At 74.4% G+C, this 55243-nt stretch carries 60 protein-coding genes, 2 tRNA genes and 1 other RNA gene (2 of these 63 cut by a window edge); 33 read left to right on the forward strand and 30 right to left on the reverse strand.

The features are described from left to right. Positions 1-14: the 5' portion of a prepilin-type N-terminal cleavage/methylation domain-containing protein gene (locus KIN34_RS06360; protein ID WP_237689057.1), read on the reverse strand. It extends 1045 nt beyond the left edge of the window; only the first 14 of its 1059 coding nucleotides appear in the window; its start codon is at positions 12-14; its stop codon lies beyond the left edge, outside the window. A gap of 228 nt (positions 15-242) precedes the next feature. On the opposite strand from KIN34_RS06360, the gene KIN34_RS06365 reads away from it, so the two are divergent. From KIN34_RS06365 to KIN34_RS06375, 3 genes are read left to right on the forward strand one after another with little or no spacing between them, the layout of a single operon-like run. Then, a complete protein-coding gene (locus KIN34_RS06365; protein ID WP_214348240.1) occupies positions 243-596 on the forward strand; it encodes a hypothetical protein in 354 nt (117 codons plus the stop codon). Further along, on the forward strand, positions 593-808 hold the full coding sequence (locus KIN34_RS06370; RefSeq protein ID WP_214348243.1) for a hypothetical protein: 216 nt from the start codon (positions 593-595) through the stop codon (positions 806-808). The genes KIN34_RS06365 and KIN34_RS06370 overlap by 4 nt, the downstream gene beginning before the upstream one ends. Further along, positions 805-1206: a hypothetical protein gene (locus tag KIN34_RS06375; RefSeq protein ID WP_214348246.1), complete on the forward strand. Its 402-nt coding sequence runs from the start codon at positions 805-807 to the stop codon at positions 1204-1206. The genes KIN34_RS06370 and KIN34_RS06375 overlap by 4 nt, the downstream gene beginning before the upstream one ends. Before the next feature lie 65 nt (positions 1207-1271). On the opposite strand, the gene KIN34_RS06380 is transcribed toward KIN34_RS06375, so the two are convergent. The 3 genes from KIN34_RS06380 to KIN34_RS06390 all read right to left on the reverse strand — a co-directional run bounded on the left by KIN34_RS06380 (position 1272) and on the right by KIN34_RS06390 (position 3357). Next, positions 1272-1952, reverse strand: coding sequence for a hypothetical protein (locus KIN34_RS06380; RefSeq protein WP_214348249.1), 681 nt, complete (start codon positions 1950-1952; stop codon positions 1272-1274). Positions 1953-2165: 213 nt separating this feature from the next. Further along, positions 2166-2462 (reverse strand): hypothetical protein, encoded by a 297-nt coding sequence (locus KIN34_RS06385; RefSeq protein WP_214348252.1) that lies wholly within the window; start codon positions 2460-2462, stop codon positions 2166-2168. Positions 2463-2757: 295 nt separating this feature from the next. Next, positions 2758-3357 (reverse strand): hypothetical protein, encoded by a 600-nt coding sequence (locus KIN34_RS06390; RefSeq protein WP_214348254.1) that lies wholly within the window; start codon positions 3355-3357, stop codon positions 2758-2760. Between the two features lie 118 nt (positions 3358-3475). On the opposite strand from KIN34_RS06390, the gene KIN34_RS06395 reads away from it, so the two are divergent. Both KIN34_RS06395 and KIN34_RS06400 read left to right on the forward strand, forming a co-directional pair. Then, positions 3476-4027 (forward strand): HNH endonuclease signature motif containing protein, encoded by a 552-nt coding sequence (locus tag KIN34_RS06395; protein ID WP_214348257.1) that lies wholly within the window; start codon positions 3476-3478, stop codon positions 4025-4027. Positions 4028-4082: 55 nt separating this feature from the next. Then, positions 4083-4418, forward strand: a complete 336-nt coding sequence (locus KIN34_RS06400) for a histone-like nucleoid-structuring protein Lsr2 (protein ID WP_214348260.1) — start codon at positions 4083-4085, stop codon at positions 4416-4418. 594 nt (positions 4419-5012) lie between these two features. Here the strand turns inward: KIN34_RS06400 and KIN34_RS06405 are convergent. After that, positions 5013-5285, reverse strand: a complete 273-nt coding sequence (locus KIN34_RS06405; RefSeq protein WP_214348263.1) for a hypothetical protein — start codon at positions 5283-5285, stop codon at positions 5013-5015. A 104-nt stretch (positions 5286-5389) separates the two neighbouring features. Here KIN34_RS06405 and KIN34_RS06410 point away from each other — a divergent pair, with 104 nt between their 5' ends. The 3 genes from KIN34_RS06410 to KIN34_RS06420 all read left to right on the forward strand — a co-directional run bounded on the left by KIN34_RS06410 (position 5390) and on the right by KIN34_RS06420 (position 6859). Further along, positions 5390-5623 carry a hypothetical protein gene (locus KIN34_RS06410; protein WP_214348266.1) on the forward strand — a complete coding sequence of 78 codons (234 nt, stop codon included), beginning with the start codon at positions 5390-5392 and terminating at the stop codon, positions 5621-5623. 55 nt (positions 5624-5678) lie between these two features. Continuing rightward, positions 5679-6464 carry a helix-turn-helix domain-containing protein gene (locus tag KIN34_RS06415; RefSeq protein WP_214348269.1) on the forward strand — a complete coding sequence of 262 codons (786 nt, stop codon included), beginning with the start codon at positions 5679-5681 and terminating at the stop codon, positions 6462-6464. 131 nt (positions 6465-6595) lie between these two features. After that, entirely contained in the window at positions 6596-6859 is a 264-nt protein-coding gene (locus tag KIN34_RS06420; protein ID WP_214348272.1) for a hypothetical protein, read from the forward strand. A gap of 308 nt (positions 6860-7167) precedes the next feature. Here KIN34_RS06420 and KIN34_RS06425 read toward each other — a convergent pair whose 3' ends face one another. Next, a complete protein-coding gene (locus tag KIN34_RS06425) occupies positions 7168-7530 on the reverse strand; it encodes a hypothetical protein (RefSeq protein WP_214348274.1) in 363 nt (120 codons plus the stop codon). Positions 7531-7686: 156 nt separating this feature from the next. Here KIN34_RS06425 and KIN34_RS06430 point away from each other — a divergent pair, with 156 nt between their 5' ends. After that, the gene (locus KIN34_RS06430; RefSeq protein WP_214348277.1) at positions 7687-8856 is read left to right on the forward strand and encodes an IS481 family transposase; all 1170 of its coding nucleotides are present in this window, start codon (positions 7687-7689) and stop codon (positions 8854-8856) included. 40 nt (positions 8857-8896) lie between these two features. Here the strand turns inward: KIN34_RS06430 and KIN34_RS06435 are convergent. Both KIN34_RS06435 and KIN34_RS06440 read right to left on the reverse strand, forming a co-directional pair. Continuing rightward, positions 8897-8981: transfer RNA gene (locus KIN34_RS06435), tRNA-Ser, on the reverse strand. Between the two features lie 118 nt (positions 8982-9099). After that, on the reverse strand, positions 9100-11235 hold the full coding sequence (locus KIN34_RS06440; RefSeq protein ID WP_214348280.1) for a DEAD/DEAH box helicase: 2136 nt from the start codon (positions 11233-11235) through the stop codon (positions 9100-9102). A 245-nt stretch (positions 11236-11480) separates the two neighbouring features. Here KIN34_RS06440 and ffs point away from each other — a divergent pair. Then, an RNA gene (ffs, locus tag KIN34_RS06445) (signal recognition particle sRNA small type) lies at positions 11481-11577 on the forward strand. 34 nt (positions 11578-11611) lie between these two features. On the opposite strand, the gene KIN34_RS06450 is transcribed toward ffs, so the two are convergent. Both KIN34_RS06450 and KIN34_RS06455 read right to left on the reverse strand, forming a co-directional pair. Beyond that, the gene (locus KIN34_RS06450) at positions 11612-12283 is read right to left on the reverse strand and encodes a GNAT family N-acetyltransferase (RefSeq protein ID WP_214348283.1); all 672 of its coding nucleotides are present in this window, start codon (positions 12281-12283) and stop codon (positions 11612-11614) included. A gap of 3 nt (positions 12284-12286) precedes the next feature. Beyond that, a complete protein-coding gene (locus tag KIN34_RS06455; RefSeq protein WP_214348286.1) occupies positions 12287-12715 on the reverse strand; it encodes an Lrp/AsnC family transcriptional regulator in 429 nt (142 codons plus the stop codon). 99 nt (positions 12716-12814) lie between these two features. Between KIN34_RS06455 and KIN34_RS06460 the strand changes: the two genes are divergently transcribed. From KIN34_RS06460 to KIN34_RS06475, 4 genes are all read left to right on the forward strand, one after another. Further along, a complete protein-coding gene (locus KIN34_RS06460) occupies positions 12815-13492 on the forward strand; it encodes a LysE family transporter (RefSeq protein ID WP_214348289.1) in 678 nt (225 codons plus the stop codon). A 73-nt stretch (positions 13493-13565) separates the two neighbouring features. Beyond that, on the forward strand, positions 13566-16631 hold the full coding sequence (locus KIN34_RS06465) for a DNA polymerase III subunit gamma and tau (protein ID WP_214348292.1): 3066 nt from the start codon (positions 13566-13568) through the stop codon (positions 16629-16631). Positions 16632-16689: 58 nt separating this feature from the next. Continuing rightward, the gene (recR, locus tag KIN34_RS06470) at positions 16690-17289 is read left to right on the forward strand and encodes a recombination mediator RecR (protein ID WP_214348295.1); all 600 of its coding nucleotides are present in this window, start codon (positions 16690-16692) and stop codon (positions 17287-17289) included. Between the two features lie 58 nt (positions 17290-17347). After that, the gene (locus KIN34_RS06475; protein ID WP_214348298.1) at positions 17348-17914 is read left to right on the forward strand and encodes a DUF5063 domain-containing protein; all 567 of its coding nucleotides are present in this window, start codon (positions 17348-17350) and stop codon (positions 17912-17914) included. Positions 17915-17932: 18 nt separating this feature from the next. Here the strand turns inward: KIN34_RS06475 and KIN34_RS06480 are convergent, their stop codons facing one another. Both KIN34_RS06480 and KIN34_RS06485 read right to left on the reverse strand, forming a co-directional pair. Next, complete coding sequence (locus tag KIN34_RS06480; protein WP_214348301.1) at positions 17933-19054, reverse strand: ABC transporter permease; 1122 nt, start codon at positions 19052-19054, stop codon at positions 17933-17935. Next, the gene (locus KIN34_RS06485; protein WP_214348304.1) at positions 19051-20055 is read right to left on the reverse strand and encodes an ABC transporter ATP-binding protein; all 1005 of its coding nucleotides are present in this window, start codon (positions 20053-20055) and stop codon (positions 19051-19053) included. Before KIN34_RS06485 ends, KIN34_RS06480 begins: the two co-directional genes overlap by 4 nt. Before the next feature lie 175 nt (positions 20056-20230). Between KIN34_RS06485 and KIN34_RS06490 the strand changes: the two genes are divergently transcribed. The 5 genes from KIN34_RS06490 (at position 20231) to KIN34_RS06510 (ending at position 25968) form a co-directional block, all read left to right on the forward strand. Next, entirely contained in the window at positions 20231-21502 is a 1272-nt protein-coding gene (locus tag KIN34_RS06490) for an aspartate kinase (protein ID WP_214348307.1), read from the forward strand. Then, positions 21499-22587, forward strand: coding sequence for an aspartate-semialdehyde dehydrogenase (locus KIN34_RS06495; protein ID WP_237689059.1), 1089 nt, complete (start codon positions 21499-21501; stop codon positions 22585-22587). Before KIN34_RS06490 ends, KIN34_RS06495 begins: the two co-directional genes overlap by 4 nt. A 413-nt stretch (positions 22588-23000) precedes the next feature. Beyond that, complete coding sequence (locus tag KIN34_RS06500) at positions 23001-24407, forward strand: sensor histidine kinase (RefSeq protein WP_214348310.1); 1407 nt, start codon at positions 23001-23003, stop codon at positions 24405-24407. Continuing rightward, positions 24395-25057 carry a response regulator transcription factor gene (locus KIN34_RS06505; RefSeq protein WP_214348313.1) on the forward strand — a complete coding sequence of 221 codons (663 nt, stop codon included), beginning with the start codon at positions 24395-24397 and terminating at the stop codon, positions 25055-25057. The genes KIN34_RS06500 and KIN34_RS06505 overlap by 13 nt, the downstream gene beginning before the upstream one ends. Continuing rightward, positions 25054-25968, forward strand: coding sequence for a DUF4097 family beta strand repeat-containing protein (locus KIN34_RS06510; protein WP_214348315.1), 915 nt, complete (start codon positions 25054-25056; stop codon positions 25966-25968). Before KIN34_RS06505 ends, KIN34_RS06510 begins: the two co-directional genes overlap by 4 nt. 82 nt (positions 25969-26050) lie before the next feature. On the opposite strand, the gene KIN34_RS06515 is transcribed toward KIN34_RS06510, so the two are convergent. From KIN34_RS06515 to KIN34_RS06525, 3 genes are all read right to left on the reverse strand, one after another. Further along, positions 26051-26124: transfer RNA gene (locus KIN34_RS06515), tRNA-Pro, on the reverse strand. 48 nt (positions 26125-26172) lie between these two features. Then, a complete protein-coding gene (locus KIN34_RS06520; RefSeq protein ID WP_307858113.1) occupies positions 26173-27117 on the reverse strand; it encodes a metallophosphoesterase in 945 nt (314 codons plus the stop codon). Continuing rightward, on the reverse strand, positions 27114-29630 hold the full coding sequence (locus KIN34_RS06525) for a penicillin-binding protein (RefSeq protein WP_214348318.1): 2517 nt from the start codon (positions 29628-29630) through the stop codon (positions 27114-27116). Before KIN34_RS06525 ends, KIN34_RS06520 begins: the two co-directional genes overlap by 4 nt. Before the next feature lie 263 nt (positions 29631-29893). Between KIN34_RS06525 and KIN34_RS06530 the strand changes: the two genes are divergently transcribed. Genes KIN34_RS06530 through KIN34_RS06540 form a run of 3 tightly spaced genes read left to right on the forward strand, consistent with a single transcriptional unit; the run spans position 29894 to position 30897 of the window. Beyond that, positions 29894-30184 carry a WhiB family transcriptional regulator gene (locus tag KIN34_RS06530; RefSeq protein WP_214348321.1) on the forward strand — a complete coding sequence of 97 codons (291 nt, stop codon included), beginning with the start codon at positions 29894-29896 and terminating at the stop codon, positions 30182-30184. A gap of 57 nt (positions 30185-30241) precedes the next feature. Further along, a complete protein-coding gene (gene sp36 / locus KIN34_RS06535) occupies positions 30242-30400 on the forward strand; it encodes a Sp36 family protein (protein ID WP_214348324.1) in 159 nt (52 codons plus the stop codon). Continuing rightward, on the forward strand, positions 30400-30897 hold the full coding sequence (locus KIN34_RS06540; protein ID WP_214348326.1) for a RidA family protein: 498 nt from the start codon (positions 30400-30402) through the stop codon (positions 30895-30897). The genes sp36 and KIN34_RS06540 overlap by 1 nt, the downstream gene beginning before the upstream one ends. Before the next feature lie 55 nt (positions 30898-30952). Here KIN34_RS06540 and KIN34_RS06545 read toward each other — a convergent pair whose 3' ends face one another. Together KIN34_RS06545 and KIN34_RS06550 are read right to left on the reverse strand one after the other, a co-directional pair. Continuing rightward, positions 30953-31630, reverse strand: a complete 678-nt coding sequence (locus KIN34_RS06545) for a Crp/Fnr family transcriptional regulator (protein ID WP_214348328.1) — start codon at positions 31628-31630, stop codon at positions 30953-30955. Between the two features lie 80 nt (positions 31631-31710). Then, positions 31711-32136: a hypothetical protein gene (locus KIN34_RS06550; protein ID WP_214348330.1), complete on the reverse strand. Its 426-nt coding sequence runs from the start codon at positions 32134-32136 to the stop codon at positions 31711-31713. Between the two features lie 197 nt (positions 32137-32333). Here KIN34_RS06550 and nth point away from each other — a divergent pair, with 197 nt between their 5' ends. Then, positions 32334-33059, forward strand: coding sequence for an endonuclease III (nth, locus tag KIN34_RS06555; protein ID WP_307858114.1), 726 nt, complete (start codon positions 32334-32336; stop codon positions 33057-33059). 9 nt (positions 33060-33068) lie between these two features. On the opposite strand, the gene KIN34_RS06560 is transcribed toward nth, so the two are convergent. Genes KIN34_RS06560 through KIN34_RS06570 form a run of 3 tightly spaced genes read right to left on the reverse strand, consistent with a single transcriptional unit; the run spans position 33069 to position 36014 of the window. Further along, positions 33069-34001, reverse strand: a complete 933-nt coding sequence (locus tag KIN34_RS06560) for an alpha/beta fold hydrolase (RefSeq protein WP_214348332.1) — start codon at positions 33999-34001, stop codon at positions 33069-33071. Then, the gene (gene nhaA / locus KIN34_RS06565) at positions 33998-35290 is read right to left on the reverse strand and encodes a Na+/H+ antiporter NhaA (RefSeq protein ID WP_307858115.1); all 1293 of its coding nucleotides are present in this window, start codon (positions 35288-35290) and stop codon (positions 33998-34000) included. Before nhaA ends, KIN34_RS06560 begins: the two co-directional genes overlap by 4 nt. 1 nt (position 35291) lies before the next feature. Then, positions 35292-36014 (reverse strand): winged helix-turn-helix transcriptional regulator, encoded by a 723-nt coding sequence (locus KIN34_RS06570; RefSeq protein WP_214348334.1) that lies wholly within the window; start codon positions 36012-36014, stop codon positions 35292-35294. A gap of 152 nt (positions 36015-36166) precedes the next feature. Between KIN34_RS06570 and KIN34_RS06575 the strand changes: the two genes are divergently transcribed. From KIN34_RS06575 to KIN34_RS06610, 8 genes are all read left to right on the forward strand, one after another. Continuing rightward, entirely contained in the window at positions 36167-36901 is a 735-nt protein-coding gene (locus KIN34_RS06575) for a hypothetical protein (protein ID WP_214348336.1), read from the forward strand. Between the two features lie 280 nt (positions 36902-37181). Then, a complete protein-coding gene (locus tag KIN34_RS06580) occupies positions 37182-37781 on the forward strand; it encodes a heme-binding beta-barrel domain-containing protein (protein ID WP_214348338.1) in 600 nt (199 codons plus the stop codon). A gap of 100 nt (positions 37782-37881) precedes the next feature. Further along, on the forward strand, positions 37882-39000 hold the full coding sequence (gene ygfZ / locus KIN34_RS06585) for a CAF17-like 4Fe-4S cluster assembly/insertion protein YgfZ (protein WP_237689452.1): 1119 nt from the start codon (positions 37882-37884) through the stop codon (positions 38998-39000). Positions 39001-39016: 16 nt separating this feature from the next. Further along, positions 39017-40150 carry an FUSC family protein gene (locus KIN34_RS06590; RefSeq protein WP_214348341.1) on the forward strand — a complete coding sequence of 378 codons (1134 nt, stop codon included), beginning with the start codon at positions 39017-39019 and terminating at the stop codon, positions 40148-40150. A 47-nt stretch (positions 40151-40197) separates the two neighbouring features. After that, positions 40198-40539 (forward strand): DUF2516 family protein, encoded by a 342-nt coding sequence (locus KIN34_RS17105; protein WP_214348344.1) that lies wholly within the window; start codon positions 40198-40200, stop codon positions 40537-40539. Continuing rightward, positions 40536-41507, forward strand: a complete 972-nt coding sequence (locus KIN34_RS06600; protein ID WP_214348347.1) for an asparaginase — start codon at positions 40536-40538, stop codon at positions 41505-41507. Before KIN34_RS17105 ends, KIN34_RS06600 begins: the two co-directional genes overlap by 4 nt. Before the next feature lie 135 nt (positions 41508-41642). Continuing rightward, on the forward strand, positions 41643-42077 hold the full coding sequence (dtd, locus tag KIN34_RS06605) for a D-aminoacyl-tRNA deacylase (protein ID WP_214348350.1): 435 nt from the start codon (positions 41643-41645) through the stop codon (positions 42075-42077). Between the two features lie 662 nt (positions 42078-42739). Then, the gene (locus KIN34_RS06610) at positions 42740-43267 is read left to right on the forward strand and encodes an O-acetyl-ADP-ribose deacetylase (RefSeq protein ID WP_214348353.1); all 528 of its coding nucleotides are present in this window, start codon (positions 42740-42742) and stop codon (positions 43265-43267) included. A gap of 6 nt (positions 43268-43273) precedes the next feature. On the opposite strand, the gene KIN34_RS06615 is transcribed toward KIN34_RS06610, so the two are convergent. From KIN34_RS06615 to KIN34_RS06635, 5 genes are all read right to left on the reverse strand, one after another. Beyond that, positions 43274-43846: an alpha/beta hydrolase family protein gene (locus tag KIN34_RS06615; RefSeq protein WP_214348356.1), complete on the reverse strand. Its 573-nt coding sequence runs from the start codon at positions 43844-43846 to the stop codon at positions 43274-43276. Then, positions 43843-44847, reverse strand: coding sequence for a DUF389 domain-containing protein (locus tag KIN34_RS06620; protein ID WP_307858116.1), 1005 nt, complete (start codon positions 44845-44847; stop codon positions 43843-43845). Before KIN34_RS06620 ends, KIN34_RS06615 begins: the two co-directional genes overlap by 4 nt. A 45-nt stretch (positions 44848-44892) precedes the next feature. Continuing rightward, on the reverse strand, positions 44893-45780 hold the full coding sequence (locus KIN34_RS06625; protein WP_307858117.1) for a Cof-type HAD-IIB family hydrolase: 888 nt from the start codon (positions 45778-45780) through the stop codon (positions 44893-44895). Between the two features lie 22 nt (positions 45781-45802). After that, positions 45803-46525, reverse strand: a complete 723-nt coding sequence (locus KIN34_RS06630; protein WP_307858118.1) for a SanA/YdcF family protein — start codon at positions 46523-46525, stop codon at positions 45803-45805. Between the two features lie 227 nt (positions 46526-46752). Further along, positions 46753-47349, reverse strand: coding sequence for a hypothetical protein (locus KIN34_RS06635; protein ID WP_214348361.1), 597 nt, complete (start codon positions 47347-47349; stop codon positions 46753-46755). Between the two features lie 116 nt (positions 47350-47465). On the opposite strand from KIN34_RS06635, the gene KIN34_RS06640 reads away from it, so the two are divergent. Continuing rightward, a complete protein-coding gene (locus KIN34_RS06640; protein ID WP_214348363.1) occupies positions 47466-48644 on the forward strand; it encodes a phosphotransferase family protein in 1179 nt (392 codons plus the stop codon). Positions 48645-48662: 18 nt separating this feature from the next. On the opposite strand, the gene KIN34_RS06645 is transcribed toward KIN34_RS06640, so the two are convergent. From KIN34_RS06645 to KIN34_RS06665, 5 genes are all read right to left on the reverse strand, one after another. Further along, entirely contained in the window at positions 48663-49328 is a 666-nt protein-coding gene (locus KIN34_RS06645) for a response regulator transcription factor (RefSeq protein WP_214348365.1), read from the reverse strand. Further along, a complete protein-coding gene (locus tag KIN34_RS06650; protein ID WP_214348367.1) occupies positions 49325-50821 on the reverse strand; it encodes a sensor histidine kinase in 1497 nt (498 codons plus the stop codon). Before KIN34_RS06650 ends, KIN34_RS06645 begins: the two co-directional genes overlap by 4 nt. Continuing rightward, on the reverse strand, positions 50790-51179 hold the full coding sequence (locus tag KIN34_RS06655) for a hypothetical protein (protein ID WP_214348369.1): 390 nt from the start codon (positions 51177-51179) through the stop codon (positions 50790-50792). Before KIN34_RS06655 ends, KIN34_RS06650 begins: the two co-directional genes overlap by 32 nt. A 70-nt stretch (positions 51180-51249) precedes the next feature. Then, the gene (locus KIN34_RS06660; protein WP_214348371.1) at positions 51250-51732 is read right to left on the reverse strand and encodes a PPOX class F420-dependent oxidoreductase; all 483 of its coding nucleotides are present in this window, start codon (positions 51730-51732) and stop codon (positions 51250-51252) included. Between the two features lie 31 nt (positions 51733-51763). Then, on the reverse strand, positions 51764-53617 hold the full coding sequence (locus KIN34_RS06665) for a M48 family metallopeptidase (protein WP_214348374.1): 1854 nt from the start codon (positions 53615-53617) through the stop codon (positions 51764-51766). 268 nt (positions 53618-53885) lie between these two features. Between KIN34_RS06665 and KIN34_RS06670 the strand changes: the two genes are divergently transcribed. Further along, positions 53886-55243 carry the 5' portion of an ATP-dependent Clp protease ATP-binding subunit gene (locus KIN34_RS06670; protein WP_214348377.1) on the forward strand. Its footprint extends 1222 nt past the window's final position, so 1358 of the gene's 2580 nt are visible here — the first part of the coding sequence; it begins with the start codon at positions 53886-53888; its stop codon lies off the right edge, out of view.

The following is a 55243-nucleotide window of genomic DNA, read 5'->3' on the forward strand; positions in this document are numbered from 1 at the left end:
GCATGTGCGTTCATGGCGAACGGTAGCCGCACGTCCGGACAACGGGACGCAATCTGGAACAACGCTGTACAAGCCGTCGCCTAAGGTGCGCGCACGCCTTTCAAGGCCAGGCAGAAATCCCGGTCGGGGCGCGCACAGATAGGCAACGCGAAATGGCAATCCAGAACACGGCACCAGCACCCGCCACCCGCGCAGAACGACGAGCAGCAGAACGACCAAACCGGAAGCGGAAGGTCATCGCTGTGGGAGCCGCAGCGGGAGCAGCCGCGCTCATCGCCGGCGCCGCCGGAATCGGTGCGAACCTCACCCACGAGGAGCGAAGCACAGGCCACCAGATCGGCAACGGCGGCTCGATCGCCTTCTCCCTGTACGACCAGCAGATCGACGTTGAGAGCGTGCTGCCCGGCGACGTCCTCAACCTGGACCAGACGCTCACGAAGGCGGCCAGCGTCGATCTGCACATCGAGATCGCATTTCTTGACGAGTTCACGGCCGAGGACTTCGATGCCAAGCAGAACGCGAGCTTCGCCCTCGTCGTCACGGGTGTCCAGACGGCTCACACCGACTGGGAGCCGGGCATGGTGGCTGCCCCGTGATCAGGGCAGCACGGCGCGTCGCGAGCGGGGTGGTCGGCCTGGCGCTGGCTGCCCCGCTCGGCGGCGGTGCACTCGGGTGGACCGCGAACGTGGTCGAGAGCGAGTCGATGGACGCGGCGTCCGGCTATGCCGTCGGAGACCTCGTCGTGACCGCCCCGCTGCGCGGACACGCCCGCTCGTGGGTGAGGTCGTCCGCGTTCGCGGCCCCGTGAGCAGCGACAACGCCATGGTGCAGAAGGCGCTCGAGCTCACCGGGCGGGCGGACCCCGGCTTCGTGCACCGGGTCGTCGAACTCCGTGCCGGTGGGGTCGTGCTGACCCAGGGCGATGCCAACGCGACTGCCGATGCCCCGCACAGGATGGACGAGCTCGCCGGCCGGGTCGTCGCGCACGGGCCGCAGGCCGCCGGTACCGCCTGGACTGCCTTCCGCAGCATCCCCGCTCAGGCAGCGCTCGCCATGGCCGCGGTCCTCCTGTGGCCGACCCGCTCACGCCGCCGCGCACGTTCCGCACGTCCTGCACATCCCGCCGTGCTTCAAGCTCCGGACAGCCTCGAGCAGCCGCAGGAAGTGGGGCGGGTGCGTGGCCGACACCGCGCCGCCACTGCCTAACGATCGACCTAACGATCGACGAAGACCCCCGAACGGCCGAGAGGTGGGCCGGGGGTCTCGTCGCGTTAGGTCTGCTCGGGACCCGACAGATCGCTTGGCGAGTGCCCGATCGCTATCGCCAGCTTGGCGATCACGTCTCTGATCCACGGATCCCACGGGTCGCCGGGAACCATCGACGAGTACGAGTGCAGAGCAAGGATGAGGCCAGCCGCGAGCATCGCGTCCCACTGCTCCACGGGCACCTCAGCCATGCTGCGCGCTGTCCCGAGGCTCGGGTGCGATTGCTCCGAGTCCGACCAGTAGGCGCCGAACCAGACTTGCGGGAAGATCGCGCCGGCGGTCGCCGAGTCCGCGAGCTCCCCGATCACGGCCTTCATCGTCGGAACTGGCCGACGCTCGATTGCGAGAGCCTTGTCGACCTGCTCAGGGGACCAAGCTGCCCACGCTCGAAGCACGTCCTCGTTGCGAGCAACGTTCGCTCGGTACTTCGCCTTAAGCACCGGGATCGCCTCGTCTCCGTGCCGGGATACCCAGCCCAGCCACACGGCGTGCTCGATCACCGCCCGACGCATTGGCGCAGCCACGTCGCCGAAGTTGTTCGCGTTCAACAGCAGTACTGCCTCGCACGTCTCCAAGATGTGCGCAAGCCACGCCTCTGCGAGCCGCCCTGCATCACCGTCCGCCGACACGAAGTGCTCCCGCGCGAGCGTCACCGCTTCCGTGATCACCTCGCGAGCGGTCGGCATGAACGCATCATGGCACGCACAACACCGCCGTCATGGCACCGCAGATCGCTGGTCTGACCTGCGCACACACCACCCGGGTCAACCTGTGCCTACCAGTGCCCGGGAGACCCGCCAGGACGCCGTACGCGGCCCGTGGACGGCCTGGAACAGCGCGCAGCCACACCGGTGCGTCACGGCGCTGAACGGGCGGGAGAAGACGACGTCGGGGCCCGTCTACGCGAACGCGGCGTCCAGGGCTAGGAGCAAGAAATCGGCGTCGTCCGACAACTTCACAGCCTGGACGAACGCGCACCAGACCATGGGGTCGCGAGCGACGCCGTGCTGCGTGATCTGCTCGGCAATGCCCATTGCCGTCCACGGGTGCGGGCGCCTACCTTCTGCCGCGCACGCGCTACTGATGGCGACTGCGTCAGCAAGCTCGTCCGGGGACAGCGCGAAGCCGAGCGACTCGCGCCTGCTCTGCCATTCCGCCGCGACCGTCGCGTCACTCAGATCCCAGTTCGTTGCCACGGTGCGCAACCATACGGTCGCGCGCCGCTTGGTCCTCGCGGACCTCACCAGCGCCCGTCTGAGCGCCGAGAACACCCCGGCCCCACGGTTGCACGACCTGCGACAGTTCGGCCCGCCACGCCCCGCGCAGCACCTCGACGGGCACACCGGTAGCCGGCGCGGGACCGGTCACGGGGAGGTTCCACCCGCGCAGGTTCGCGGGTGCTCTCTGCCCAACATGGGGTGCAGCGGGGAGCGGTCGGCCGGCGCGCCCAGTTCCGGCCACACGGGCCGCACAGCGAGCGAAGCGAGGCGCTCACCTGGCCACGACGACCTGGTACGCGCTCGGGTCCGCCTGCTTGGCGACCCACTCGTTGACCACGGCGACCGTCTTGTCGAGCGAGTTCGACACGGACGCGTGGCCGAGCTCACGGTTCTGGTCCGAGGTGTAAGCCCCGTACAGCTGCTCCATCGGCCCGTCCGAGCTCCGCGACGCGCGCGCGCTGAAGACGATGATGACCGTCTTGCCGAGCGCGTTCGCCGCAGCGGACGCCCGGTTCAGGGTGGTCTGAGACACCGACTCCGACAGGCGACCGTCAGCGCTCGCGACGGCCTCCGTGACCGGCGCCGTGATGTCCGCCGTGATGGCGGCCGGTAGCGGCTGGGCCGGGTCGTAGACGATGCCGCCCTCGCTGAGCGGGTAGACGTTGAGGCCAGCAGCCTCTGCGGCGGCCTGCTCGTCCATCGTCTTGATGGTGTCGCCGGCGACCGGCGCGGCCACCTCGGCTTTCCCGGTATCGGCCGTTGCCGTGGCCACAGCTTGTGAAGCCGGCCTGACGGAGGCGGCCGACTCGCCGGTCGCCGCGCACGCGGTTAAGGAGACGATGACGAAGAAGACAACGGGAGCGGCGGTCACGGTACGGGTGGTCACGCTGGACTGTCGGCGCCAGGCTCGTTGCGGTTGAGATCGGGATTCCCGGGCCATCCGATCGGGTGGCCTACCAGCGCGAACGATCGCTGCAATGATGCGCGACATGAGCGAGAGACGCCCAGACGTTCCCATGCCAGTCCAGCGCGCTGTACGCGTGGAGGCGGGCCACCGTTGCGCTATCCCCACATGCCGACAGACGAGCGGCCTCGAGATTCACCACATTCGCGACTGGGCGGACTCCCGGGACCACTCCTTCGAAAACCTCATCCTGCTGTGCGCCGTGTGCCATTCGCGGGCGACGAAGGGCGAGATCGACCGATTGGCGATGCAGGCTTACAAGGCCAACCTTGGGCTTGTCACGGGACGGTATGGGGATCTTGAACGGCGCGTGCTGGAGCGGTTCACGAAGGACCCGCTCCTGACCGAGATCGTCATCGACCGAGCGAACGAGCTCAGCCTCCAGTACCTCGTCGACGACGGGATCATTGAAGATCTCGGATCGTCGGATGGTGCTTACATGTTCGCGCTGCCTGATGCCACCCCGGAACTCGGCGACGAGCCTTCGGGCTTCGAATATGGCCCGTGGCGTTGGGGCTTGACGGAAGCGGGTCGCGAGTTCGTCGCGCGATATAGGCGTGCCGAGGCGATCGATTAGCAACCGCCGGTAAACTCGACCGTGTAGAAGTTCCCGACTTTTTGGAGATCGCACGATGGCACAGAAGGTTCAGTCCCTACTGGTCGACGACGTCGATGGAGGGGCAGCCGACGAAACGGTTTCGTTCGGTTTCGATGGTGTGACCTACGAGATCGACCTCACGTCAGCGCACGCGGCCGAGGTGCGCGAGGCGTTCGCGCAGTGGATCGGTCACGCGCGCAAGGTCGGCGGTCGTTCGGCGGGTCGTGGCGCCGGACGCCAGGGTCGTCGGACGTCAGCGAGTGCTGGTGCGTCGGGCGACATCCGCGAGTGGGCCAAGGACCACGGCTATCACGTGTCCGAGCGTGGGCGCATCAGCGCTGAGGTCAAGGCCGCGTACGACGCGCGCTGAGTCATCACGAAGACCTCGGCACCTGATCAACGGGTGCCGGGGTCTTCCGCTGTGTGGGAGACCTTCCATACGCTGAGCGCGTCTTGGCTTGTAGCCACTCCTGGCGCCGCGCATATGACGCAGGCCCAGGCGCGGACCGGGATTTCAGCCCGGCGCGCGCCCTTCCACTCGGAGGGCGCCGTGCCCTGCTCGAAGGTCCCTTACGCGACGCCCCGTGCGGCTGCTCGCGCGCTGCGCGCTATCCGCGCCCAGGCTGCTCCGGGCCGTCGCGTGCCCGCGACGCTTTACCCCTGCGAACGGTGCCGACGGTGGCACCTCACGTCTCAGCCGCCGCGGGGTCGCCGAAGGTCGTGGGAGCGGTACCTGGCAACCACCCGCTGAGGACCGTTCAGGCCCCTGCGGGTCGCCGTGCTGCGACAAGCGCCAGGACAGCCGCAACGAGCGCCGGAGTGGGCCGGACGCCTTCATAGTGCAGGGCGAGCTCGGCGTCGGCACGTGTGGTCGGGGCGCCGTGCCCGACGCGGGGGTCCCACGTGCTCTCCGCGAGGTGGAGCGCGTGAACGACGGCGTCGAGTGCATCGTCGGTGATCGCGCTCATGGGGCGTCCGCCAGGTTGTCGGCGGATTGCGCCTGCTCGAGGTCGGTTCTGCGCCCGGGGCGCATGTCGCCTCTCAGCTCTTCGACCTTGCGAAGGTCCTGTGCCCGCCACACCGCGCCGCCGTTGAGCTCGCCTGCGGGTTCAGGAAGCCACGCCGGTCGAGGGGTTGTGAGCCGGTGCTGGCGGAGTGTTGCGGTGGTGATCCCGAGCCGCTGCGCGAGGCGTGGCGCGTCGTAGAGGCCCTCGACTGGGCCGGGGTCCTGGGGCACGAGACGACTCTTTGGCATGCGCCCATCGCACCTATCAACGCAGACGTAGACCAGTGTCGGAGTTGCCGGCTAGACGCGTCTACGTTGACGTAGATAGGAGATAGATGATGCAGACGTTCCCGGCCAAGCGAGCCAGCCGCACCGGCGCGCTCGTCGTCGTGACCGATCCCGCAACCGCAGCCGCGCTCGTCGGCCAGCTCATCGAGCTCGTCGCCCCGGACGGCAGCACCGCGCACGGCCGCGTGACCGGCGTCGGGCGCACCTGGACCACCCCGGACGGGCGAGACGCGGCCTACGCGTACCTCGATCCCGCATCGATCACTGCTGACGTGGCGTGACGACAAACCGCCGTGTCAGCAGCCCACAGAGCCGCACCGAGCACGAGGAGCACCGATGAGCACCAAGACCGCCCAGAAGGCCGCCGGACGCCCCACGGTGCACCGCGCGCGCATTCCCGCCGATGCCATCGCCGTCCTCGTCGTCCAGACGCTCGTGCTGGCCGGCGTTTGGCTGACCGCCATTGTCGTCAGCTTCACCGGGCTCGTCGCGGCGGCCGGTTGGGCGAATGTCGCCGGCTTGCCAAGCTTCGGAGTGCCTCTTTTCATCGATGGGATCCTCGTTGGCGCCTCGCTGGCCTACCTCGTGGCACGCGAGCGGCACGACCGCGCGAGCCAGTGGATCGCGGTCCTGGCGATGCTGGCGTTCTGCGGCCTGTCGATCACCGGGAACGCGACCCACGCGCTCGGGAGCAGCGCCGCAGGGATGGAGCGCATCACGGGCATCCTCCTGGCCGTCGCCGCGCCGGTCGCGATCCTCGTCACGACGGAGCTTCTGGCGCGGACCGTGATCGCCAGCCCGGACGAGCACGTGCCCGCCCCGGCGTCGCGTGCGGCTCGTCGTGCCGCTCGGCCGGCCACCGTGACCGCTCCTGCCGCCCTGCCGACCACAGCGCCTGCACCCACGACGCAGCCCGCCCAGCGCCCCGCCCAGTGGGATGAGACGGCGCGCCCGAAGCGGTCCTCGTACAGCCAGGAGCAGCGCGCTGAGGCTGTGCGGCTCGCCGCCGAGGGGCTGAGCCAGCGCCAGATCGCCGAAGCCGTCGGCGCCACTAAGAGCGCAGTCCAGAGCTGGCTCGCAGCGGGCGTTCCCGCAGGTCAGCCTGTAGGAGCCAACACGTAACATCCACACAGGCGTTCGAGCGGTCCGCGAGGCACACGCGGATAGCCCGGGCACCCGCTATTGAGCGCGCGCTCGCGGACGCGCAGTCGCTTCGTGGCCGGCTCGCGGCGGCTGTGGAGACCGGGGATCAGGTGGATGCCGCACAGACCCTCACGGACGCGCTCAGCGCCTCGTTCCGCCTCGTGCAGGCCGTCCCGGTCCTCGCCGCCCGCCACAGCACGTGGGCGTTGGCGTTCACCGGGACGAGCGAGTACTCGGCCGAGTGCAGGGCACGGCTGGCGATCACGCACGTGGACCGTCTGGCACGTGCTGCCGCTGCCCCGGCGGTCGTGCAGGAGCCGGGGACGAGGTTCGCCGGCGACCTCGACGACGCCACGATCACCCCCGTCCCGTGACGGTCGACGCTGTGCAGGACGCGCAGGTCGTCGCTGCGATCGACGACGCTCAGGCGCTCGCAGCAGAGCTCAGGGGACGGCTCGCAGATCTGGCCATGGGCGCCTGGGACGGTCCACCGGATGAGGCAGGCGTGTTCGAGGCCGCCGTGGCAGGTGCGAAGGCGCTACGGGACGCCGTACCCGCGCTCGCGGACGGCACTGGACCGACACCGTGGCCTACAACGACGCCGAGCGCATGGACCGGCGGGCACTGTGCGCGGTTCGGTCCCTCACGGTTCTGGCAAGACGCGCGCGGGGACTCCCCGTGCTCAGCGTGCGTCGTTGAGCTGAGCCAGCAGCGCTCGGGCGCGATCGGCGATGTCGGGCTCGCGGTCGTGGGCCAGGGCGTCGAGCGTCGTGGCTGGCAGGCCGGGCACGTCGAGGATGGCCCGACGGACAACGGGGTCAGGGTGCCCGACGAACCGGCTGGCTACTGGGCCGGGGCATGACGCGTGCAGGACCACGGACCGCACGATTTCGTCCATGCTCGGGTCGCGCGCTTCGAGCAGGGAGGGTGCGACGACGACGAGCTGTTCACTGGTGGATCCTGGGTCTCGCGCGACGGCGAGCCGGACCGCGAGCGGAGCGGCGACAAGCGCCCAGGGGGACGGCGGAGGCTGTCGGCGGGGCATGGAACCAGTGTGCGGCGCCTTCGAACGGGTGTGCGCACGATGGTGTGGCGCACGCACAGGGGCAAACCCTCAGAAGTGCTCGCAGATATCCGACGCTGGTCGACCAACGCATGTCTCAGGACATAGGCAACATGGCTCGGGCGTCGATGAGTTGGCATGTCGCGTGCTCGTCTGGTCATCACCGCTGTCGTGCTCGAGGGCCGTTCGCAGGCCGAGGTCGCCCGCGCCTACGGGCTATCACGGTCCTGGGTGAGTCGCCTGGTCGCCCGATACCGCGAAATCGGTGACGCGGCGTTCGAACCCCGATCGAGACGACCGCTGACGTCACCGACAGCGCTCAGCGCGGCGACCGTCGAGCTGATCGTGTCCGTGCGTACGCACCTGATCGCCGACGGTCTGGACGCCGGCGCCCACACCATCGCCTGGCACCTGACCCACCACCACGACCTGAAGGTCGCACCCGCCACGATCTGGCGCCACCTCACCGCGGCCGGGCTGATCGAGCCCGCACCGAAGAAGCGACCCCGCACCTCCGACATCCGCTTCGAGGCCGACCTACCCAACCAGATGTGGCAGACGGACTTCACCCACGTGCCCCTGGCCGACGGCACCGACACCGAAGTCCTCACGTTCATCGACGACCACTCCCGCTTCGTCGTGGCCTGCACCGCCCACGAACGGGTCCACGGCGCCGACGCTGTGACCACCTTCCGAGCCGCGATCAGCACACACGGCGTCCCCGCAACGATGCTGTCCGACAACGGCATGGTCTTCACCACCCGCCTGGCCGGCGGCCGCGGCGGCCGCAACGGCTTCGAGTCCGAGCTCGCCCGCCTGGGCATCGAGCAACGCAACTCCCGACCCAACCACCCCACCACCTGCGGCAAGGTCGAACGCGTCCAGCAGACCCTCAAGAAATGGCTCGCCGGCCACCCCACCGCGACCACCACCACCGAGCTGCAGACCCTGCTCGACACCTGGCGCGAGCACTACAACACCGCCCGCCCCCACGCCTCACTGAACCGACGCACACCCGCAGCCGCCTACGCCGCCAAAGCCAAGGCCCACCCCGTCGGCGGCGCCGGCACCCACGAACGCGTCCGCCACGACCGCGTCGACACCGACGGCAAGCTCACCTTGCGCATCGCCGCCCGACTGCACCACATCGGCATCGGACGAGCCCGCGCCCGAACCCCCGTCATCATGCTCATCGCCGACCTCGACGTCCGCATCGTGCACGCCATCACCGGCGAACTCCTACGCGAGCTCACCATCGACCCCACCAGGGACTACCAACCCCAACAACGCAAACAGGCCGGACCCTGAGGGTCCGGCCTGTTGCCGATGTCCTGCGACATCACACCGGCGGAGGATGGGGGATTCGAACCCCCGAGGGCTTGCACCCAACACGCTTTCCAAGCGTGCGCCATAGGCCACTAGGCGAATCCTCCTGGCGGTCGCGCGCGTCCCGCGGGGCGGGTCGTGCGTGTCCTGGCCGCGAACCAGGGTACCGGACGCCAGGGGGCGCTCCGGCCACGGGACGCCACGGGACGCAGCGCCGGTCCTGGGTCAGACGCGGCGGTGGACGACCAGCGGGAGCACGGCGGTCGCGCCCGCGCGGCGCAGGGCCGCCGCGGCGATCGTCACGGGCCACAACGAGGACGTCGCGTCGACGACGAGCAGGACGGCGCGGCCGGCGACGGCCGACGGGTCGGGCACACGCACGGCGTCCCGCCAGGCGGCGGCCTCGTCGGCGGACGTCAGGTCGCGGGACGTGCGGGCGGTGCGCACCGCGTCGTCGTCCACGGCGAGCGGGGCCCGGGACATGCGCCCGATCTCGGCGATGCGGGCGGCGAGGCCGTCCGTCAGCACCGCAAGGCCCGCCGCGGGCAGCGCGGCGACGACATCGGGGCGCGCAGGCCACTGCCGGCCCCACGCGCGCAGGAGCGTCACGACGCCGTCGACCAGCTCGTCCGGCGGGGGCGCGTCGCGCTCGAAGGCGGTCGCGACGAGCTCGCGCCACTCGGGGGCGTCGGCGTGGATCAGCGCCCGCCCGGGCTCGGCGATCTCGGCGGGGGAGATGCGGCCGCGTGCCCCGAAGGCGCCGCCGGGCCACATCTTGCGCGGCTCGACCGGGTGCCACTGGGTGCGCAGCAGCCCTGCCACGGCGCGCGTCGTCTCGAGCGACGGCTGCTCCGGCAGACCGTCCGGGAGCGAGCCCGTGCACACTCTGCATCGGCCGCACGGCTGGGCGCTCGGGTCGTCGAGCGACTCCTGGAGCAGCTGCATGAGGCAGCGACGACCGCTCGCGTAGTCGCGCATGATGTCCGCCTCGCGATGCCGCACGGCCAGCACGCCCTCGTAGTGCTCGGCGTCGTACGTCCACTCCCGGCCCGTGCGGGCCCAGCCGCCCTCGCTGCGCTCGACCACGCCGTCCACCGCGAGCTGCTTGAGCATGAGCTCGACGCGCGTGCGCCGCAGCCCTGACTCGGCCTCCAGCGCGGGCACCGAGGCCGGCTCGTCGGGAACGGTGGGCATCACGTCCAGGAGGCGGCGCATCGCACCCGGCTCGGGGATCGAGGCGGTCGCGAAGTAGTCCCAGACGCCCGCGTCCGCGCCGGAGGTCAGGAGCACCACGACGGCGTGGTCGATCCCGCGCCCGGCGCGCCCCACCTGCTGGTAGTAGGAGACGGGCGAGGGCGGCGCGCCGACGTGCACGCAGAAGCCGAGGTCCGGCTTGTCGTAGCCCATGCCGAGCGCCGACGTGGCGATGAGCGCCTTGAGCTCGTTGCGCCGCAGCGCCTCCTCGAGCCGCTCCCGCTCGGCCCCGTCGAGCTTGCCCGTGTAGGCGGCGACGGGCAGCGCGTCCCCGTGCTGCGTCCGCACGGCCTCGGTCAGCCGCTCTGCGTCGGCGACCGTGAGGGCGTAGACGATCCCGGACCCGGGCAGGTGCGGCAGCTGCTCGGCGACCCAGGCATACCGCTGTAGGGGCGTGAGCGAGTCGATCACGGCCAGCTGCAGGCTGCTGCGGGCCAGCGGGCCGCGCAGCACGAGCGTGTTCTGGCCCAGCTGTGCCGCGACGTCCTGCGTGACCCGCGCGTTCGCCGTGGCGGTCGTCGCCAGGACCGGGGTGTCCGGGTTGAGCGCGCGCACGGTGTCCGCCACGCGCCGGTAGTCGGGCCGGAAGTCGTGACCCCAGTCGGAGACCGCGTGCGCCTCGTCGATCACCAGCATCCCCAGGTTGCCCGTGAGGGCGGACAGCACGCGCCGGCCGAACCCGGGGTTGGCGAGTCGCTCGGGGGAGACCAGGACCACGTCGACGGACCCGTCCCGCAGCGCGCCCTCGATCGAACCCCACTCGTCGACGTTCGACGAGTTCAGCGTGGCCGCCCGCAGCCCGGCCCGCCCGGCGGCCGCGACCTGGTCCCGCATGAGGCTCAGCAGCGGAGAGACGACGAGCGTCGGGCCGGCGCCCGCCGCTCGTCGGATCGCCGTGGCGGTCCAGTAGACGGCCGACTTCCCCCACCCGGTGGCCTGCACGACGAGCACACGCGCGCCGGGCTCCACGAGCCCGACGACGGCGCGCTCCTGGTCCTCGCGCAGCCGCGCGCCCGGTCCGGCGAGCGCCTCGATCACGCGTGTCGCGACAGCCTGCTGGTCGGGCGACAGCGCGGCCGCGGGGCTCGTCGTCGGGCTCGTCGTCATCCCGTCACCGTAGGCGCCCGCACCGACACCCCGCCGCCACCCTCCACAGGCCCGGGCACCCGACGTCGCCCCGACCGGCGCGCTCCGCGCCCCGAGCGCGTCGGTCCCGCGCGAGAGCGCGGCTCCGTCGCGCGCTCTCGCCGCGCGGTGACGACCTGGGCGGCGGGTCGGGGAGCTCGTCGCCTCAACGCTGCGGCCCGGCGTCGGCGGTTCGGAACGCCGGCGCGGGCGCGTTAAGGTAGGCGCCAGACCCCTCGTGCGGCGTCATCTCGCTGAACTCCCCCAGGGCCGGAAGGCAGCAAGGGCAGGCGAGCTCTGGCGGGTGCACGGGGGGTCCTTGCATGCTCCTTGCATGCCCCTTGCGTGCCCCGGGCGGTCACACGCGCAGGACGGGTGGAGCGAGCGCGGCGACGAGCGCGTCCCAGTCCGGGCCGCTCGGGTCCACGCCCTCCGACGAGGCGAAGTAGGACTCGAGGAACGCGCGCAGCGGCGCCGTGGGGACCAGCCACGTGCCGTCGGCCTCGACCCCCGCGAGCCGGTCGCCGGACGCGCAGAGGGCGAGCAGCAGGAGCCCGCCCACGCGCGGGCCGCCGGGTCGCATCGCCGGCTGCACGTAGGGCACCGGCACCACGCGTGCGCCGCGGCGCCGGTAGAACCGCAGCCGCGCCACGGGGTCGCCGTGCTCGGGCGACCCGGCGTGCACGGCCGGGTCCTCCACCTCCGCGAGCACCAGCCACGGGTCGAGCTCCGCGCGCCACGCCTCGACGGCCGCGTCCAGCAGCGCGCCGCCGACCCCGCCGCCGCGCCCGCCCGGGGCGACGGCCAGGTGCGCCAGCAGCAGGATCCCGGTGGCGGGCGACCACTCGGCGATCGCGGCCCCGAGGAGCGCGCCGTGCTGCTCCGCGACGACGAGCCGCAGCCGCCCGTGCGCGAGCAGGTGCTGCAGGACGGCCAGGTCCGCGAGCTCGTCGGACGGGAAGGACGGCTGCAGCACGTCGGCGTGGACGCGAGCGAGGTCGTCGGGGGACGAGGTGGCGCGGATGTGCATCGGTCAGGCTCCTCGCAGCGCGAGCCGGGTGAAGGTCTGGGCGGCGCCCGCCTCGGTCTTGAGGCGCCGCACCAGCTGGTCGAGCGTCGCCGGGTCCGGCACGTGGGCGTGCAGCAGGTAGTCGTAGGAGCCTGTCACGTGGACGGCGTCGTGCACCTGCGGGAAGCCCGACGAGACCGTGGCGACGAAGGCCTCGTTCGTCGTGCCCGGGTTGAGGCGCACCTCGACGAACACCTCCAGCCCGCCGGTCGACGAGGACGTGGCCGCGCCCCGCACGACCGTGAAGCCACGGATCGTGCCCTCCGCCTGCATCCGGCGGACCCGGGCCGCCGCCGCGTTCGCGGACAGGCCGACGCGCGCACCCAGGTCGCGGAACGACAGCCGCGCGTCGGCCGTGAGCTCACGGAGGATCACGTCGTCCAGCCTGTCCATGACGACGATTATCGCGCTTCGCCCGCGAGAAGCGCACCAGGACGGGCAGACACGCCGTCGACCCTCGACGACGGGAGGCGTGCCCACGACGATGCGTCCGTGCTCCTGACCTCCGACCCCGCGTCCGTGGTCGAGGCCGGGACGGCGGCGCTGCTGGGCGTCGTCGCCGGTCTGGCGGTGGCCGTGCCCGTCGGGCCGGTCGCGGTGCTCGTCGTGCGGGAGGGCATGGCACGCGGCACGCGCACGGGGCTCGCGGCCGGTGCCGGCGTCGCGACGGTCGACGCCGGGTACGCGGTGCTGGCGGTCGTCGCGGGCGTGCAGGTCTCCCGCGCGCTGGCGCAGCACGAGGCCGCGGTCCGGACCGGGGGTGCGCTGGTCCTCGCCGTCGTCGGCCTCGTCGGGCTCGCTCGCTGGTGGACGACGAGGTCGTCGTCGCACCTCGCGCCCGGCCGGCCCGGCGCGCCTGGCGCGGACGGGCGCGGGGCGACCGCGGGCGCGACGTGGGCGAGGTTCACGGCACTCACCCTGCTCAACCCGCTCACCGCCCTGGTCTTCGCGAGCGTCGCGGCCGGGCTCGGCGGTCGCCTGGCTCCGGGCGTCGTGACGAGTGCCGCGTTCGTCCTCGGGGCGGCCGTCGCCTCGCTCACCTGGCAGAGCGTGCTGGCGCTCGCGAGCGCGTGGCTCGGTGGACGCGTGGGCAGTCGGTGGCACGGCCTCACGGCGCCGCTGGGCTCGGTCCTGGTGGTGCTGCTCGCGGCGTCCGTCGCGCTCGGCTGACCCCGCCGTGGTGGGTCGTGCTCCTGTGCGCGAAGGGCACCGGGTGTCGGCGGGGGCGTCTAGGGTTCGGGGGGTGACGACAGCGCTGTACCGCCGCTACCGGCCGGAGACGTTCGCCGAGGTGATCGGCCAGGACCACGTCACCGCGCCGCTGCGCCAGGCGCTGCGCTCCGGTCAGGTCAACCACGCCTACCTGTTCTCCGGGCCGCGCGGGTGCGGGAAGACGACGAGCGCGCGCATCCTCGCGCGCATCCTCAACTGCGCCCGCAACACCGACGCCAGCCCCACGGACACGCCCTGCGGCATGTGCGAGTCGTGCATCGAGCTCGCCCGCGGCGGCCCGGGGAGCCTCGACGTCGTCGAGATCGACGCCGCGAGCCACGGGGGCGTCGACGACGCGCGTGAGCTGCGGGAGCGCGCGACCTTCGCCCCGGCCCGGGACCGCTTCAAGATCTTCATCCTCGACGAGGCGCACATGGTCACGACGCAGGGCTTCAACGCCCTGCTCAAGATCGTGGAGGAGCCCCCGCCGCACGTGAAGTTCGTGTTCGCGACGACCGAGCCGGACAAGGTCATCGGCACCATCCGCTCCCGCACGCACCACTACCCGTTCCGCCTGGTCCCGCCGGACGTCCTGCTGCCGTACCTCGAGCAGCTCTGCGACGCCGAGAGCGTGCCCGTGGGCGGTGGGGTGCTGCCGCTCGTCGTGCGCGCCGGAGGCGGCTCCGTCCGGGACACGCTGTCGGTGCTGGACCAGCTCATCGCGGGCGCGGACGAGCAGGGGATCGAGTACGCCGGTGCCGCGGCCCTGCTCGGCTACACGCAGTCGTCGCTGCTGGACGACCTGGTGGACGCCATCGCCGCGCGGGACGGCGGTGCGGCCTTCCGCGTCGTCGAGCGCGTCATCGCGACGGGCCACGAGCCGCGGCGGTTCGTGGAGGACCTGCTGGAGCGCCTGCGGGACCTCATCGTCATCGACGCCGCCGGAGAGGCCGCCGGTGCCGCGCTGCGCGGGCTGCCGCAGGACCAGCTCGAGAGCATGCGCATCCAGTCCGCGCGGCTGGGTGCCTCGGAGCTGTCCCGGTCCGCCGACCTCGCCAACGCCGCGCTCACCGAGATGACGGGGGCGACGTCCCCGCGCCTGCACCTCGAGCTGCTGATGGCGCGCCTCCTGCTGCCGGCCGCCGACGACGACCGCACCGGCCTGGCCGCGCGGCTCGACCGGCTCGAGCGCGGGGCACCGGCGACCGCCTCGGCCGCCCGGGACGAGCGGCCCGCCGCTCGCGCACCCGAGCCGGCCTCGGCCCCGGTCGCGGCGGGAGGCGCGTCCTTGGCAGGCGGCCCGACGGGGGCTGCCGCCGCTCGGGCGGCGCTCGCCGCGCAGCGCGAGGCCGCCGCCCAGCGGGCGGCCGATCCCGCCGCGAGCACGCGGCCGCCCGCGCGACCTGACACGCGGCCCACCGAGCCGGCAACGGCCCGCGCGGTACCCGCTGCCGCCGTTCCCCCAGCCGCGGCCCCGCCGGCACGCGACGTGACCGGCCCGCCGCCGTGGGACGTCCCGGAGGACGAGGCCGAGGACGCGACGACCGACGCAGCGGCCACCGACGTCACCTCCGACGCGGCGCCCTCCGATGACGCGCGCTCCGACGAGACCAGCTCCGCCGAGGCGACCCCCGATGCCGCGACCGCCGACGAGTCGGACTCCTTCGCGGCGACGTCGGACGAGGCGGCCTCGGACGACGTGACCTCGGACGACGTGACCTCGGACGGCGCGGTCTCGGACGAGGCGATCGCCGGCGCGACGGCCACGGGCGACGCGACGGCCGAGGAGCCGGCGCACGACGAGGCGGTCGCGATGCCGGGCCGCGACGACGTCGACCCGGCCGGGGTCGGACCGGACGCCCTCGGCGCCGCGGAGGCCGAGCAGGCTCCCGAGCCGGCCCGCGCCGCGCTGGACGCGCCGGTCGAGGGCGCGCCGTTCCAGCCCGCCGCGCCGTTCCAGCCCGCCCCGGCGGGCGTGGCCGGCGAGACGGAGACGCTGCGCCGGCGCTGGCCGGAGGTGCTCGACACGGTCCGGTCGCTGCGCCGCGTGACGGGCGCGCTGGTCGACCCGAACAACGCGCAGGTGGCGGAGCTCGACGCGACGACGCTGCGCCTGGCGTTCACGACGCCGGAGCTCGCCACGACCTTCCGGAACGGTCCGCACGCGGACGTCGTCGCCCAGGCGGTCCGGGAGACGCTCGGCTTCGACGTGCGCGTCGAGGCCACCGGGGGCCCCGCGGGCGAGGGTCGTCCGGGCGCGAGCCACGTCGGCCGCGGGCAGTCGCCCTCGCAGCGGCCGCCGTCCGGGCGCGCGTCCGGCGGGCCCGAGGGCCGAGCGCCCCGGTCCCGTCCGGGTGGTACCTCCGGCCGTGCCGCGGGCCCGGGGGAGCCCGGGTCGGGCGACGACGACGCGGAGCCTCACCGGGCGCCGCACACCTCCGCGCCCGCCGAGGGCGCCACCCGTCCCGCGGGGGCGTCGCCGAGCTCCGACTGGGAGCCGCCCGAGGAGCCGGACGACCCCTGGGCGACCCCGCTGCCCGACGATGCGGCGAGCACGCCGGCACCCACGTCCGACGCCCGGCGCACCGCCGCGCCCACGTCGGACGCCTCGCGCCCGACGGAGGAGCCCGCGACCCCGCAGGCCGCTGTGCCCGTGGTGCCGGGCGTGATCTCGGCGGCGGACGCCGCTGCGTCGTGGGACGTGCCGGCGACCAGGACCGCGGCACCGCCCGCGTCGGACGACTGGCCGGAGGTGTCGACGCCCCCGGCGCAGCGTCCGGACGACGCGAGCGCTCGGGGCGGCTCCGCCCGCACCGACGGGTCGCCGCCCGCCGGGCCGGCGACCCGCGCGGGCAGCCCGTCGGTGAGCGCCGCGGAGTCGGCGGTCGCGCGCGCGCAGCGGCTCGCGGCGGCTGCACCGCAGCGTTCGTCGGAGCCCGCGGTGCGGTCCCGCCCCGCGCCGGTGGCGCACGACCCGTACGACGAGCTCTCGCCGGACGACCCGGACATGGCGTCGTCCGGCCTGGTGGGCGCGCCGCTCGTCGCGCAGCTCCTGGGCGGCACGGTGATCGACGAGCAGATCGACGACGGCCGCTGACGCGTGCCGTCGCGCGGCCTGCCGCTGCCGGGCGGCCCGCAGGCCGTAGGGTGGAGGCGTGTACGAGGGCGCGGTCCAGGACCTGATCGACGAGCTCGGGCGGTTGCCCGGAGTCGGTCCCAAGAGCGCCCAGCGCATCGCGTTCCACCTGCTGTCGGCGGACCCCGCGGACGTGCGCCGGCTCGCCGACGCGCTGATCGAGGTCAAGGCGCGCGTGCGGTTCTGCGACACCTGCGGCAACGTCGCGCAGGAGGAGCAGTGCCGGATCTGCCGTGACCCCCGCCGCTCGCCCACGGTCATCTGCGTGGTCGAGGAGGCCAAGGACGTCGTCGCGATCGAGCGCACCCGCGAGTTCCGCGGCAAGTACCACGTGCTCGGCGGCGCCATCAACCCGATCGCGGGCGTCGGGCCGGACGACCTGCGCATCGCGCAGCTCATGCGACGCCTCGCGGACGGCACGGTCACCGAGGTCATCCTCGCGACGGACCCGAACGTCGAGGGCGAGGCGACGTCCACGTACCTCGCCCGCCTGCTCCTGCCGATGGGCCTGACGGTCAGCCGGCTCGCGTCGGGCCTGCCGGTGGGCGGGGACCTCGAGTACGCCGACGAGGTGACGCTCGGCCGCGCCTTCGAGGGACGCCGGCTCCTCAGCGCCTGATCTGGACGACGCCCGGACACGACGAGAGCGTCCGACGAGGACGCGGAGGGGAGCTCGGATGACCATGACGGCGGACGACGGACTGCGGGAGATCGCGGAGGCCGTCGCGGGCGAGTCGCGGCGCTACCTGACCACCGTGACGGAGGTCGCCGCGGGGGCCAACCCGGAGGCGGCGCTCCCGCTCCTGCTCCTGGCCGTGTCGGACGTGCTCGCCGCGGGCGCACGGCTCGGCGCCACCACGGACGTGGTGCCGGCGGAGCGGTTCGAGCCGGACGTCGGCCCGGACCCGGACGTCGAGCCGCTGCGTGCCGGCCTGGCCAACGCGTTCGAGGGCGTGGACGAGTACGTCGAGGTCGTCGACCCGCTCCTGGGTCCGGACGTCGAGGCGTCCACGGTGTCCGGCGACCTCGTCGCGATCGCCGGCGCGCTCGTCCAGGGGCTGCGGCACTACGAGGCGGACGGCGTGCTCGAGGCGCTGTGGTGGTGGCAGTTCTCCTACCTGTCGGACTGGGGCGAGCGCGCGTCGAGCACGCTGCGCACGCTGCAGGTCATGCTCGCGCACCTGCGGCTGGACGTCGCGGACGACGTCGCGACCGAGGCGGAGTACGACGCGCTGCAGCCCTGACCCCTGGCGGCTCCCCGCTCAGGCGACGCGCGTGCCGCGCGGCAGGGTGCGCTGCGGGATCGACAGGCGGCGGACCGCCACGACGAAGCCGGCGACGCCGAGGAGCAGGTTCGCGGCCAGACCCCACGGCCACACGGGAGCGGTGCTCGTGACCGTCTCGTCGGACAGCTCGTCGCCGACCCAGCACTCCTGGAGGGGGTCGTCGGGGCCGTCCCGCACGGTGCGGACCGCGAAGCGGATGTAGCCCAGCAGGTCACCCTCGGTCACGGAGCTCTCGGACTCCGCGACGGACGTGCCGGAGCCGTCGGCCACCACGACGAACGGGTTGATCGCCAGCAGCCACCAGGTGCGCTCGGTGTGCGCGACGTCCCGGACCTGCTCCTCGATCGTGCAGACGGACCCGTCGTAGGTGCCGTCCCAGTCGGACGGCACGGTGTAGACGCGCGTCGTCTCGGTCGTCGTCACGGCGGGGTAGGTCACGCCGAAGAGGATGAGGCTGAGGAACGCCAGCGACGCGACGACGACGAACGTCAGCACGGTCGACCCGGCGGTCCGCGACACCAGCGCGGACAGCCCGAGGCCGATGCCGCACACCGCGATCAGCAGCGTCGCGATGAGCAGGACGACGAACAGCAACGACCACCACGGCGTGGGCCCGGCCGCGGTCGCGAACGCCAGGAACGGGATGCTCGTCACCAGGAACGCGCACGACGCGACCCAGGCGGCCAGGAGCTTGCCGAGCGCGATCTCGGCCGGCGTCAGGAGCGTGACCTGCAGCGTCGCGAGCGTCCCGGCGTTGCGGTCCCCGTTGACGGCGGCCGAGGTCAGCGTGGGGGTGACCAGGAGGCCGAGCCCGAGGACCAGGAAGGTGACGGCCGCGAACAGGACCGGCCCGCGCGGCTCGGTGCCACCGTCGTCGAGACCCAGGACCGTGGACAGCGCGCCGAACAGCAGGAGCGTGAGCGCCCCGACCACGACGAAGTAGACGATCAGCGCGACGAGCCACCGCGTCGACCGCACGCGCTGCCGCAGCTCGAGCGCGGCGACGGTCCGGACGCCGTGCCAGGTCAGTCCCCACCGCGCGTGACGGGGCGGCGCCGCGGGCGTGGGCGCGGTGCCGGTCTGCTCGACGACGCTCATCGCCGCTCCTCCTCGAGTGCCAGGTAGGCCCGCTCCAGCGCGCCCGCGGCGGGCGCGAGCTGGACCAGGGGGACGCCGGCGGCCACCGCGTCGCGCACGAGCCGGGCCGCGCCCGCGTCGCCGTCGACGTCGAGCAGCACGCCGCCCGGTCCGTCGGCGGGCGGTCGGTGCGGGTCGACGTCCTCGTCGGGACGCCACGTCGCGCCGACCTGCGTGAGCCACGCGCTGAGGGCCGCGTAGGAGAGCGCGCGCACGTGCCAGGTCCGACGAGCGTCCGCACCGGCTCCGACCGCGGCGACGTCCGCCGTCTGCACCGTCCGGCCCCGCGAGACGAAGACGACGTCGTCGGACATCTCCTCGAGCTCGGACAGGATGTGGCTCGAGACCAGGACGGTCTTGCCGCGCTCCGCGAGGCTGCGCAGCAGGATCCGCAGGTCGACGCGCGACCGCGGGTCCAGGCCGGAGGCCGGCTCGTCGAGCAGCAGCACCTGCGGGTCGTGGACCAGGGCGCGGGCCAGGCCGAGCCGCTGCTTCTGGCCGCGGGAGAGGACCGACGCAGGGCGGCCGGCGTACTCGCTGAGGTGCACGGTGGCGAGGAGCTCGTCGACCCGCGCGGCGGTCCCGGCGGCCGGGAGGCGGTACGCCGCGGCGAACGTCTGCAGCACCTCGCGGACGGTCAGCGAGTCCCAGGTGCCGAACGTGTCCGGCATCCACCCGGTGACCGCGCGGGCGGCCGGACCCTCGGTCACGGGGTCGTGCCCGCCGACGGTCACGGTCCCCGCGTCCGGCACCAGCAGGCCGGCGAGCACCAGCAGCAGGGTGGTCTTGCCGGACCCGTTGGGCCCGACGAGCGCCGTGACCGCCCCGGGCCGCGCCACCAGGTCGATCCCGTCCAGCGCCTGCACGGAGCCGAACGCGCGGTGCACCCCCTGCACGACGATGCCGCCTGACCGGGCGGCGGTCGCGACCGGCGCTGGCTGCTCCTCGGGGACGATCTCCATGGCCCCGAGGGTAGGGGCGCGGGCGCGCGCCGGACGTCAGACCGGGGTATGACGTGCCGACCACATCCTGATATCGCTGGATCACGGCGCGCGGACGTGCCTACCATCCCTGCGACCACACAGGACCCGGCGGGCCGTTGAGACAGACGGCGACCGGCGACAGATGGAGCAGCACGTGGCACTTGTCGTGCAGAAGTACGGCGGTTCGTCGGTAGCGGACGCCGAGAGCATCAAGCGGGTGGCCAAGCGCATCGCCGCAGCGAAGCGCGCGGGGGACGACGTCGTGGTCGTCGTGTCGGCGATGGGCGACACCACCGACGACCTCATCGACCTCGCCCAGCAGGTCAGCCCCCTGCCGCCCCAGCGGGAGATGGACATCCTCCTCACCGCGGGCGAGCGCATCTCGATGTCGCTGCTGGCGATGGCGATCAACAACCTCGGCGTGAAGGCCAAGTCCTTCACGGGCCAGCAGGCGGGTGTCATCACCGACGCCGTGCACGGCCGGGCCCGCATCGTCGACGTCGTGCCGACGCGCGTCCGGGAGACCGTGGACCGCGGGCAGGTCGCGATCGTCGCGGGTTTCCAGGGCGTGACCGAGTCGACCAACGACGTGACGACCCTCGGCCGCGGCGGCTCGGACACCACGGCGGTCGCGCTCGCGGCCGGTCTGGGCGCCGACGTCTGCGAGATCTACACCGACGTGGACGGCGTGTTCACGGCGGATCCCCGCATCGTCCCGGCCGCCCGCAAGCTCGACCGCGTCTCCTACGACGAGATGCTCGAGATGGCCGCCTCCGGCGCCAAGGTGCTCATGCTCCGCTGCGTCGAGTACGGCCGCCGCTACGGCGTCCCCATCCATGTCCGCTCGTCGTTCTCGAACCACACGGGCACCCTGGTCACCAACGAGAAGAGCGAGGACCCCACCGTGGAGCAGCCGATCATCGCGGGCGTCGCGCACGACCGCTCGGAGGCCAAGATCACCGTCGTCGGCGTGCCGGACGTCCCGGGCAAGGCCGCCCGGATCTTCCAGGTCGTCGCGGGTGCGGGCGTGAACATCGACATGATCGTGCAGAACGTCTCGGTGGCCGCGACGGGCCTGACGGACATCTCCTTCACGCTCCCGGCCGACGACGGCGCGGCGGGCATGGCCGCCCTGACCGAGCGCCAGCCGGACATCGGCTTCGCGTCGCTGCAGTACGACGACACGATCGGCAAGGTCTCGCTCATCGGCGCGGGCATGAAGTCGCACCCCGGGGTCTCGGCGCAGCTGTTCGCCGCGCTGTCCGACGCGGGCATCAACATCGAGATGATCTCGACCTCGGAGATCCGGATCTCGGTGGTCACCCGCGCGGACGACCTCGACGAGGCCGTGCGCGCCATCCACACCGCGTTCGACCTGGACGCGGACCAGGAGCAGGCCGTGGTGTACGGGGGGACCGGACGATGAACGCGAACGAGGCGATGAGCGGTAGCGCGCCCACCAGCGGGCTGACCGTCGCGGTCGTCGGCGCCACGGGCCAGGTCGGCGCGGTCATGCGCCGGCTGCTCGAGGAGCGCGACTTCCCGGTCGGCACCATCCGGTACCTCGCGTCCGCGCGCTCCGCCGGCCGCACCCTGCCGTGGCGCGGCGCCGACGTCGTCGTCGAGGACGTCGCGACCGCCGACCTGTCCGGCATCGACATCGCGCTGTTCTCGGCCGGTGGCTCGACGTCGAAGGAGCACGCCCCGCGCTTCGCCGCGGCGGGCGCGGTCGTCGTCGACAACTCCTCCGCGTGGCGCCGTGACCCGCAGGTCCCGCTCGTCGTCTCCGAGGTGAACCCGGAGGCGCTCGACGAGATCCCGCTCGGCATCGTCGCGAACCCGAACTGCACCACCATGGCCGCGATGCCGGTGCTCAAGGTCCTGCACGCGGAGGCCGGCCTGCGCCGTCTCGTCGTGTCCACCTACCAGGCGGTCTCCGGCTCCGGCCTCGCCGGCGCGCAGGAGCTGGACCAGCAGGTCCGCGCCGCGGTCGAGCAGGACACGCTCGCCCTGGTGCACGACGGCGGTGCCGTGTCCTTCCCCGACCCGGTCAAGTACGTGGCGCCGATCGCGTTCGACGTGATCCCGCTCGCGGGCTCGATCGTCGAGGACGGCCTGGCCGAGACCGACGAGGAGCAGAAGCTCCGGCACGAGTCGCGCAAGATCCTGGCGATCGACGACCTGCTGGTGTCCGGCACCTGCGTGCGCGTCCCGGTCTTCACGGGCCACTCGCTGTCGGTCAACGCCGAGTTCGCGCGGCCGATCAGCCCGGAGCGCGCCCGCGAGCTGCTCGCGGACGCACCCGGCGTGCAGCTCGAGGACGTCCCGACCCCGCTCAAGGCCGCGGGCAGCGACCCGTCCCTGGTCGGCCGCATCCGGTCCGACGAGGGTGCGCCCGAGGGCAGGGGCCTGGCGCTGTTCATCTCGAACGACAACCTGCGCAAGGGCGCCGCGCTCAACGCGGTCCAGATCGCCGAGCTCCTGGCAACCCGCCTCACCACGCACGCCTGACGCCGCTGACGACACGGCGTCGCCCGGCCCGAGGGCCGGGCGTCGCCCGGTCGGGGTCTGGACAGCCGGTGTGCGGCCCTGCCACCGTGGGGAACCGCGTCCGCGGCAGCCGCACGTCCAGGGGGCAACATCATGCGGTCTCGTCGAGTGATGACCATCACCGCGACCACGTCGGCGGGCTGACGTGGTCGCGCGGGTGGGGCGGTCCTGGCGGATCGTGTGGTGGGTGCTCGGCGTCGTCCTGGCGGCGGCGGCCGCCTACGGCATCTGGCTCCTGGTCTACGTCCTGACGAGCGAGAACACCATCGCCTGAGCCGAGTCCGAGCCCCGGCCGGGCCGGGGGATATCCCGACGGTCGGCCCGGGGGCGGGCACGGTGTCGGCCGGGTGCGCCCAGCGCCTAGCGTCGGGGGCATGACCTCGACCTCCGACGACGCGCCCCGGCCGCCCGTGCCGGTGCCGCCCGGCGACCTGGCGACCACGCACCCGTCCGCGGGCGCCGACGCCGCGACCGTGGCGCCCGCCCTCCTCGGAGGACGGGCCTTCGTGCTCGCCCCCTTCACGCCCGCGACGTGGCGCGCGGTGTCGCAAGCCGTCGTGGGCTGGGTCTGGCTGCTCGCGGCCGGCATCGTGGCGCTGACGATGATCCCGACGAGCGTGGCGCTGGTCCCGGCGCTCGGCGTCGGAGTGCCGCTGCTCGTCGGCTCGCTCGTGGTCGCCCGGTGGTTCGCCCGGGCGGAGATCGGCCGGCTGGCGCTGCAGACGGGCGCTCGCGTCCCGCCGGCGGACCCGCGTCCGGCGGCTCGGCCCGGCTGGTGGCCGGCTTTCGTCGCGCCGCTGCGGGATGCGCGCGCGTGGACGGCGACCGCCTACGCGGCGCTCGGTGCCGTGACGTCGTCGGTGGTGTTCGTGCTCGTCGTCGCGCTGGGCGGCGCCGGCCTCGCGGGCATCCTGGTCCCCGTGTACGGCGTCGGCCCGGTGCTGCACGACGCGCTCGGCTGGCCGGACGCGCTCCTGACGGCCGCGCTCGTCGTCGTCGGCGTGGTCGCGCTCTGGCTCGCCGCACTCGCCGCGCAGGGCGGCTCGCTGCTGCACGTGCGGATGGCGCGCGGGCTGCTGGGCCGCACGCGGGCGGCGGAGGAGATCGCCGCGGCGGAGCGGGCGCGGGCGCAGGCCGAGGTGCGGACGGCGCACGTCGAGGCGACGCGGACCCAGGTGGTCGGTGCCGCCGACGACGAGCGGCGGCGGATCGAGCGCGACCTGCACGACGGCGCCCAGCAGCGGCTCGTCGCGCTCGGCGTCGAGCTGGGTGCGGCGCGCCGGCGCAGCGCCGCCGACCCCGAGGCGGCCGCGGTCGCGCTCGAGCACGCCCACCGCGAGGTGCAGGAGACGCTGGCGGAGCTGCGGGACCTGGTGCGGGGCATCCACCCCGCCGTCCTGACCGACCGCGGGCTCGACGCGGCGCTCAGCGCGCTCGCGGCGCGGACCCCGCTGCCGGTGACCGTCGACGCGCCGGACGACGACGCGCTCGCGGCGTGCGGCGCCGCCGCCCAGGCCGCCGCGTACTTCGTCGTCGCCGAGGCGCTGACCAACGTCGCCAAGCACGCGGGTGCGACGAGCGCGCGGGTGCAGGTGCGCTGCGCGGACGGCCGGCTGCGGCTCGTCGTGCACGACGACGGGCGCGGGGGAGCCGCGGCGAGCCCGGGGAGCGGGCTCGACGGGCTGCGCAGCCGCATCGCGGCGCTGGACGGCACCTTCGACCTCGTCAGCCCCGCCGGGGCCGGCACGACCCTGACCGTGGAGGTGCCGTGCGCATCGTGATCGCCGAGGACTCGGTCCTCCTGCTGCACGGCCTGACGCGCCTGCTCACCGACGAGGGGCACGAGGTCGTCGGGTACCGCACGGCCGACGAGCTCGTGGCGGCACTGGGCGCCGACGCCACCCTCCCGGACGTCCTGGTCACCGACGTGCGGATGCCGCCCACGCACACCGACGAGGGCCTGCGCGCGGCGATCCACCTGCGCAGCCTCCACCCGCGGCTGCCCGTCCTGGTGCTGTCGCAGTACGTCGAGCAGCGGTACGCGCGCGAGCTGTTCGCGGGCGACGTCCGCGGTCTCGGGTACGTCCTGAAGGACCGCGTGACGGACGTGGACGAGCTGCTCGGCGCCATCGACCGCGTCGCGACCGGCGGCACGGTCATCGACCCCGAGGTCGTCGCCCAGATCATGGCGCGCTCGCGCCGCACCGGCCTCGAGCACCTGACGCCGCGCGAGCGCGAGGTCATGGCCCTCATGGCCGAGGGTCGCTCGAACTACGCGATCGCCGACCGGCTCGTCGTCGGGCTCCCCGCCGTCGAGAAGCACGTGACCTCGATCCTCACCAAGCTCGGCCTGCCGCCGGACTCCGACGACCACCGTCGCGTCCTGGCCGTGCTGCGCTGGCTCGAGCACCGACCGAACGGAGAGTCATGACCCTCGTCGACGCGCCGGTGACACCGGCGGCACCGCCCCCCACGCGCTCCTCCGGCGGCCGCACGCTCGCCTGGGTGGGCGGCACGCTCGGGCTCCTCCTGATCCTGTGGGCCGCGCTCGACGTCGTGGGCCTCGTGGCCCGCCAGGAAGCCGTCGCGCAGTCCACCCACGCCGCGGCCGCGGTGGTGGAGCTCGTCGCCGACGGCGACGTGACCGTGCGCACCTCCACCGCCTCGGACGTCGCGGTCGAGCGCACCGGCCGGTGGGCGTTCGTGGCCCCCGAGTTCCGCACCGAGACGGCGGGGGACACCCTCGTCGTCGAGTACACCTGCCCGTGGCGCTACCTGTGGAGCTGCGAGGCCGACCTCGACGTCACGCTGCCGGCGGGCACGCAGCTCGTCGTGCGGACCTCGGACGGGGACGTGCGGGCGTCCGGGTCGCTGGGCGGCGCCGAGCTGCGCACCAGCAACGGGCGCGTCGAGGCCAGCGACGTCACCGGCGACCTGCAGGTGCGCTCCAGCAACGGGGACGTGGTGGTCGGTGACGTGACCGGCGCCGTGACCGCGGAGACGAGCAACGGGCGCATCGAGGTCACGGGTGCGGGCTCGCTCGAGGCGCACACGAGCAACGGCGACGTCGACGTGCTCGACGTCGCGGGTGCCGTCGACGTCGAGTCGAGCAACGGCCGGATCGACATCGCCGACGCGCGCTCCGACATCTCGGCCGTCACGAGCAACGGCGACGTGACCGTGCGGGGCACGGGCGAGCCGGTGGCGCTGGACATCGACACCTCGAACGGTCGTCAGGAGGTCGCCGGAGCGACCGACCCGGCCGCCAGCATCCGCGTCGTCATCCGCTCGTCGAACGGTTCCGTCGCCTACCTCGGCCCGCGGGGATCCGACGAGTCCTGACCGCCGTCCGCGCCGACGGACGCGCACCACGCCCAGGCAAGACGAAGGCCCTGGCCGGAACACCGGCCAGGGCCTTCTGCTGTCGGGGTGGCGGGATTCGAACCCACGACCTCTTCGTCCCGAACGAAGCGCGCTACCAAGCTGCGCCACACCCCGTGAAGCCCGCTCAGACTACCTGACGGACCGCCGTGGGAACGAATCCGCTCATGCGGGCACGAGGGTGAGCAGCGTCGCCTCCGGACGGCACGCGAAGCGCACCGGCGCGTACGGCGACGTGCCCAGCCCACCGGACACGTGCAGCCACGTGGAGCCCGCGCCGCCGCTGCGGTCGGGACGGGCGCCCGGCCAGCCGTGCAGGCCCTTGGCGCGGCGGGTGTCGAGGTCGCAGTTGGTGACGAGCGCACCCCAGCCGGGCACGGCGAGCTGCCCGCCGTGGGTGTGGCCGGCGAGCACCAGGTCCGCGTCGTCCTCGAGCATGCGGTCGAGCACCCGCCGGTACGGCGCGTGCGTGACGCCCAGGTGCAGGTCGACCGGGCGGGCCGCGTCGAGGCGTGCGTCGTCCGCCCCGCCCGCGTCCGGGAACGCGTCGCGGTCCAGGTGGGCGTCGTCGGTCCCGACGAGGGAGAGCCGGCGGCCGTCGACGTCCAGGGCCCCACGGCAGTTGTCGAGGTCCACCCAGTCCGCCGAGGTGAACAGGCGCAGCAGCTCGCGCCAGGGCAGCTGGCGCGGCGGGTTGGCGTGCTGGCGGCGTGCGTCCCGCTGCAGGTACCGCGCGGGGTTCTTGGGCTGCGGCGCGATGTAGTCGTTGGAGCCCATGACGAAGGCGCCCGGGCGCGCCAGAAGAGGCTCGAGCGCCTGCGCCAGCGGACCGAGCGACCCGGGGTGCGCCCAGTTGTCGCCGGTGTCGACGACGAGGTGCGGGTCGAGCGTCGCGAGGTCACGGACCCAGGCGACCTTGTCCCGCTGGGACGGCGTCAGGTGCAGGTCCGACACGTGCAGCACCCGCAGCGGCGCGTGGCCGCCGGGCAGGACCGGGACGGTCACCTCCCGCAGGGTGTACCAGCGCGCCTCGAGCAGCGACCACGCGAGCGCGCCCGCGCCGGCCGCGACCAGCGCGCCCGCCGCGCGGGCCGGTCCGGGGACGCTCACCAGCCGTTGGTGCTGCGGAAGACGTCGCTGCTCGAGTCGTCGAGCACGCTGCCGTTCCAGAACCCGTCGTCGCCGCCGGGTCCGCGGTTGCCGTCACCGTTGCCGTTGCCGTTGCCGTTGCCGTTGTCGCAGCCCGGACCCTTGCCTTCCTGGCACGGGTCCGGCGGCTCGGGGGCCGGGCCGGAGGACAGGCGCAGCGAGATCACCGAGCCCTTGACGGCGCTCCCGCTCGGGCTCTGCTCCGCCACCAGGCCCTCGGCCACGTCGGACTCGACCCGCTCGGACGAGACGGAGACCTGGAACCCCGCGGCGTAGAGCCGCGAGCGCGCGTCGCTCTCGCTCAGGCCCACGACGTACGGCACGGAGATCTGCTTGCCGTAGATCTCGTCGGTGTCGGCCTCGGTGAAGTCGGGGTTGTCGCCGCCCTCGAGCGCGTCGTTCATGAAGCGCGCCCACGTCGGCGCCGCGATCGACGAGCCGTACGGGCCGGACCAGTACGTGTTGCCGTTGATCGTCTGCTCGTGCATCGACTTCAGCCCGTCGGGGTAACCGACCCAGACCGCGGTCGCGAGCTTGGGGGTGTAGCCGATGAACCAGGTGTGCTCGTTGTAGGTCGTCGTTCCCGTCTTGCCCGCGGCCGCGAAGCTCGGCTTCGGGACGTTGCTCGCGGTGCCCTCCCACACGTGGCTCAGCGCGAAGTTGATGGCGTGCGCGTACTTGGCCTCGATGCCCTGGTGGCAGTCGGCGTTCGGGACCTTGAGCTTCTTGCCGTTGGCGTCGGTCACCTTGACGATCGCGACCGGCGAGCAGTAGACGCCGTTGGCGGCGAAGCCCGCGTACGCGGCGGCCATGGTCAGGGGGGCGATCGAGTCGGAACCGATCACGTTCGAGGGGCGGTAGGGCATGGTGCCCTCACCGGCCGCGCCGCCCGCGAGGTGCACGCCGAGGTCCGCCGAGCCGTCCATGATCTTGCACAGGTCGAGCTTGCTCGCCATCGCGATGTACGCGGAGTTGACGGAGTTCTCGGTGGCCTTGAGGACGCTCATGTAGCCGCCGCTGCCCTCGGAGTTGCCGAACTTGTAGTCGCCCACGAGGTTGGTGCAGGGCGCGTTGAACTCGCTCTGCTGGTACTCCATGCGCGTGCCGTCGACGGTCTCGTTCAGCGAGTGGCCCTCACGCAGCCACTCGAGCAGCGTGAACGGCTTGAACGTCGAGCCGGGCGGGAAGCCGGAGGCGCTGCCGTACGCGTTGTCGGTGTTGAAGTTCACCGCGGTCTCGCGCGAGCCCACCTCTTGGGTGTTGTTGTAGATGCGGTTCTGGGCCATCGCCTTGACCTGCCCGGTCCCGGGCTCGACCACGACGATCGAGCTGCCCACCCCGGAGGAGTCCTTGACCGGCACACCGGCCTTGACCTCCTTGTCGGCGGCCTCCTGCATGTCCTTGTCCAGCGTGGTCCAGATGGTCAGGCCGCCCTCGAGCAGCCGCTCGCTGCGCTCCTGCGACGTCTTCCCGAAGGTCTCGTCCTTCGCGATGATCTTGGTGACGTAGTCGCAGAAGAACCCGGAGCCGGCGACGTTCTCGTCCGCCGACATGCAGCCGAGCTGCGTCTCCTTGGGGTGGAGCGAGTTCTTGATCTTGGCGGCGCGGCCCTTCTTGTACTCGGCGTCCGTGATGTAGCCCTGCTCGTGCATGAGCCGGAGCACGGTGTTGCGCCGCGTCTGCGACTGCTTCGGGTCCTTCAGCGGGTCCCAGCGCGACGGCGCCTGGGTGATGCCCGCGATGGTCGCCGCCTGGAGGTAGTTGAGGTCCGCGGCGGAGACGCCGAAGTACCGCTGCGCCGCCGACTCGACCCCGTAGACCGACGTGCCGAACTGCGCGATGTTGAGGTACTTCGCGAGGATCTCGTCCTTCGACATCGTCTTCTCGAGCGTGATGGCGAGCTTGGCCTCGCGCAGCTTGCGCGCCAGCCCCTCGGCACCCTCCGCGGTCCGGGCCTGCTCGATGCCCTCCGCGCGCTCCTCCGGGGTGTCCGCCTGCCGCGCGGCCTCGATGAGGACGTTCTTCACGTACTGCTGCGTCAGCGTCGACGCGCCCTCGCGGGACGTGTTGAGCGCGTTGCGCGCCGCGGCGCGCACCATGCCCATGAGGTCGATGCCCGAGTGCTCGTAGAAGCGCTTGTCCTCGGTCGCGATGACGGCGTCCTTCATCACCTGCGCGATCTTGTCGCCCGGTACCACGACGCGGTCCTGGTCGTAGAACGTCGCGAGCAGGGTGCCGTCGGAGGCGAGGATGCTCGACTTCTCCGGGAGGGGCTTCTGCTCGAGCTCGGTCGGCAGGTCGTCGAACGCCGTGATGCTCATGTCCGTCACGCCGTTCGCGACGGCCACGCCCGGCAGGACGAGGCCCGCCGCGAGCACCCCGCCGACGGCCGCGACCAGCACGAACGACAGCAGAAGGGCCAACGCCTGGAAGACGTTGACCTGACGACCACGGGCGCGGGCAGGCTGGGGCATGCCGCCAGGGTAGTGGGCGCCCCTGTCACCGTCTGCGGCTCTGCGCGGGCCCGGGTCGACCTGCACCGGACCTGCACAACGCGTCCGCAGCGCGGTCGCGGGCGCCCGACGGAGGTGCCTGACGGCGCTGGTCACGCGCGCGGGAGCGTGTCCACACCTCGGGATGACCCGAATGGAGTCTGGTCGTCGGCACCGGTCCCGCGCTATTTTCCGGGGCACCGGACGAACGCTCGTGCGCTCGTCGTCATGCCGAGGGAGGTGCGGTGCCAGGGTCTCGCGACGGTCACTGGACCGCCGGTGCTGCCTGCGGCTCGGGCAGCATGTCGCCCGACGCCCTCTTCGTCGAGGGATCGGCGCAGCGCGAGGCGCGCGCCGTGTGCCAGACCTGCCCGGTGCGCCTCGAGTGCCTCGCGGACGCGCTGGACAACCGCATGGACTTCGGCGTCTGGGGCGGGATGACCGAGCGCGAGCGCCGGGGCCTGCTGCGTCGCCGGCCCGAGGTGCGCTCGTGGTGGTCGGAGCTGGTCCCCGTCGAGGAGCTCGTCGGCAGCTGACGCCCGCCCCGGTGCCGCCGCGTTCCCGTGCGGGCCACCGCTGGCTAGGGTGAGCGCATGGCCACCACGTGGGAGTACGCGACCGTCCCTCTGATCATCCACATGACCAAGGCGATCCTGGACCAGTGGGGTGCCGACGGGTGGGAGCTCGTGCAGGTGGTGCCCGGCCCCGGTGACGGCCTGGTCGCCTACCTCAAGCGGCCCACGAGCGCCTGATGGGCGCCGCTGCCCGCCTCGCGGACCTCGGCCTCACGCTCCCCGCCGTGGCGGCACCCGTCGCCGCGTACGTCCCCGCCGTCCGGTCCGGGGCGCACGTCCACACCTCCGGGCAGCTGCCCTTCGTCGACGGCGCGCTGCCGGCCACCGGGAAGGTGGGCGCCGCCGTGTCGCCCGACGAGGCCGTGGACCTGGCCGGGACGGCGGCCCTGAACGCGCTCGCCGCGGTGGCCGCGCTGGTCGAGCGCGAGGGCGGCCCGGCGGGCGCCGACGCGCTGGACCGCATCGCGCGCGTGGTCAAGGTCGTCGGGTTCGTCGCGAGCGACCCGTCGTTCACCGGGCAGCCCGCGGTCGTGAACGGCGCGAGCCACCTGCTGCACCAGGTGCTGGGCGAGGCCGGGGTGCACGCGCGGTCCGCGGTCGGCGTCGCGGTGCTCCCGCTCGACTCGCCGGTCGAGGTCGAGATCGTCGTCGAGCTGACCCCGGCGGACGCCTGACGGCACCCGCCGGCCGCCAGCGATTGCGCTGTCGAGTCGCGTGCGCCGGCCCACGTCAGCGGGCGCGGCGCTCCAGGCGGTCGATGTCGAGCAGGACGACCGCGCGCCCCTCGCGCCGCACCCAGCCGCGGGCGGCGAAGTCGGCGAGCGCCTTGTTGACGGTCTCGCGGGACGCCCCGACGAGCTGCGCGAGCTCCTCCTGCGTCAGGTCGTGCGCGACGCGCACACCCTCGTCGACCGGCTCGCCGAAGCGCGTCGAGAGGTCGAGCAACGCCTTGGCGACGCGGCCCGGGACGTCGGAGAACACGAGGTCCGCGAGCGCCTCGTTGGTCCGGCGCAGGCGGCGGGCGAGCGCCTGCAGCAGGTGCTGGGACACGGTCGGCTTGTCGGAGAGCCACGCGAAGAGCTCCTCGTGGCCGAGCTCGACGAGCTCGGCGTCCGCGACCACCGTCGCGGTCGCGGTGCGCGGGCCCGGGTCGAACATCGACAGCTCACCGAACATCTCGCCCGGGCCGAGCACGGCCAGCAGGTTCTCGCGCCCGTCGTTGGAGCGGCGGCCGAGCTTGATCTTCCCCTCGCGGACCACGTAGAGCCGGTCGCCCGGCTCGCCCTCGTGGAACAGCACGTCGCCCCGCGCGGCCTCGAGCGGCGTCATGCTCGCCACGAGCGCCAGGGACGACTCCTCGTCGAGGCCCGCGAACAGCGGTGCCGACAGCACGACGTCGTCAGCCACGATGGCTCCTTCACTCCTCCGGCCGGTGCCGCTGGTCAGCGCGGGACGGTCCGCCCCACAGTCTGCCGCATCCGGGGCGTTCAGCCGCGTCCAAGCGGCTCCGTCAGCCAGCCGCCGGCCGGTCCCGGGTCGTCCGCGAGCCGCGTGATGAGCGAGTCGGTGGTCCGGGCGAGGGCGTCGGTGACGCCGCGCTCGTAGTCGGCCAGGCGCTCGTCGAGCTCGCGCAGGTCGTCGATCCGGGTCAGGCCGGCGCCCGCACCCTGGTCGACCAGCCCGTCGATCAGCCCCGCGAGCTCCGCCGGGCGCGGAGCGCCGAGCGAGACGTCCAGGGGCAGCTGGAACGCGACGTCCTCGCCGAGGGGCTGCGGCCGGGCCGCGGTGGCCACCAGGAGGTCGATGCGGGCCCGCACGAGCCGGCGCCACCACCCCACGCGCGCGCGTTCCTCGCGCAGCGCGCGTCGGTCCAGCCGCAGGCTGCGGACTCGCTGGTCACCGGGTGGCGTCATGGAGCATCCTCTCGGGCTCGGGACCTCCGATGAATCGGGCGCACCGGGCGGGGACTTGAGGGACCCGGGGTGTGGCGAGGGCGACTTCACTCGCGGGGAGCAATGCTCGTCACCTGCCCGCCGCCTGCCGCCACCTGCCCGCCCACCTGCATGGATGCGCCCGGGCAGCCGTCGGTGGCCCGCCGTACGCTTCCCGGGTGACGACGAGCGAGGTGCCCGGCACCGGTGGCTGGCGGCCCGACGAGTCGGCGCTCGCCCGGACGCGGCGCGCGCGGCGCGTCGACCGTGCGCTGGCGGTGCGCTACCCCGACGCGCGGTGCGAGCTCGACTTCACGGACCCGTTCACGCTGCTCGTCGCGACCGTGCTCTCCGCCCAGACCACGGACGTCCGGGTCAACGCGACCACGCCCGCGCTGTTCGCGCGGTACCCGACGCCCGCGGAGCTCGCGGCGGCGGACCCGGACGAGCTCGAGGAGATTCTGCGGCCGCTCGGCTTCTTCCGGTCGAAGGCGCGCGCCGTCACCGGGTTGTCGCAGGCGCTCGTCGAGCGGCACGCCGGGCAGGTCCCCGCACGGCTCGCGGACCTCGTCGCGCTGCCCGGCGTCGGCCGCAAGACCGCGAACGTCGTGCTCGGCAACGCGTTCGGGATCCCGGGGATCACCACCGACACGCACGTCCTGCGGCTGTCCGCCCGGCTGGGGTACACGGCGTCCGACGACCCGCTCGTCGTCGAGCGTGAGCTCGGGGCGCTGCTCCCGCGCGCGGACTGGACCATGGCGTGCCACCGGCTGATCTTCCACGGGCGTCGGACCTGCCACGCGCGGCGGCCGGCCTGCGGGGCGTGCCCGGTCGCGTCGCTGTGCCCCTCGGCGGGCATCGGCGAGACCGATCCCGTGCGGGCCGCGGCCCTGGTGAAGGGATGAGCGGGCTGCTCAGGCGGCGGGCGCGACGCCCGCGAGCCAGTCGAGCAGCGTGCGCGTGACGACCGCGGGCGCCTGCTCCGGCAGGAAGTGGCCGGCGTCCGCCACGAGCTCGAACCGGTAGTCCCGCCCGACGAGCGCCGCGGTCCGGCGCGAGAGCGGGGCGCGGTGCGCCGGCAGCAGGCCGTCCCGGCCGCCGTGCATCTGGAGCGCCGGGAACGGCCGCGTGGCACGCAGGCGCTCGAGGTACCGCCGCCCGTCCATGCGGGGGATCGACCGGCTGAGCCAGCGCAGCTGCTCGAGCTGGCTGTGCGCGGCGAACGGCACCTGCAGGGCCTCGACGTAGCGCCGGGCGGTCGAGGAGTCGAACCACGTGCCGCCGCCCCAGTCCGCCAGGATCCGCCGGGCCAGGTCGCCGTCGGCCAGCGCGCGCTCCGGCAGGCCGGGCACCTGCACGTACGCCAGCCGTGCCGCGGCGCCGGGGCGGACCGCGGCATACGGCCGGGCCAGGACGTCCAGCGGGTGTGGCGCGGACAGCGCGGCGACGGCCCGCGTCACGTCCGGCTGCAGCGCGGCCATGGCCCACGCGATCGTCGCGCCCGTGCCGCAGCCGACGACGACCGCCGAGTCCGCGCCGAGCGAGCGGACGACCCCCGCGACGTCCGCGGCCAGCGTCGGCACGTCGTACCCGCGCGGCGGCTTGTCCGAGCCGCCCGTGCCGCGCACGTCCATCGCGGCGACGCGGTAGCCCGCCTCGGCGAGCGCGGGGATCTGGTGCCGCCACGCCCACCAGAACTGCGGCACGGGGTGCAGCAGCACGACGAGCGGCGCCTCGCGACCGTCCGGGCCGGCGGTCGACACGTGGAACCGGGCCCCGTTCGCGGCGACGAACCGGTGCTGCCAGGGCCCGTCGATCAGCAGCGTGGCGGAGTCGACCGTGCTCATCCGGTGATGTCCGCGGCGGTGTCGACGGGTCGGCGCGCGCGGCCGCGGGCGGCGAGGACGGCGCCGCCGGCGAGGGCGGCGACCAGCGAGGCGACGAGGATCGCGAGGATCGCGTGCTCGTCGTGCGGCGAGCCGGGCCCGAAGGCCAGCTCGGCGACCAGGAGCGAGACGGTGAACCCGATGCCGCCGACCAGGCCCACGCCCAGGACGTCGCCCCACGTGACGCCCGGCGCCATCCGCGCCCGGGTGAACCGCGCGACGAGCCACGTGGCGCCGACGATCCCGAGCGGCTTGCCGAGCACGAGGCCGAGCGCGACGCCCTGCGCCACCGGGTCGGCGAGCGCGTCGCGCAGCGCGCCGGAGGACAGCGTGACCCCCGCCGCGAACACCGCGAAGACCGGCACGGCGACCCCCGCCGACCACGGGCGCCACACGTGCTCCCAGTGCTCCGCGAGCGACTGCTCGGGCAGCGCGTCGAGGCGGCGGGCTCGTCGGGTCGCCTCCGCGCTCGCGGGCACGACGAGGCCGAGCGCGACGCCCGCGAGCGTGGCGTGCACGCCGGACGCGTGCAGCGCGGCCCACGCGACGACCCCGAGCGGCACCAGCAGCCACCCGTTCACCCGGGTGCGGCGCACCAGGAGGGCGAACAGCGCGACGGTCCCGACCGCGAGGCCGAGCGGGAGGAGGTCGACCTCCTCGGTGTAGACGACGCCGATGATGATGATCGCCAGCAGGTCGTCGACGACGGCGAGCGTGAGCAGGAACGCGCGCAGCGCCGCGGGCAGGCCGCGGCCGACGATCGCGAAGACCGAGACCGCGAACGCGATGTCGGTGGCCGTCGGGACGGCCCAGCCCCGCGTCGCGCCGCCGTCGCTCGTGAGGTTCACCGCGAGGTAGAGGGCCGCCGGGGCGAGCATGCCGCCGATCGCGGCGACGATCGGCACGGCCGCGGTGCCGGGGTGCCGCAGCTCCCCGACCGTCAGCTCGCGCCCGAGCTCGAGCCCCACGACGAAGAAGAACACCGCGAGGAGCCCGTCGGTGGCCCACTGCGCCACGGTCAGGTCGAGGTGCAGCGCGGCGGGGCCGAAGGTCGTGTCCGCGACCGCGTGGTACGCGTCGGGCCAGGCGTTCGCCCACACGAGCGCCACGACGGCGCCGAGCAGCAGCAGGGCGCCGCCCACGCGCTCGGAGCGCAGGGTGTCGGCGAGGTTGCGCTCGCTGCCCGGGGTGAGCCCGCCGAACAGCACCGAGACGAGCGGCCGGCGACGGCTGTCGGGTCCCTCGCTCACGTCACGCGGCGGGTTCGGGGATGGAGTCGCGCTCGGCCGTCGCGCGCCGGTCCTTGGGCGGGTCGAACCGGTAGCCGACGTTGCGCACCGTGCCGATGAGCTGCTCGTGCTCGGGGCCGAGCTTGGCGCGCAGGCGCCGCACGTGCACGTCCACCGTCCGGGTGCCCCCGTAGTAGTCGTAGCCCCAGACCTCCTGCAGCAGCTGGGCGCGGGTGAACACGCGGCCCGGGTGCTGCACCAGGTACTTGAGGAGCTCGAACTCCTTGTAGGTGAGGTCGAGCGGGCGCCCGCGCAGGCGCGCGGTGTAGCCGCCCGCGTCGATGGTGAGCTCGCCCGAGCTGATCTCCTGGGGTGCGTCGTCGTAGCCCGCGACGGCCGCACGCTCCATGACGAGCCGGAAGCGCGTCTCGACCTCGGCCGGACCGGCGGACTCGAGCACGATGTCGTCGGCGCCCCACTCGGCGGTGACGACCGTGAGGCCGCCCTCGGTCAGCACCAGCACCAGCGGCACCGCCAGGCCCGTGGCGCGCAGCAGGCGGCACGTGGTGCGGGCGGTCACCAGGTCGCGGCGGGCGTCCAGCACGACGATGTCGGCATCGGGGGCGTCGACGAGAGCCGACGGCTCGACCGGGAGGACGCGCACGCGGTGGGACAGCAGTCCGAGGGCCGGGAGAACCTGGGCCGATCCGCCGGACGCCGGGGTGAGGAGCAGTAGGTCTGCCACCGGTCGAACCTCCCTCCGCGTGGTGGGGACACGCTACCGCGTGCCGCGCGTCGCCCGTGCGCGGGTCCGTCTGCGAGACTGTGCGCCGTGCTCCGCCCTGCCCCGACCCGCCTGACGTGCGCCTGCGCGGCGCGCCGGGGACGGTAGGCGCCGTGCAGCTCGCCACGCGCGCGGTCGTCACGGCCGCCCTCGCCGCCGCGGTCGCGGTCGCCGGGTACGTCGGCGGTCTCGCTGTCACCATCGCCGCCGCGTTGCTCGCGGTCGCCGTCGCCGTCGGCTGGCCCGCCCTCGCGTCGCTGCCGTTCCGGCCGGGCTCGTCGGCCGTGATCGGGCTCGGTGGCGTCGGCGCCGTGCTGGCGGTCCACGCGGTGCCGGACCAGCCGTACCTGCGCGAGCTCCCGGTCGTCTTCGCGACCGCGATCCTGCTCGCGTTCGTCAACGAGGTGCTGCGCCGCGACGGCCGCCTGCGCCTGCTCGACTCCGTGGCCGGCACCGTGACCGGCACGCTCCTGGCCGTGGCCGCGGCAGGCTGGGTCGCGATCAGCCGCACGCCCGGCGGCGAGCCGCTCGTGGTCGCCGGGGCGCTCGCGCTCGCGGTCGGCTCGGCGGTGGTCGCGCTGCCCCTGCACGGCTGGCTCGGCTCGATCGCCACCACCGCGGCCGCGGGCGGGGCGGGCGCGCTCGTCGGCGCGGTGCTGGCGGGCGTGGACACCCTCGCGGGGCTCCTGCTCGGCTTCGCGGTCGGTGTCCTGGTCGCGTCGTTGCACGTGCTCTTCGACCGGCTGCCCTCGCTCGAGCGTCGCCTGCCGGCCGTCGCGGCCGTCGCGCTCCCGGTGACGGTGACAGGCATCCTCGTGTACGTGGTCGGCCGGGTCCTGGTCGGCTGACCGGCCGCGCGTGCCGGTTCGGGACCGGCGCCGAGCCGGTGTGAGATCGGCCTCGTCGGACCCCGGCTGCGCGCCCGTGCCCGACGGCTCGTTAGGATCGGTCGCATGACAGCGCTCGAGGGTCTCTTCATCGGCCTCCTGGTCGCCGCGACGCTCGCGATCGCCTGGATCGCCGGCCTCGTCGTCGTCCGGCTCTTCAGGTCCCAGCGCTGAGGCGTCCCACCGCGGCGCGCAGACCCGCACGGCCGACCCGCTGAACCGGCAACCGGAGGCACCACGCATGGCGTTCGTCCTGCCCGAGGGGCTCGCACCCGAGGTCTACCCGCTCGCGTGGCTCGTCGGGCGGTGGCACGGCGAGGGGGTCGTGGGCTACCCCGGCGTCGAGGAGACCGCGTTCACGCAGGACGTCGTGTTCGACCACGACGGCGGGCCGTACCTGTCCTACACGTCCACGATCCGGCTCGTTGTCGCGCCGGACGACGCGGCGGCGCTGGACGGCGACGGCGGCCCTGAGACGGGCGACGTCGCCGTGGAGGACGGCCCCGTGTGGTCCACCGAGTCGGGCTACTGGCGGGTGCCGCCCGAGCGGCCCGCGGACCTGTCCGCGGACCAGTTCCCCGTCGAGGTGCTGCTCGCCGACCCGTCCGGTCACGTCGCTCTGTACCTCGGCGCCGTCGGCAACGGCCGGGTCGACCTCGCGAGCGACCTCATCGCCCGCACGGCGACGAGCGCGGAGATCAGCGCCGGCAAGCGCCTCTACGGCCTCGTCAACGGCGAGCTCATGTGGGCGCACGACCTGGCCGCGTTCGGCCGGCCCATGCAGTCCTACGCCTCCGCGCGGCTCGCGCGCGTCGAGGCAGCCGACCAGGCCGGGGCCTGACGTGACCGTGGCCGGCGGCGTCCCCGCCCCGGGCGCACCCGCGCCGGACGCGGCCGTTCCCGACGAGCCGGTCTACGAGGCGCCGCGCCACCGCAGCCCGCTGCTCGGGCGGCGCGGGGCCGTCGCGGGCGCGGGCCCGGACGCGGGCGTCGCGTGGCACTACGGCGACCCCACGGCGGAGCAGCGCGCGCTGTCCCGGGGCGGCGCGGTGGTGGACCAGTCCCACCTGGGCGTCGTGCGCGTCGCCGGGCCGGACCGCCTGAGCTGGCTGCACTCGATCACGTCCGCGCAGCTCGCGGACCTGCCGCCGCGCACGTCCACCGAGCTGCTCGTGCTCAGCCCGCACGGGCACGTCGAGCACGCGGCCGCGGTGGTCGACGACGGCGAGGCGACCTGGCTGATCACCCAGACCCCGGCCGCGCTGGCGGCGTGGCTCGACCGGATGCGGTTCATGCTGCGCGTCGAGGTCGCCGACGTGACCGACGAGTGGGCCGCGATCGGCGAGCCGCTCGCGGCCGAGGGCGGCCCGGACGAGCCGGTGACGTGGCGCGACCCGTGGCCGCACGTCGCCGCGGGCGGCACCCGGTACGGCCCGCCGGCCGACGATCACCCCGGCGCGGACCGCGCCTGGCGCCTGGTCCTGGTGCCCCGCGAGCGCCTGGCCGACGAGGTCGCGGCGCGCGAGGCCACGGGCTGGCCGCTCGCCGGCACGTGGGCCGCGGAGGCGCTGCGCGTCGAGGCGTGGCGCCCGCGCGCCGCGCTCGAGCTCGACCACCGCACCATCCCGCACGAGCTGGACTGGCTCCGGACCGCCGTGCACCTGAACAAGGGCTGCTACCGCGGGCAGGAGACGGTCGCGCGCGTGCACAACCTGGGCCGACCGCCGCGCCGGCTGGTCTTCCTGCACCTCGACGGCTCGGGGCACCTGCTGCCCGAGGCGGGGGCCGCCGTCCACCTGCCGACGGACACCCCGGGCGAGCCGGGACGGGAGGTCGGGCGCGTGACGAGCGTCGCCCGGCACCACGAGCTGGGACCGGTCGCGCTCGCGGTGGTCAAGCGCTCGGTCCCGCTGGACGCCGTCCTGGTCGTCGCGTGCGACGGGGGCGTCGTCACGGCCGGCCAGGAGGCGATCGTGCCCGGGGAGGGCGTGTCGTCGGACCGGCCCGCACCGCGCGGTCCGGTGAGCCGCGGGCTCGGCACGCACACGTCGCTGACCTGACCTGACGTGGGCTGACGTGGACGAGCAGCGCGCGGGTACGGCCGGCGAGCGGCGGCGGTGGCACGACCTGCTGCTGGTCGCGCGCGTGCGCCGGCGCCAGGGCGTCGCCCGGGTGCGGGCGGCGTGGTTCCCGGTGCTGCAGGCCGCGGTGGCCGCGGGCATCGCGTTCGGCATCGCGCGGTACCTGCTGGACCACCCCTACCCGTTCTTCGCGCCCGTCAGCGCCTGGGTCGCCCTCGGCTTCTCGATCGACCGCTCCGCGCGGCGGGTCGCCGAGCTCGCGGTGGGCGTCGCCATCGGCGTGGGCCTCGGCGACGCCGTCGTGCACGTGATCGGGACGGGGCTCTGGCAGGTCGCGGTCGTCCTGCTCGTCGCGGCGCTCACGGCACGGTTCCTGGACCGCGGGGCGATGCTCACGACGCAGGCCGGCGTGCAGGCGATGGTGATCGTCGGGCTGCCCGCCGTGTCCGCGAGCGGCGGGCCGTTCGGGCGCTGGACGGACGCGCTCGTCGGCGGCGCCGTCGCGCTCGCGGTGGCCGTGCTGACGCCCTCGGACCCGCGGCGGCACGCGCGGGCGCTGGGCCGGCGCGCGGTCGAGGACGTCGCCGCGGTCCTGCACCTGCTGGCCCGGGGCGTCGGGGCGGCCTCCGTCCCGGACGTCGAGGACGCGCTGGTACGCGGCCGGGCGTCGCAGCCCTCGCTCGACGAGTGGAAGGACACCGCGACGAGCGCGCGGGAGCTCGCGCGGCTGTCACCCGCCGGCCGGCGCTACCGGGGGGAGCTCACGCGCCTGGTCGAGGCGTCGGTGCAGACCGACCGGGCGATGCGCAACGCGCGCGTCCTGACCCGGCGCGCGCTCGCGCTGCTCGAGAGCGGCGGGCACCACGACCTGTCGGGGATCGCGCAGCGCTTCGACGCGACAGCGACGGCGGCCGACGACCTCGCGGCCGCGCTCGGCTCCGGCCGCGACCCGTCCCGCGCGCGGGCCGAGCTGCTCGAGTCCGCGCGGGCGCTCGACCCGTTCGTCGTCGCGCCCGAGGACTGGCAGGTCCAGTCGCTCGTGCTGCTGCACCGCTCGCTCGTCGTCGACCTGCTGGAGGCCGCGGGCGAGGACCCGGCGAGCGCGCGCGAGGCGTTGCCCGAGCTGTAGGGCGCGATGCCCCACGGACGGCCGGGTCGGCACGTAGGCTCGGGCGCGTGGGAGTCGTCGGAGGTCTTCAGTACATCGTCTACCTGGTGTTCCTGCTGGTCATCTTCGGGCTGGCGGTGTGGGCACTGGTGGACGCGGCCGTGCGCCCGGCGGGTGCGTTCGTCTCCGCCGGCAAGCGCACCAAGAACTTCTGGCTCGCGATCCTGGTGGCCGCGACCGTGCTGTCCTTCCTGACCTGCCCGCCGCTCTACCTGCTGCCGATCTTCCTGGCGCTGCTGTCCGCGGTCGCCGCGATCGTCTACCTGGTCGACGTGCGGCCCGCCGTCGCGCCGTACACCCGGCGTCGCGGCCCGCGGGGTCCGAGCGGGCCGTCGCGGGGTGGCTGGTGACCGACGTCTTCACGTCGGCGGTCCCGCTCGCCCGGGTGGTGCGCGGCGGGCTGGTCGAGTCCGTGCACGCGGGCCACGTCGTCGTGCTGGCGCCGGACGGGGAGGTGCGGCTGGCGCTGGGTGACCCGGACGTGACGGTCTGGGCCCGGTCCTCGCTCAAGCCGCTGCAGGCCGTCGGGATGCTGCGGCACGGCCTCGACGTGGACGACGAGGCGCTCGCGCTGGCCTGCGCGAGCCACAACGCCCAGGACGGGCACCTCGACGTCGTGCGCGCGCTGCTGGCCGGTGCGGGCCTGACCGAGGCGGACCTCGACAACACCCCGGACTGGCCGCTCGACGCCGACGCCGCGTTCGCCTGGCGCGCGCAGGGCCGCGGCCCGGAGGCCCTCACGCAGAACTGCTCGGGGAAGCACGCCGCGATGCTCGCGACCTGCGTCGCCGCCGGCTGGCCCACCGCCGGCTACCGGGACCCGGGGCACCCGCTGCAGCGCGCGCTGCACGACGCGGTGGCCGAGCTCACGGGCGTCGCGGTGGCGCACACCACCGTCGACGGGTGCGGGGCACCGCTGTTCTCGACCACGCTCGCCGGGCTCGCCCGCGCCTTCGGACGCCTCGGGCGCGCGCCGCACGACGAGGGTCACGCCGCGACGCCCGAGGGCCGCGTGGCGCGCGCGATGGCCGGCCACCCCTGGCACGTCGCGGGCTCGGGGCGCGACGCCACGCGACTCATGCAGGCGGTGCCCGGGCTCATCGCGAAGGACGGTGCGGACGGCGTGTACGCGGCGGGGCTGCCCGACGGCGGCGCGGTCGCGCTCAAGGTGGTCGACGGCGCAGCACGACCGCGTGCGACCGTGCTCGCGGCGGCGCTGGTCGCGGCGGGCGTGGACGCGGCGCAGGTCGCCGACGTCGCGGCGACGCCGGTGCTGGGCCACGGCGTCCCCGTCGGCGCCGTCGAGCCGACGTTCTGAGGCGGGCCGCCGTCCCCGGGGCCCGGCGGCGACGGCGGCGTCCGAGCGGTGCGCGGCGGCCGTCGCGATCCCGAGGCCCGAGCGGGTCGCAGCATGAGGGAGGCCGCATGAGGGAGGCAGCGTGAGAGAGGCAGCATGAGAGCGGTGGTGCAGCGCGTGACGCGCGCGTCGGTGAGCGTCGCGGGCGTGGTGGTGGGCGCGATCGACCGACCCGGCCTGCTCGCGCTCGTCGGGGTGACGCCCGGGGACGGCCCGGCGCAGGTCGAGCTCGTGGCGCGCAAGATCGCGGAGCTGCGGATCCTGCGCGACGAGCGCAGCGCGGCGGAGGCGGGTGCGCCCGTGCTCGTCGTCAGCCAGTTCACGCTGTACGCGGACACGCGCAAGGGCCGGCGGCCCACCTGGAACGCCGCCGCACCCGGACCCGTCGCCGAGCCGCTGGTCGAGGCGGTCGTCGCGGCGCTGCGGGAGCGTGGCCTCGAGGTCGCGACGGGGCGGTTCGGTGCCGACATGGCCGTCGAGCTGGTCAACGACGGCCCCGTGACCCTCGTCCTGGACGCGCCTCCGCCCTGATCCGCACCCCTCCTCTGCCCCTGGCCTCGTCCGGGCATGCGAGAAGGCCCCTCCGAGTAAGCGTCGGAGGGGCCTTCCCGTGACCGCAGGCCCTGCGACCGCGAGGCGGACCCCGCGAGCCGTGCCGACCGGGGGACCGGACGGCGGCGCCGCGCTGACGGTGCGGCTCCGTCCCGACACCCGGTGGTCCGGCGAACCGGTCCGCCGCGGGCGGGACGACTGCGATCGACCGTTCGGTCCGTAGCGACCCTCGCGTCGTCATCCGCGAGCCTCGGGGTTGCCCCGTCGGTGTGGTCGCCCGTTCTCCGGCCGGCCCGTCCTCGCTGGCCCGGTCCCGCCGGTTCCGGCTCCTCCGAGGAGGGTCCTTCACCTGCGTTCTCGAACCGTCGAGGTCGATGAGTGATTTCTAGTCCTGCCTCGCGGAGGCCCACAAGAGCTCTGCGAGGATTTCTTTGTCCACAGATTGCTTCACAGCTGTGTGCACAGGCTGACCTGGGTGAACGCGCGATGAACACAGGCCTGTGGACCACATCTGTGGACAGTTCGCGTGTCGTTCACCCGTCCGCGCGCCGGACCGGCCTAGCCTGGACCCAGGTCGAGGCCCCTCCGAGTAAGCGTCGGAGGGGCCTCGCTGCGTCCGGACCGCGGGCAGGATGGGAGCCATGCGCATCGAGGCCGTCCGTGGGGACATCACCGACCAGGACGTCGACGTCGTCGTGAACGCCGCCAACTCCTCGCTGCTCGGCGGCGGCGGGGTGGACGGCGCCATCCACGCCGCGGCCGGCCCGGGGCTGCTCGCCGCGTGCCGCGAGCTGCGGCGGACCCGGCTGCCGGACGGGCTGCCGCCCGGGCACGCGGTCGCGACCGACGGGTTCGCGCTCCCGGCGCGCTGGGTGGTGCACACCGTCGGTCCCAACTGGCACGCGGGCGAGCGGGACCTGCCGATGCTCGCGGCGTGCTTCCTGTCCTCGCTCGAGGTCGCGGTCGGCCTGGGGGCGCGCAGCATCGCGTTCCCCGCGGTCAGCGCGGGCGTCTACGGGTGGGACACGCGGGTGGTCGCACAGACCGCGGTGCGCGCCGTCCGGACGTGGTCGAGCAGCACCGCGCAGGACGACGGCGGCATCGAGCTGGTCCGGTTCGTGCTCTTCTCGCCCGCGGTGCTGGCCGAGTTCGAGGCCGCGCTGGCCTGATCCGGCTCAGGGGCGGAGCCACGCCGTGACGGCCGCGACCACCGGCGGGTCCGCCGGGCTGTGGTCCCCGGGCACCACGACGAGCTCGAGCGGCCCGGCGACGGCCGCGAGGTGCTGCGCCAGCTCGTCGGGCGTCCCGAACGGGTCCCGCGCGCCGGAGACGGCAAGGACCGGGACGCCGATCTCCGGCAGGTGAGCCGTGCGCAGCGTCTCCGGCCTGCCGGGCGGGTGCAGGGGGTAGGACAGGAGCAGCAGGCCGGCCGCGGGCTGCCCCTGCGCGACGGCCAGGGAGCTCATCCGTCCGCCGAACGAGCGCCCGCCGAGCACCAGGCGCGCGGCCGGGACGCCGAGCTCGTCGGCCCACGCCTCGACCCGCTCCCGCAGGTGGGCGACGGCGACCTCGGGCCGGTCGGGGGCTCGGCTGCCGCGCTCCCGGTTGGGGAAGTGGAGCCGCAGGACGGGCAGCGGTGCGAGGGCGGCCTCGAGCGCGACGAGCGTGCGGTGGTCACGGTCGGCCCCCGCGCCCGGGGTGAGCACCACGCCCGCGACGTCCTGCGGGCGCGGGTGCGTCCCGGTCACCCGCCGACCGCCCCGACCTCGAGGGTGGACCCGACCGTCGTCCGGACCGTCACGAGCACGCCGTTCGGCACGCGGCCCTCGAGGCTGTCGAGCAGGTCCTGCGCGGGCGGGAGCTCACCACCGGCCACCCGCACGTCGACCGTGTAGTCGACGAACTCGTGCGTGACGTCCGTGACGGTCGCGCCCGGCACGTCCGCGAGCCAGTCCTCGGTCGCGTCGCGGACCGTCACGCCCCACGACGAGAGCAGCGCGGTGGCGACCGTGTTCGCCACCAGCGGGACCGCGACGACCGCGAACAGACCCCCGATGGCGAGGTAGGCACGGCGCAGCGACGCCGGCTCACCGTCCTCGCGGCGCTCCGAGTACCGCAGCGCGGCGTAGACGATCGTCCCGGCGAGCACCAGCGCGAGCAGGTTCGAGACGAACAGCAGCAGCGCGCCGGCGGCGAAGGTGAACGCCCCCTCGCCCAGGCAGACGCCGACCACGGCGAGCGGCGGGACCAGCGAGATGGCGATCGCGACGCCGGGCAGCACGGTCGCGACGTCCCGGCGCGAGTACGCGATCGCGCCCGCGAGCCCGGTCGCCACGGCCGCGACCAGGTCCGGCAGCCCCGGGGACGTGCGGCCGCTGATCTGGCTGTTGGTGGCGAGCTGGAACGTGTCCGGCAGCAGCAGGCTGAACAGCACCCCGAGCAGGATCACCCACAGGGCACCACCGACGACGTACCGCAGCGAGCCCGTGCGCCGGCGCTTCGCGACGCCGAGCGCGACGCCCATGATCGGCGTGGACAGCGGCGCGACGATCATGGCGCCGATCACCGTCGCGGTGGAGTCGCCGATGACGCCCGCCGACGCGATGCATGCCGAGAGCGTGAGCATGATCCAGAACGCGGAGCGCTTGGCGCGTCCGTCGCCCGCGTGCAGGTCGAGGTCGTCGGTGAGCTCGTCGAGCGTGCGTCGCTGCGACTCGGGGAGGACGAAGTCGCGGATTCTGCCGGTCACGTGGCACACGGTAGGGCCGGGGCGGTCCGACGAGCCGCGGGTGCGTCAGCCGACGGCGTCGGGCGTGTCGCCCGGCCGCTCCGCCGCGAGCGCCGCCGCGAGGGTCCGCACCACGCCCGCGTCGTTGTTGGAGGGCGCGACGAACCGCGCGCCCGCGACGACCTCGGGGTGCGCGTTCGCCATCGCGAACGACCAGTGCGCCGCCGCGAGCATGCCGACGTCGTTGAAGTAGTCGCCGAACGCCATGGTCTGCTCCGGCCCGATCCCGAGCCCCTGCTGGACCGCGCGCAGCGCCGTGCCCTTGTCCGCGGCGGTGTCCATCACGTCGACCCAGTGCTCGCCGGAGACCAGCACGCGCGCCTGCTCGTCGTAGGCGGACAGCAGCGGTCCCGCACCGTCCTGCGCCGGACCGAAGTCGTAGACCGCGACCTTGAGGACGGTGTCCCGCACGGCGGTGAGGTCCTCGACCACGGTGAGCCGCCGGTAGTACGGCTCCACGTGCTCGAGGAACGCCCGGTCGGCGCGCTCGACGTACGCGGAGGACTCGCCGCACAGCACGGTCCCGTGCTCCGCCCCGCCGTCGACCGCGTCCCGCACGGTGCGCACCACCTCGCGCGCGAGCTCGAGCGCGAGCGGGGTGACGGCGAGCGTCCGGCCGTCGTGGACCACGAGCGAGCCGTTCTCCGCGACGTAGGTCAGGTCGTCGCGGCCCATCTGGTGCCGCAGCGTCGCGTACTGCCGGCCGGACGCGGGGCAGACGACGACCCCGCGGTCGAGCAGCCGGTCGAGCACGGGCCAGAACGCGTCGGGCAGGCGCTTGCGGTCGTCGAGGAGCGAGCCGTCCATGTCGAGCGCGACCAGGCGCAGCTCCGCCAGCTCGAAGTCGGGGGTGGGGAACGGCGTGGGGAGAGGCGTGGGGGTAGGTGCGGGCACACCGCATCGTCTCAGCACCGACTCAGGGCGCGAGCAGGGCGTCGCGCACGCCGGTCTCGCCGGGACCCCCGTACGCGGGGTCCGCGTGCGTGAGCCCGTCCCACCACGCCTTGCTCGACGCGGGCAGCTCGCGCAGGCGCCACTCGACCGCCTGGCGCGGCCGGACGCTCGCCGACGAGACGCCCACGCCCTGCGTGTCGATCCCGGCCGCGACGCACGAGAACACCGCGCGCCGCACGTGGTAGTCCTGCGTCAGCACGACCGCGCGGTCGACGCCGAACACGTCGTGCGCGCGGACGCACGAGTCGTGCGTGTCGAAACCGGCGTAGTCGAGCACCACGTCCTGGGTCGGCACGCCGTTCTCGACGAGGTAGTCGCGCATGGCCGTCGGCTCGTCGTGACCGACCGAGCCGCTGTCCCCGCTGACCAGCACGGCCTGGACGGTGCCCGCGTCGTACAGCACCCTGGCCGCGTCCAGGCGGCGCCGCAGGTAGGTCGACGGCGAGCCGTCCGGGCGCAGCCCCGCGCCGAGCACCAGCGCGACGGGCGTCTCCTCGACCGTCTCCAGCGTCCGCAGGTGCGCCTGGCCGACGGCCTGGACCCACGCGAACGGCACGAGCAGGAGGACGACGAGCGCCGCGGCAATCCCGAGGCCCCACCGCCACCGGCGCCCGCGGCCCTGTGGGGTCGGGTCGGCCGGGCGGTCGAGCGCCACGTCGACCCCGTCGCCCACGTCAGCCCGCACGACCCCAGCGTAGTGACCCCCCAGCCCCCACCCGCCCCCCACCCGCCCCCACCCCACCCGGTCCCCACCCCACCTGGTCCCCACCCGCGAGCGCGGACGATGCGGGCCGAACGCGGACGTCGAGCGACCGCGTTCGGCGCGCGACGTCCGCGCTCGCGGGGCTGGACGGGTGGGGTGCGGGCAGGAGCCCCGCATGAGAGGTCTCTCATGCGGGGCTCCTGGGCGGCTCATGTGGCGCGCCGACCGTGGTCGGTGTCGCGGACGGACCGCGGCACCGATCGAGGAGGAACCACCATGCGCACGCTTCCCCGCTCCGTCTGGATCGTCTCCGGCACGCTGAGCGTCGTCGTGGTCGCCGGGGGCAGCGCCCTGGCGGCGACGAGCACGCCGACGAGCCCGGCCCCGACCAGCACGACGAGCACCGCCCCGGCCAGCACGCCGAGCACGCCCGACCCCGCGGTCACGCCCACGCCGTCCGGGACCCCCTCGGCGAGCGCGACGCCCTCCGCGTCCGCCACCCCGTCGCCGCGCGCGAGCGACCCGTCGCGGACGCACGACTCGTCGGCGGTCACCAGCGTCACCGCGCGCACCGCGGCGACGCCGAGCACGCCGAGCACGCCGAGCACGGCCAGCACGTCCAGCACGTCCAGCACCGCGGCCACGTCCGCCACGCCCGCCACGGCGGCGACGCCCGCGACGCCCTCGACCCCGGCGAGCGCCGTCACGCCCGTGACGCCCGCCAGCCCGGTCACCGCGGCCAGCCTCGTGACGCCGCCGAGCCCCGTCACACCCGCCAGCCCCGTCACGCCCGCCAGCCCGGTCACGTCCGCCAGCCCGGTGACCCCGGCGACGCCCGCCTCGCCCGTGAGCGCGCCGAGCGCCGACGACTGACCGGTCCCCGGACCGACCTCGCCCGCCCCCGCACCCTGATCGGAGCGCGATGACCACCCTCCTGGACGAGCCCGCCGCCCTCGCGGTGCTCACCTCCCCGGACGTCGGCGACCTGCTCGGCGCGGCGCTCGCGACCGTGGGCGACCGCCTCGCCGCGGGCTCGTCGTGGCGCGTCGACGCCGTGCACCACCGGCCCGGCGACGGCGTGAGCGTCGGCTACGCGGTGTCGACGGCGGCGGGGCGCCAGGAGTACCTGCTCGCCTCGTCGTCCCGGTCCTGCCCGCGGGACGTACCGGGCACGCTCGTCGCGCGGGGACCGGCGGGCGAGGTCGTGGTCTGGCGGCACCCGCAGGACCCGCTCCTCCCCGCGCTGGGCCGCGCGTGCGACCCCGCGCTCCTGGCGCCCGCGCTGCCCGGTGCGGGGCCGGTCACCGCGCTGCGGCTCGTCGGGTACCGCCCGCTGCGGCGCGCGGTCGTGCGCGCCGAGCGGGACGGCGTGACCTGGTTCGTCAAGGTCCTGCGGCCGGCGGACGGGAACGCCGCCGACGTCGTCGCCCGGCACCGGCTGCTGGCGGCCGCCGGCGTCCCGGTGCCGCCCGTGGCACGCGCGGACGACGACGGCCTCGTGGTGCTGCACGCGCTGCCGGGCGTCCCGTTGCTCGACGCCGTCGTCGCGGGGCGGGCCCCCGCGCTCGCGGACGTCCTGGCCGTCGTCGGGGCGTTCCCGGAGGCCGTCCGTGACCTGCCGGTGCGTCGGCCGTGGTCGGCCCGGGCGCGGGCGTACGGCGACGCGCTCGCGGTGCGTCCGGCGCTGGGCGAGCGGGCACGGGCGGTGGCCGCGTCGGTGCGGTCGGGCCTGCGCCGCACGGACGCCGGCCCCGTCGTCGCGACGCACGGCGACCTGCACGAGGGGCAGCTCCTCGTCGACGACGCGGGGCGGCCGACGGGCCTGCTGGACGTGGACACCGCCGGCCCCGGACGCCTGGTGGACGACGTCGCGTGCCTGCTGGCGCACCTGCGCGCGGTGTCGCCCCCGACGCGCGAGGTCGAGGCGACCGCGGCGCGGTGGAGCGCCGAGGCGGGCGCGTTCGTCGATCCCGACGCGCTGCGGGTGCGCGTCGCCGGGGTGCTGCTGTCGCTGGCCGCGGGTGCGCTCCCGGTCGGGCCGTCGACCGCGCCCGACGAGGCCGAGCGGCTGCTCGCCGCCGCCGAGGGCGCGCTGGGCTGACGGGCCGGCAGGTGGTCCTCAGCCCTCGAACCGGTACCCCACGCCCCGCACCGTGCTGATCAGCTCCGCGCCGAGCTTGGTGCGCAGGTAGCGCACGTACACGTCGACGACGTTGGACGCCGGGTCGAAGTCGTAGCCCCAGACCCGGGACAGGAGCTGCTCACGGGACAGCGCGGTGCCGGCGTTGCGCAGGAACGTCTCCGCGAGCGCGAACTCGCGCGCCGAGAGCTCGACGACGCGCCCGTCGACGGTCGCGCGGTGCGAGCGCAGGTCGAGCACGACGGCGCCACGGCGCAGGACCGTCGGGTCGTCGGCCGCGTCCTGCTCGGTGCGCAGCCGCAGCCGCACGCGGGCGAGCAGCTCCTCGAAGCGGAACGGCTTGGCCATGTAGTCGTCGGCGCCGCCCTCCAGCCCGGCGACCGTGTCCTCGACCGAGCTGCGCGCGGTGAGGATGATCACCGGCAGGCGCGAGCCCGCGGCGCGCACCCGGCGCAGCACGTCGAAGCCGTCACCGTCGGGCAGGCCGATGTCCAGGACCATGAGGTCCACGTCGCCGCCCAGCGCGAGGTCGAGGGCCTCGCGAGCGGTGCCGACGACCGTCGGCGCGAACCCGGCCGCCCGGAGCCCCTTCGCGACGAACGACGCGATCCGCGCCTCGTCCTCGACCACCAGGATGCCGCTCACGCTCGTGCCCTCTCGTCGTGCTCGTCGTCCTCCGGCTCGTCCTCGTCGTCGCCCGGGACGGGCGCGGCCGGGACGGCGACGACGAACGTCGACCCGACCCCCGGCGTGGAGGACACCTCGACGTCCCCGCCGTGCCCGCGCGCGATCGCCGCGACGATCGCGAGGCCCAGCCCCGCCCCCTCGGTGCCCGCCGCCGAGCCGGAGCGCTCGAACCGCTCGAAGACGCGCGCCTGGTCCACGGGGGAGATGCCCACGCCCTCGTCGCGCACCCAGAGCCGCAGCGTGCCGTCGGCGACGGCCGAGCCGAGCGTGATCGTCGACCCGTCGGCGGAGAACTTCACCGCGTTGCTCGCGAGCTGCAGCCACGCCTGCGTGAGCCGGCGCGGGTCGACCAGGCACCGGGCGTCGGCGCGCTTGTCGACCCGCCACGTCCGCGGACCCAGGCCCGTCGCCTTGTCCACCACCTCGTCGGTCAGCACGCCGACGTCGGTCGGCGCCGGCCGGACGAAGCCCTGGCGGTCCGCGACCGCCAGGACCAGCAGGTCGTCGACCAGCAGCCGCATCCGGTCCACCTCGTCGAGCGCCAGGTCGCGCGTCGCCCGGACGTCGGCCACGTCGTCGACGTCCATGAGCTCGAGGTGCCCGCCGATCACGGTGAGCGGGGTGCGCAGCTCGTGGCCGACGTCGTCGAGGAGCCGGCGCTGGGCGTCCCTCGAGGCCTCGAGGCGGTCGAGCATCGCGTTGACCGTGTGGCCCACCTCGCCGACGTCGTCGTCCGTGGTGACCTCGACGCGCGCGTCGAGCGTGCCCTCGTCGACCTGGGCCGCCGTGTCCCGCAGCGCCCGCAGCGGCCGCAGCACGTGCCCGAGCAGCAGCCAGGCCACGAGCCCCGTGACCACCAGCGCACCGGCCGCGACCAGCGTGTACGTGCGCCACGTGTCGTCGAGCGCGGCGATCTCCAGGTCCCGCACGGTCGCGGCCGCGTACACGCCGGCGGGTGCGGACGGGTCGTCGACGACGAGCGGGACGGTCACCACCCGGTACGTCGCTCGGCCCGTGACCACCGTGCGCAGGCGCACCTGGTCGCCCGCCGGCACGGTCCGCAGCTCGGCGACGAGCTGCGGGTCGTCCTCGAGCCGCACGGCCACCGGCGTCGGGGCGTACCAGGCGGGCTCGCCGTCGAGCAGGGCGATGCTGCCCTCGGTCGGGTCCGGCAGGGTCTGCTGCATCGCCTGGCGCAGGATGCCGTCGACGGGCAGGTCCGCGTTCGCGCGCGCGATCCGCCCGAACTGCTGCGCCGCCCGGGACAGCTCCTCGTCGATGCCGCTGTCCATCTCCTGGCGCTGGATCGCGTACGTCGTCAGGCCCGCGCCCGCGAGGCCGAGCGCCGTGATCGCGAGCGTCACCGCGACCACCTTCGCCCGGACCGTGCGCCACGGCCGTCGACGCGGCAGCGCGGCCTCAGGCATCGTCGTCGCTGTCGTCGCTGCCATGACGGCTGCCGCTGCCGTCACGGCCGCTGTCGTCGTCCTCCGACCCGCGGTCGTCGTCGTCATCGTCGTCATCGTCATCGTCGTCGGGGTCGCGGGGCGTGGGCGGGTCCACGGGTGCGGGCGACTGCGGACCCCCTGTGCGGTCCGGTGTCGGGCTCGGCAGGGGCGTCGGCCTCGTCGTCGGGTCTGCGCTCGTCGTCGGGTCCGCACTCGGGCCCGGGACGGGAGTCACGACGACGGGATCGCCCAACGACCGCTCCGGCGGAGGCGTGAGCGCCGACGCGAACCCGACCGTCGCCGCCCCGAGTGCGAGCGCGGCCAGCAGCACCGCCAGGACCGTCCGCCCGTTGCGCGTCATCGGGCCATCGTGCCCGGTCCGGATGAGACGCGGATGAGAGCGCGCGCGTGCCTGACGTCGGCGCGTCGGGTCAGTCCCGAGCGTCGAGGCGGGCGGCGACGTCGGCGGGGAAACCGCCGGTCGAGATCGGGCCCCAGCGCTCGGGCGTGATCCGCAGCAGGCTCTTGCCCTGCAGCCGCATCGCGGCGCGGTACTCCTGCCAGTCCGGGTGCTCGCCGGCGATGCAGCGGTAGTAGTCGACGAGCGCGTCCTCCGCCTCGGGCAGGTGCAGCACCTCGGCGGTGCCGTCGACCTGGACCCACGGGCCGTCCCACTCGTCCGAGAGGACGCAGACGGAGACCCGTGCGTCGCGCTCGGCGTTGCGGGTCTTCGCACGGCCCGGGTACGTCGAGATGACGATCCGTCCCGCGTCGTCGACCCCGCCGGACACCGGAGAGACCTGCGGGCGACCGTCGGCACGCGAGGTGACGAGCAGCAGGTGGTGGCGCGCACGGACGAATCCGAGCAGCTCGTCGCGCGAGACCGACGTGGTGGTGGCGATGGTCCGGGGCATGGGTCGACCGTACGACGAGCGTGAGGTCCGCTCACGCCGGGACGGCGCTGTACCCCTTCGCGAGGTTCTGGAGCGTGACGCTGCTGCCGGAGGTCAGCTCCTCGCTGTCCAGCCTGGTCTTGAGCTGCATGGTCGTCCCGTCGTGCAGCGTGAACGCCACCGCGACCGGGAACCGCTTGACCACGGCACCGGAGGCGACGTCCTCGAAGCTCACGAACCAGTGGGACGCGGCGATCTCGGCAGGGGTGGCGCTGCGGGCGAGCTCGCGGAGCCGGCGCTTGCCCTGGTTGTACTGCTTGGGGCAGGGCACCAGCACCAGGCCGTGGGTGAGGACCAGCACGTCGTACTGCTCGCCGTCGACGGCGACGTTGGCGACCCCCGCGACGACGGCCGCGCCGCGGGCGTCGGCCTCGGACTGCGCACCGACGTCGTCCAGGTCGACGCCCAGGCCGACGAGGCGTGCGCGGAGCTCGGCCGCCCCGGCGGGTCCGGCCGCGCCGAGCCTCGCGAGCTCGCGCACCTGCGCCGGAGTTACGTCGCCGACGAACGGGTCACCGGCTTCCCACCTGTGCTCCCAGCGGGACACCCCGGACGCGACGAGCGCGCACCGCAGCACCGCCGCCCAGACCGACATCCCGGGTGTGACGCCCTCGTCGTCCGGCGCTGCCTGGGGGTCGAGGTCGAGGGCGCGCAGCAGCTGGTCGAGCCGCCCGGACTCGACGACGTCCAGGACGGTGCGGAGCGTCCCGCGCTCGACGCCCGCCAGCCGTCCGGACGCGCGGAACACGAGGTCGGCGGTGTGCTGGTTCGCCGCCGCACGCGCCCGCGGCGTGAGCTCGTCCCACGCCAGCCGCTCGCGGTCGCCGAACTGGACGAGCTCCTCGGCGAGCCGGGCCGCCGCCGCGTCGGCGCCCGGGACCAGCATCGACGCCGGTCGCGTGTCCCGTGCCACCTCGGGGGCGTGCATCGCGCCGATCGCGGCGATGCGCGACGCGGTAGAGGGGTGGCTGTCCCACCGCGACTGCTCGCTCGGCGGTGCCTGCGTGCGCAGCCGAGCGAGCTCGTCGCCCCGGGCCGCCAGCAGGTGCTGGAAGCCGCCGAAGAACGCGTCGCTGGTGGGCGCCATGCCGGCTTCCCACGCGTCCGAGACGTAGCGGTCGAGGTAGAACTGCCAGGCGGCGGCCAGCACCTCGATCTCGCGCAGGGCCTCCGCCGCGACCGCAGGACCGGCGACGGCGACCGAGACCTCGTCGGCCTCGCGCTCCTGGCGTCGGCTCACCGCCGCGGAGGCGAGCAGGTAGAGACGGCCGTACCCCTTCAGCACCCAGCCGGAGAAGCCGTCCACCTCCGAGGCCGCGCCGACGACCACCTGCCGCCCGCGGTAGGTGATCGGGCCCAGGCGCGTGTGCCCGTGGGAGTAGTGGCCGAGCTCGTGCGCCAGGACGGACCGGAGCTGCGCCACGTCGAGCGCCTGCAGGAGCGGGAGGCCGACGTACAGCCGTCGCGTGCCGGGGACGAGGCCGAGCATCCGCGCGTCCTCGGAGACGGCGGCGTTGACCTCGGGCACCAGGCGGATCTCCCGGGGGACCCTGGTCTGGGCGGCCGTGGCGAGCTCGGCGACGAGCGCCCACAGCTCCGGTGCCTCGTCCGGCGTGAGCATCACACCGTGGGGCACGTGCTTCTGCGCCTTGCCGACTCGCCGGAGGGTGAGGACGAGCCCGCCGGCGGCGGCGATCGCGACCCAGGCGAACTTGCTGCCCACGCCGTGGCCCCAGGACACGAGTGCGGCGGCGAGCGCGAGCATGCCGAGGACGAGCGCGAGCGCGGTGACGTAGAAGCCCGCGATCAGGAGCAGGCACAGGACCGCGCGCGAGGTTGTCTTCACGCGCAGGAGTATGGCCGCGGGCGGCGTCGCGTCGGGCTGCTTCGGTGGGTGAGCGCCCGCTGTCACCCGTTCGCGCGCGTCGGGCGCGGGCGGGCAGCGCCCGGCGGCGGCACGGTGGGTCGGGCGGTGGGGTTTCACGCCTGCGGCGAACACGGGACGTGTGGCGGGTACCCCGCCGTTAGCATCGAACAACGCCGCCTCGTCGTCGGCCCTGGTGGTCTCCCGGACCCGGGGTACCCGACGAGCACGCCGCTCGTGAGGAGTGCACATGTTCGAGAGATTCACGGACCGAGCCCGTCGCGTGGTCGTCCTCGCCCAGGAAGAGGCGCGGATGCTGAACCACAACTACATCGGCACGGAGCACATCCTCCTGGGGCTGATCCACGAGGGTGAGGGCGTCGCCGCCAAGGCGCTCGAGTCGCTCGGGATCTCGCTGGAGGCCGTGCGCGCGCAGGTGCAGGAGATCATCGGCGAGGGCCAGCAGGCCCCGTCGGGTCACATCCCGTTCACGCCCCGTGCCAAGAAGGTGCTGGAGCTCTCGCTGCGCGAGGCGCTGCAGCTCGGCCACAACTACATCGGCACCGAGCACATCCTGCTCGGCCTGATCCGTGAGGGCGAGGGCGTCGCCGCCCAGGTCCTCAACAAGCTGGGCGCCGACCTCAACCGGGTGCGCCAGCAGGTCATCCAGCTCGTGTCCGGCTACCAGGGCAAGGAGCCGGTCGCGGCCGGCGGCCCGCAGGAGGGCCAGCCCTCCGGCTCGGCCGTGCTCGACCAGTTCGGGCGCAACCTCACGCAGGCCGCGCGGGACACCAAGCTCGACCCGGTCATCGGGCGCGAGAAGGAGATCGAGCGGGTCATGCAGGTGCTGTCCCGCCGCACCAAGAACAACCCGGTGCTGATCGGCGAGCCCGGCGTCGGCAAGACGGCCGTCGTCGAGGGCCTGGCGCAGGACATCGTGCGCGGGGACGTGCCCGAGACGCTCAAGGACAAGCAGCTGTACACGCTGGACCTGGGCGCGCTCGTGGCCGGCAGCCGGTACCGCGGTGACTTCGAGGAGCGCCTGAAGAAGGTCCTCAAGGAGATCCGCACGCGCGGCGACATCATCCTGTTCATCGACGAGATCCACACGCTCGTCGGTGCGGGTGCCGCCGAGGGCGCGATCGACGCGGCCTCGATCCTCAAGCCGATGCTCGCGCGCGGCGAGCTGCAGACCATCGGCGCGACGACGCTCGACGAGTACCGCAAGTACGTCGAGAAGGACCCGGCCCTGGAGCGTCGCTTCCAGCCGATCCAGGTCGCCGAGCCGAACCTGCAGCACGCGATCGAGATCCTCAAGGGCCTGCGTGACCGGTACGAGGCGCACCACCGCGTCTCGATCACCGACGGCGCCCTCGTCGCGGCCGCCACCCTCGCGGACCGCTACGTCAACGACCGCTTCCTGCCGGACAAGGCGATCGACCTGGTCGACGAGGCGGGAGCGCGCCTGCGCATCCGCCGGATGACGGCCCCGCCGGAGCTGCGCGAGCTGGACGAGGAGATCGCCAACACGCGCCGCGACAAGGAGTCGGCGATCGACGAGCAGGACTTCGAGAAGGCCGCGCGCCTGCGCGACCAGGAGAAGCAGCT

Source organism: Cellulomonas fulva, from assembly GCF_018531375.1.
Taxonomy (GTDB): Bacteria; Actinomycetota; Actinomycetes; order Actinomycetales; family Cellulomonadaceae; genus Cellulomonas; species Cellulomonas fulva.

Excerpts from the sequence above, each read along its gene's own strand:
- sp36 (WP_214348324.1), top strand. The coding sequence starts at position 30,242 with ATGGCCACCACGTGGGAGTACGCGACCGTCCCTCTGATCATCCACATG.
- KIN34_RS06640 (WP_214348363.1), top strand. The coding sequence starts at position 47,466 with ATGACCACCCTCCTGGACGAGCCCGCCGCCCTCGCGGTGCTCACCTCC.
- KIN34_RS06580 (WP_214348338.1), top strand. The coding sequence starts at position 37,182 with ATGGCGTTCGTCCTGCCCGAGGGGCTCGCACCCGAGGTCTACCCGCTC.
- KIN34_RS06440 (WP_214348280.1), bottom strand. The coding sequence starts at position 11,235 with ATGACGACGAGCCCGACGACGAGCCCCGCGGCCGCGCTGTCGCCCGAC.
- KIN34_RS06655 (WP_214348369.1), bottom strand. The coding sequence starts at position 51,179 with ATGACGCGCAACGGGCGGACGGTCCTGGCGGTGCTGCTGGCCGCGCTC.
- KIN34_RS06380 (WP_214348249.1), bottom strand. The coding sequence starts at position 1,952 with ATGCCGACCGCTCGCGAGGTGATCACGGAAGCGGTGACGCTCGCGCGG.
- KIN34_RS06400 (WP_214348260.1), top strand. The coding sequence starts at position 4,083 with ATGGCACAGAAGGTTCAGTCCCTACTGGTCGACGACGTCGATGGAGGG.
- dtd (WP_214348350.1), top strand. The coding sequence starts at position 41,643 with ATGAGAGCGGTGGTGCAGCGCGTGACGCGCGCGTCGGTGAGCGTCGCG.
- KIN34_RS06480 (WP_214348301.1), bottom strand. The coding sequence starts at position 19,054 with ATGAGCGTCGTCGAGCAGACCGGCACCGCGCCCACGCCCGCGGCGCCG.
- KIN34_RS06455 (WP_214348286.1), bottom strand. The coding sequence starts at position 12,715 with ATGGACAGGCTGGACGACGTGATCCTCCGTGAGCTCACGGCCGACGCG.
- KIN34_RS06430 (WP_214348277.1), top strand. The coding sequence starts at position 7,687 with ATGTCGCGTGCTCGTCTGGTCATCACCGCTGTCGTGCTCGAGGGCCGT.
- KIN34_RS06650 (WP_214348367.1), bottom strand. The coding sequence starts at position 50,821 with ATGGCAGCGACGACAGCGACGACGATGCCTGAGGCCGCGCTGCCGCGT.
- KIN34_RS06500 (WP_214348310.1), top strand. The coding sequence starts at position 23,001 with ATGACCTCGACCTCCGACGACGCGCCCCGGCCGCCCGTGCCGGTGCCG.
- KIN34_RS06610 (WP_214348353.1), top strand. The coding sequence starts at position 42,740 with ATGCGCATCGAGGCCGTCCGTGGGGACATCACCGACCAGGACGTCGAC.
- KIN34_RS06560 (WP_214348332.1), bottom strand. The coding sequence starts at position 34,001 with ATGAGCACGGTCGACTCCGCCACGCTGCTGATCGACGGGCCCTGGCAG.
- KIN34_RS06510 (WP_214348315.1), top strand. The coding sequence starts at position 25,054 with ATGACCCTCGTCGACGCGCCGGTGACACCGGCGGCACCGCCCCCCACG.
- KIN34_RS06495 (WP_237689059.1), top strand. The coding sequence starts at position 21,499 with ATGAACGCGAACGAGGCGATGAGCGGTAGCGCGCCCACCAGCGGGCTG.
- KIN34_RS06415 (WP_214348269.1), top strand. The coding sequence starts at position 5,679 with ATGAGCACCAAGACCGCCCAGAAGGCCGCCGGACGCCCCACGGTGCAC.
- KIN34_RS06475 (WP_214348298.1), top strand. The coding sequence starts at position 17,348 with ATGACCATGACGGCGGACGACGGACTGCGGGAGATCGCGGAGGCCGTC.
- KIN34_RS06660 (WP_214348371.1), bottom strand. The coding sequence starts at position 51,732 with ATGCCCCGGACCATCGCCACCACCACGTCGGTCTCGCGCGACGAGCTG.
- KIN34_RS06410 (WP_214348266.1), top strand. The coding sequence starts at position 5,390 with ATGATGCAGACGTTCCCGGCCAAGCGAGCCAGCCGCACCGGCGCGCTC.
- KIN34_RS06550 (WP_214348330.1), bottom strand. The coding sequence starts at position 32,136 with ATGACGCCACCCGGTGACCAGCGAGTCCGCAGCCTGCGGCTGGACCGA.
- KIN34_RS06485 (WP_214348304.1), bottom strand. The coding sequence starts at position 20,055 with ATGGAGATCGTCCCCGAGGAGCAGCCAGCGCCGGTCGCGACCGCCGCC.
- KIN34_RS06525 (WP_214348318.1), bottom strand. The coding sequence starts at position 29,630 with ATGCCCCAGCCTGCCCGCGCCCGTGGTCGTCAGGTCAACGTCTTCCAG.
- KIN34_RS06540 (WP_214348326.1), top strand. The coding sequence starts at position 30,400 with ATGGGCGCCGCTGCCCGCCTCGCGGACCTCGGCCTCACGCTCCCCGCC.
- KIN34_RS06395 (WP_214348257.1), top strand. The coding sequence starts at position 3,476 with ATGAGCGAGAGACGCCCAGACGTTCCCATGCCAGTCCAGCGCGCTGTA.
- KIN34_RS06450 (WP_214348283.1), bottom strand. The coding sequence starts at position 12,283 with ATGCACATCCGCGCCACCTCGTCCCCCGACGACCTCGCTCGCGTCCAC.
- KIN34_RS06425 (WP_214348274.1), bottom strand. The coding sequence starts at position 7,530 with ATGCCCCGCCGACAGCCTCCGCCGTCCCCCTGGGCGCTTGTCGCCGCT.